57 protein-coding genes, 1 tRNA gene and 1 pseudogene (1 of these 59 cut by a window edge) are annotated in these 56212 nt (G+C 60.0%); 25 read left to right on the forward strand and 34 right to left on the reverse strand.

Features of this window, described 5'->3' with window-relative positions:
• Window positions 1-354: 354 nt before the first annotated feature.
• Window positions 355-828 carry an Hsp20 family protein gene (locus O2N64_RS11715; RefSeq protein WP_271077771.1) on the reverse strand — a complete coding sequence of 158 codons (474 nt, stop codon included), beginning with the start codon at window positions 826-828 and terminating at the stop codon, window positions 355-357.
• Between the two features lie 127 nt (window positions 829-955).
• On the opposite strand from O2N64_RS11715, the gene grxC reads away from it, so the two are divergent.
• The 4 genes and pseudogenes from grxC (at window position 956) to O2N64_RS11735 (ending at window position 2654) form a co-directional block, all read left to right on the forward strand.
• The gene (gene grxC, locus O2N64_RS11720; protein ID WP_271077772.1) at window positions 956-1219 is read left to right on the forward strand and encodes a glutaredoxin 3; all 264 of its coding nucleotides are present in this window, start codon (window positions 956-958) and stop codon (window positions 1217-1219) included.
• Window positions 1219-2049: a carbon-nitrogen hydrolase family protein gene (locus O2N64_RS11725; RefSeq protein WP_271077773.1), complete on the forward strand. Its 831-nt coding sequence runs from the start codon at window positions 1219-1221 to the stop codon at window positions 2047-2049. Before grxC ends, O2N64_RS11725 begins: the two co-directional genes overlap by 1 nt.
• Window positions 2046-2540 (forward strand): annotated as a pseudogene (locus O2N64_RS11730) (DUF1178 family protein). Before O2N64_RS11725 ends, O2N64_RS11730 begins: the two are co-directional and overlap by 4 nt.
• A 37-nt stretch (window positions 2541-2577) precedes the next feature.
• Window positions 2578-2654, forward strand: a tRNA-Arg gene (locus O2N64_RS11735).
• A 169-nt stretch (window positions 2655-2823) separates the two neighbouring features.
• On the opposite strand, the gene hppD is transcribed toward O2N64_RS11735, so the two are convergent.
• Window positions 2824-3945: a 4-hydroxyphenylpyruvate dioxygenase gene (gene hppD, locus O2N64_RS11740; RefSeq protein ID WP_271077774.1), complete on the reverse strand. Its 1122-nt coding sequence runs from the start codon at window positions 3943-3945 to the stop codon at window positions 2824-2826.
• A gap of 115 nt (window positions 3946-4060) precedes the next feature.
• Between hppD and O2N64_RS11745 the strand changes: the two genes are divergently transcribed.
• The 3 genes from O2N64_RS11745 to O2N64_RS11755 all read left to right on the forward strand — a co-directional run bounded on the left by O2N64_RS11745 (window position 4061) and on the right by O2N64_RS11755 (window position 7027).
• Window positions 4061-4381: a septum formation initiator family protein gene (locus O2N64_RS11745; protein WP_271077775.1), complete on the forward strand. Its 321-nt coding sequence runs from the start codon at window positions 4061-4063 to the stop codon at window positions 4379-4381.
• A 159-nt stretch (window positions 4382-4540) separates the two neighbouring features.
• Window positions 4541-5635 carry a pyruvate dehydrogenase (acetyl-transferring) E1 component subunit alpha gene (gene pdhA / locus O2N64_RS11750; protein ID WP_234035154.1) on the forward strand — a complete coding sequence of 365 codons (1095 nt, stop codon included), beginning with the start codon at window positions 4541-4543 and terminating at the stop codon, window positions 5633-5635.
• A gap of 3 nt (window positions 5636-5638) precedes the next feature.
• Window positions 5639-7027, forward strand: a complete 1389-nt coding sequence (locus O2N64_RS11755; RefSeq protein ID WP_271077776.1) for a pyruvate dehydrogenase complex E1 component subunit beta — start codon at window positions 5639-5641, stop codon at window positions 7025-7027.
• 47 nt (window positions 7028-7074) lie between these two features.
• Here O2N64_RS11755 and O2N64_RS11760 read toward each other — a convergent pair whose 3' ends face one another.
• The 6 genes from O2N64_RS11760 to O2N64_RS11785 form a co-directional block, all read right to left on the reverse strand.
• Window positions 7075-7749 carry a TadE/TadG family type IV pilus assembly protein gene (locus O2N64_RS11760; RefSeq protein ID WP_271077777.1) on the reverse strand — a complete coding sequence of 225 codons (675 nt, stop codon included), beginning with the start codon at window positions 7747-7749 and terminating at the stop codon, window positions 7075-7077.
• Between the two features lie 20 nt (window positions 7750-7769).
• The gene (locus tag O2N64_RS11765) at window positions 7770-8360 is read right to left on the reverse strand and encodes a TadE/TadG family type IV pilus assembly protein (protein WP_271077778.1); all 591 of its coding nucleotides are present in this window, start codon (window positions 8358-8360) and stop codon (window positions 7770-7772) included.
• Window positions 8360-10339 (reverse strand): TadE/TadG family type IV pilus assembly protein, encoded by a 1980-nt coding sequence (locus O2N64_RS11770; RefSeq protein WP_271077779.1) that lies wholly within the window; start codon window positions 10337-10339, stop codon window positions 8360-8362. The genes O2N64_RS11765 and O2N64_RS11770 overlap by 1 nt, the downstream gene beginning before the upstream one ends.
• A 121-nt stretch (window positions 10340-10460) precedes the next feature.
• Window positions 10461-10922: a TadE/TadG family type IV pilus assembly protein gene (locus O2N64_RS11775; RefSeq protein ID WP_271077780.1), complete on the reverse strand. Its 462-nt coding sequence runs from the start codon at window positions 10920-10922 to the stop codon at window positions 10461-10463.
• Entirely contained in the window at window positions 10919-11377 is a 459-nt protein-coding gene (locus O2N64_RS11780) for a TadE/TadG family type IV pilus assembly protein (protein ID WP_271077781.1), read from the reverse strand. The genes O2N64_RS11775 and O2N64_RS11780 overlap by 4 nt, the downstream gene beginning before the upstream one ends.
• The gene (locus O2N64_RS11785; protein ID WP_271077782.1) at window positions 11374-12960 is read right to left on the reverse strand and encodes a TadE/TadG family type IV pilus assembly protein; all 1587 of its coding nucleotides are present in this window, start codon (window positions 12958-12960) and stop codon (window positions 11374-11376) included. Before O2N64_RS11785 ends, O2N64_RS11780 begins: the two co-directional genes overlap by 4 nt.
• 304 nt (window positions 12961-13264) lie before the next feature.
• On the opposite strand from O2N64_RS11785, the gene O2N64_RS11790 reads away from it, so the two are divergent.
• Window positions 13265-13924, forward strand: coding sequence for a hypothetical protein (locus tag O2N64_RS11790; protein WP_271077783.1), 660 nt, complete (start codon window positions 13265-13267; stop codon window positions 13922-13924).
• Between the two features lie 31 nt (window positions 13925-13955).
• Window positions 13956-14426 carry an EF-hand domain-containing protein gene (locus O2N64_RS11795; RefSeq protein WP_271077784.1) on the forward strand — a complete coding sequence of 157 codons (471 nt, stop codon included), beginning with the start codon at window positions 13956-13958 and terminating at the stop codon, window positions 14424-14426.
• On the opposite strand, the gene trmFO is transcribed toward O2N64_RS11795, so the two are convergent.
• Complete coding sequence (gene trmFO / locus O2N64_RS11800) at window positions 14423-15793, reverse strand: methylenetetrahydrofolate--tRNA-(uracil(54)-C(5))-methyltransferase (FADH(2)-oxidizing) TrmFO (protein ID WP_271077785.1); 1371 nt, start codon at window positions 15791-15793, stop codon at window positions 14423-14425. The genes O2N64_RS11795 and trmFO overlap by 4 nt on opposite strands.
• A 62-nt stretch (window positions 15794-15855) precedes the next feature.
• On the opposite strand from trmFO, the gene O2N64_RS11805 reads away from it, so the two are divergent.
• Both O2N64_RS11805 and O2N64_RS11810 read left to right on the forward strand, forming a co-directional pair.
• A complete protein-coding gene (locus O2N64_RS11805; RefSeq protein WP_271077786.1) occupies window positions 15856-16542 on the forward strand; it encodes a lysoplasmalogenase family protein in 687 nt (228 codons plus the stop codon).
• A 4-nt stretch (window positions 16543-16546) separates the two neighbouring features.
• The gene (locus O2N64_RS11810; RefSeq protein ID WP_271077787.1) at window positions 16547-16744 is read left to right on the forward strand and encodes a hypothetical protein; all 198 of its coding nucleotides are present in this window, start codon (window positions 16547-16549) and stop codon (window positions 16742-16744) included.
• A 22-nt stretch (window positions 16745-16766) separates the two neighbouring features.
• Here the strand turns inward: O2N64_RS11810 and gyrA are convergent, their stop codons facing one another.
• Window positions 16767-19604 (reverse strand): DNA gyrase subunit A, encoded by a 2838-nt coding sequence (gene gyrA / locus O2N64_RS11815; protein WP_271077788.1) that lies wholly within the window; start codon window positions 19602-19604, stop codon window positions 16767-16769.
• A 298-nt stretch (window positions 19605-19902) separates the two neighbouring features.
• On the opposite strand from gyrA, the gene O2N64_RS11820 reads away from it, so the two are divergent.
• Window positions 19903-21180, forward strand: coding sequence for a hypothetical protein (locus O2N64_RS11820; protein ID WP_271077789.1), 1278 nt, complete (start codon window positions 19903-19905; stop codon window positions 21178-21180).
• 109 nt (window positions 21181-21289) lie between these two features.
• Window positions 21290-22174 (forward strand): DUF2167 domain-containing protein, encoded by an 885-nt coding sequence (locus O2N64_RS11825; protein ID WP_271077790.1) that lies wholly within the window; start codon window positions 21290-21292, stop codon window positions 22172-22174.
• Here O2N64_RS11825 and ychF read toward each other — a convergent pair.
• On the reverse strand, window positions 22171-23271 hold the full coding sequence (gene ychF, locus O2N64_RS11830) for a redox-regulated ATPase YchF (protein ID WP_271077791.1): 1101 nt from the start codon (window positions 23269-23271) through the stop codon (window positions 22171-22173). The two genes, O2N64_RS11825 and ychF, sit on opposite strands and share 4 nt — an antisense overlap.
• Window positions 23272-23401: 130 nt before the next feature.
• Between ychF and O2N64_RS11835 the strand changes: the two genes are divergently transcribed.
• Window positions 23402-24919 carry a tetratricopeptide repeat protein gene (locus O2N64_RS11835; RefSeq protein WP_271077792.1) on the forward strand — a complete coding sequence of 506 codons (1518 nt, stop codon included), beginning with the start codon at window positions 23402-23404 and terminating at the stop codon, window positions 24917-24919.
• Between the two features lie 80 nt (window positions 24920-24999).
• Here O2N64_RS11835 and O2N64_RS11840 read toward each other — a convergent pair whose 3' ends face one another.
• Entirely contained in the window at window positions 25000-25731 is a 732-nt protein-coding gene (locus O2N64_RS11840) for a cistern family PEP-CTERM protein (protein WP_271077793.1), read from the reverse strand.
• Between the two features lie 224 nt (window positions 25732-25955).
• Here O2N64_RS11840 and O2N64_RS11845 point away from each other — a divergent pair, with 224 nt between their 5' ends.
• Window positions 25956-27005, forward strand: coding sequence for a tetratricopeptide repeat protein (locus O2N64_RS11845; RefSeq protein WP_271077794.1), 1050 nt, complete (start codon window positions 25956-25958; stop codon window positions 27003-27005).
• A gap of 2 nt (window positions 27006-27007) precedes the next feature.
• On the opposite strand, the gene pth is transcribed toward O2N64_RS11845, so the two are convergent.
• The 12 genes from pth to O2N64_RS11905 form a co-directional block, all read right to left on the reverse strand.
• A complete protein-coding gene (pth, locus tag O2N64_RS11850; protein WP_271077795.1) occupies window positions 27008-27577 on the reverse strand; it encodes an aminoacyl-tRNA hydrolase in 570 nt (189 codons plus the stop codon).
• Window positions 27578-27666: 89 nt separating this feature from the next.
• Entirely contained in the window at window positions 27667-28362 is a 696-nt protein-coding gene (locus tag O2N64_RS11855; protein WP_271077796.1) for a 50S ribosomal protein L25/general stress protein Ctc, read from the reverse strand.
• Between the two features lie 105 nt (window positions 28363-28467).
• Entirely contained in the window at window positions 28468-29223 is a 756-nt protein-coding gene (locus O2N64_RS11860; protein ID WP_271077797.1) for a TraB/GumN family protein, read from the reverse strand.
• Window positions 29224-29333: 110 nt separating this feature from the next.
• On the reverse strand, window positions 29334-30266 hold the full coding sequence (locus O2N64_RS11865) for a TraB/GumN family protein (RefSeq protein ID WP_271077798.1): 933 nt from the start codon (window positions 30264-30266) through the stop codon (window positions 29334-29336).
• 50 nt (window positions 30267-30316) lie between these two features.
• Window positions 30317-30514: a helix-turn-helix transcriptional regulator gene (locus tag O2N64_RS11870; protein ID WP_271077799.1), complete on the reverse strand. Its 198-nt coding sequence runs from the start codon at window positions 30512-30514 to the stop codon at window positions 30317-30319.
• Window positions 30514-30939 carry a hypothetical protein gene (locus O2N64_RS11875; protein ID WP_271077800.1) on the reverse strand — a complete coding sequence of 142 codons (426 nt, stop codon included), beginning with the start codon at window positions 30937-30939 and terminating at the stop codon, window positions 30514-30516. The genes O2N64_RS11870 and O2N64_RS11875 overlap by 1 nt, the downstream gene beginning before the upstream one ends.
• Window positions 30940-30987: 48 nt before the next feature.
• Entirely contained in the window at window positions 30988-31473 is a 486-nt protein-coding gene (locus O2N64_RS11880) for a hypothetical protein (protein WP_271077801.1), read from the reverse strand.
• On the reverse strand, window positions 31470-31919 hold the full coding sequence (locus O2N64_RS11885) for a hypothetical protein (RefSeq protein ID WP_271077802.1): 450 nt from the start codon (window positions 31917-31919) through the stop codon (window positions 31470-31472). The genes O2N64_RS11880 and O2N64_RS11885 overlap by 4 nt, the downstream gene beginning before the upstream one ends.
• Window positions 31919-32359 (reverse strand): hypothetical protein, encoded by a 441-nt coding sequence (locus O2N64_RS11890; protein WP_271077803.1) that lies wholly within the window; start codon window positions 32357-32359, stop codon window positions 31919-31921. Before O2N64_RS11890 ends, O2N64_RS11885 begins: the two co-directional genes overlap by 1 nt.
• Window positions 32359-32688 (reverse strand): hypothetical protein, encoded by a 330-nt coding sequence (locus O2N64_RS11895; RefSeq protein ID WP_271077804.1) that lies wholly within the window; start codon window positions 32686-32688, stop codon window positions 32359-32361. The genes O2N64_RS11890 and O2N64_RS11895 overlap by 1 nt, the downstream gene beginning before the upstream one ends.
• Before the next feature lie 209 nt (window positions 32689-32897).
• Window positions 32898-33227: a UrcA family protein gene (locus tag O2N64_RS11900; RefSeq protein ID WP_271077805.1), complete on the reverse strand. Its 330-nt coding sequence runs from the start codon at window positions 33225-33227 to the stop codon at window positions 32898-32900.
• 362 nt (window positions 33228-33589) lie between these two features.
• Window positions 33590-34570 (reverse strand): TraB/GumN family protein, encoded by a 981-nt coding sequence (locus O2N64_RS11905; RefSeq protein WP_271077806.1) that lies wholly within the window; start codon window positions 34568-34570, stop codon window positions 33590-33592.
• A 106-nt stretch (window positions 34571-34676) separates the two neighbouring features.
• Here O2N64_RS11905 and O2N64_RS11910 point away from each other — a divergent pair, with 106 nt between their 5' ends.
• From O2N64_RS11910 to ppdK, 3 genes are all read left to right on the forward strand, one after another.
• Entirely contained in the window at window positions 34677-35588 is a 912-nt protein-coding gene (locus tag O2N64_RS11910) for a glycine--tRNA ligase subunit alpha (protein ID WP_271077807.1), read from the forward strand.
• Entirely contained in the window at window positions 35585-37972 is a 2388-nt protein-coding gene (gene glyS, locus O2N64_RS11915) for a glycine--tRNA ligase subunit beta (RefSeq protein ID WP_271077808.1), read from the forward strand. The genes O2N64_RS11910 and glyS overlap by 4 nt, the downstream gene beginning before the upstream one ends.
• Before the next feature lie 124 nt (window positions 37973-38096).
• Window positions 38097-40766: a pyruvate, phosphate dikinase gene (ppdK, locus tag O2N64_RS11920; protein WP_271077809.1), complete on the forward strand. Its 2670-nt coding sequence runs from the start codon at window positions 38097-38099 to the stop codon at window positions 40764-40766.
• Here ppdK and O2N64_RS11925 read toward each other — a convergent pair.
• A complete protein-coding gene (locus O2N64_RS11925) occupies window positions 40749-41516 on the reverse strand; it encodes a methyltransferase domain-containing protein (protein WP_271077810.1) in 768 nt (255 codons plus the stop codon). The two genes, ppdK and O2N64_RS11925, sit on opposite strands and share 18 nt — an antisense overlap.
• 41 nt (window positions 41517-41557) lie before the next feature.
• Here O2N64_RS11925 and O2N64_RS11930 point away from each other — a divergent pair, with 41 nt between their 5' ends.
• Both O2N64_RS11930 and hisI read left to right on the forward strand, forming a co-directional pair.
• Window positions 41558-42301: a ComF family protein gene (locus tag O2N64_RS11930; RefSeq protein WP_271077811.1), complete on the forward strand. Its 744-nt coding sequence runs from the start codon at window positions 41558-41560 to the stop codon at window positions 42299-42301.
• A gap of 312 nt (window positions 42302-42613) precedes the next feature.
• Complete coding sequence (gene hisI / locus O2N64_RS11935; RefSeq protein WP_271077812.1) at window positions 42614-43006, forward strand: phosphoribosyl-AMP cyclohydrolase; 393 nt, start codon at window positions 42614-42616, stop codon at window positions 43004-43006.
• Here hisI and O2N64_RS11940 read toward each other — a convergent pair.
• From O2N64_RS11940 to tyrS, 5 genes are all read right to left on the reverse strand, one after another.
• Window positions 43003-43764, reverse strand: coding sequence for an aspartyl/asparaginyl beta-hydroxylase domain-containing protein (locus tag O2N64_RS11940; protein WP_271077813.1), 762 nt, complete (start codon window positions 43762-43764; stop codon window positions 43003-43005). The genes hisI and O2N64_RS11940 overlap by 4 nt on opposite strands.
• Before the next feature lie 148 nt (window positions 43765-43912).
• Window positions 43913-44833, reverse strand: coding sequence for a cysteine synthase A (gene cysK, locus O2N64_RS11945; protein ID WP_271077814.1), 921 nt, complete (start codon window positions 44831-44833; stop codon window positions 43913-43915).
• Between the two features lie 3 nt (window positions 44834-44836).
• Complete coding sequence (locus O2N64_RS11950; RefSeq protein ID WP_442866733.1) at window positions 44837-46156, reverse strand: MFS transporter; 1320 nt, start codon at window positions 46154-46156, stop codon at window positions 44837-44839.
• 63 nt (window positions 46157-46219) lie between these two features.
• Window positions 46220-46558 carry a PilZ domain-containing protein gene (locus O2N64_RS11955; protein ID WP_271077815.1) on the reverse strand — a complete coding sequence of 113 codons (339 nt, stop codon included), beginning with the start codon at window positions 46556-46558 and terminating at the stop codon, window positions 46220-46222.
• A gap of 70 nt (window positions 46559-46628) precedes the next feature.
• A complete protein-coding gene (tyrS, locus tag O2N64_RS11960) occupies window positions 46629-47861 on the reverse strand; it encodes a tyrosine--tRNA ligase (RefSeq protein ID WP_271077816.1) in 1233 nt (410 codons plus the stop codon).
• Window positions 47862-47923: 62 nt separating this feature from the next.
• Between tyrS and O2N64_RS11965 the strand changes: the two genes are divergently transcribed.
• Both O2N64_RS11965 and O2N64_RS11970 read left to right on the forward strand, forming a co-directional pair.
• Window positions 47924-48469, forward strand: coding sequence for a DOMON-like domain-containing protein (locus O2N64_RS11965; RefSeq protein WP_271077817.1), 546 nt, complete (start codon window positions 47924-47926; stop codon window positions 48467-48469).
• Complete coding sequence (locus O2N64_RS11970; RefSeq protein WP_271077818.1) at window positions 48466-49668, forward strand: exo-beta-N-acetylmuramidase NamZ family protein; 1203 nt, start codon at window positions 48466-48468, stop codon at window positions 49666-49668. The genes O2N64_RS11965 and O2N64_RS11970 overlap by 4 nt, the downstream gene beginning before the upstream one ends.
• Here O2N64_RS11970 and O2N64_RS11975 read toward each other — a convergent pair.
• Window positions 49662-50015 carry a hypothetical protein gene (locus tag O2N64_RS11975; RefSeq protein WP_271077819.1) on the reverse strand — a complete coding sequence of 118 codons (354 nt, stop codon included), beginning with the start codon at window positions 50013-50015 and terminating at the stop codon, window positions 49662-49664. The two genes, O2N64_RS11970 and O2N64_RS11975, sit on opposite strands and share 7 nt — an antisense overlap.
• Window positions 50016-50126: 111 nt before the next feature.
• Here O2N64_RS11975 and O2N64_RS11980 point away from each other — a divergent pair, with 111 nt between their 5' ends.
• Window positions 50127-51035 carry a class I SAM-dependent methyltransferase gene (locus tag O2N64_RS11980; protein WP_271077820.1) on the forward strand — a complete coding sequence of 303 codons (909 nt, stop codon included), beginning with the start codon at window positions 50127-50129 and terminating at the stop codon, window positions 51033-51035.
• An 85-nt stretch (window positions 51036-51120) separates the two neighbouring features.
• Here the strand turns inward: O2N64_RS11980 and O2N64_RS11985 are convergent, their stop codons facing one another.
• The 3 genes from O2N64_RS11985 to O2N64_RS11995 form a co-directional block, all read right to left on the reverse strand.
• Window positions 51121-51981, reverse strand: coding sequence for a DUF817 domain-containing protein (locus O2N64_RS11985; RefSeq protein ID WP_271077821.1), 861 nt, complete (start codon window positions 51979-51981; stop codon window positions 51121-51123).
• Window positions 51978-53966 carry a DNA topoisomerase IV subunit B gene (parE, locus tag O2N64_RS11990; RefSeq protein WP_271077822.1) on the reverse strand — a complete coding sequence of 663 codons (1989 nt, stop codon included), beginning with the start codon at window positions 53964-53966 and terminating at the stop codon, window positions 51978-51980. The genes O2N64_RS11985 and parE overlap by 4 nt, the downstream gene beginning before the upstream one ends.
• A 74-nt stretch (window positions 53967-54040) precedes the next feature.
• Window positions 54041-55210, reverse strand: a complete 1170-nt coding sequence (locus O2N64_RS11995) for a penicillin-binding protein activator (RefSeq protein WP_271077823.1) — start codon at window positions 55208-55210, stop codon at window positions 54041-54043.
• Between the two features lie 39 nt (window positions 55211-55249).
• On the opposite strand from O2N64_RS11995, the gene rsmI reads away from it, so the two are divergent.
• Window positions 55250-56092, forward strand: a complete 843-nt coding sequence (gene rsmI, locus O2N64_RS12000; protein ID WP_271077824.1) for a 16S rRNA (cytidine(1402)-2'-O)-methyltransferase — start codon at window positions 55250-55252, stop codon at window positions 56090-56092.
• A protein-coding gene (locus tag O2N64_RS12005) for a YraN family protein (protein ID WP_271077825.1) crosses the window boundary here: on the forward strand, window positions 56089-56212 show its beginning. Its footprint extends 227 nt past the window's final position; the window shows 124 of its 351 coding nt (coding positions 1-124); it begins with the start codon at window positions 56089-56091; its stop codon lies off the right edge, out of view. The genes rsmI and O2N64_RS12005 overlap by 4 nt, the downstream gene beginning before the upstream one ends.

Genomic DNA, 56212 nt, shown 5'->3' on the forward strand with positions numbered 1-56212 from the left:
GGTTAATGGCGACAAAAGGTTTTAGTAGAAAACGCTTGCATAAACCCAGCATGAATGCGTAACCGGAGGTTCCGGGGCTGGGGGTTTACCCGGGGCATTGATCGTTCGGACATTGGCGTTGTTTCCGCCGATGTGATGTCATGACACATGACCCACCCAGCCTCCGAAAAAGGGATTTTACCGCATCCGTCTGCCTGAATTGGCACGAAGATGTGGCGGTCTTGCTGATGAAACTGGCTGTCTTTTGCGACCCGGACAGTCAATTTTTGAAGCTTGTCGGCGTGCAAACGTCGAGGGGGCGGGCTTTAGCGGGCCCGCCCCCAATTATTTCATTACCAGGAATTTTGTGAGGGATCAGGCAGCGTCTGCTGCGTCATCACCCTTCTTGTCGCCATCGACGACTTCCAGCTTGTTGCCGCCGATTGCGATCTTCTTGGGCTTCATCGCTTCAGGCACTTCGCGGACCAGATCCACGACGAGCAGGCCGTCCTTCAGATCGGCATTCTCGACGCGAACATAATCGGCGAGCTCGAAGCGGCGTTCGAAGCCGCGGTTGGCGATGCCGACATGCAGCATCTCGCCATCGCTGCCTTCATCGCGCTTGCGTCCCTGCACGGTCAGCAGGTTCTGCTGGGCGGTGATATCGAGGTCTGCGGAGGTAAAGCCGGCCACCGCAATCGTGATGCGGTAGGCGTCTTCATTGCGACGCTCGATGTTGAAAGGGGGGTAATTATCGCCGGTATTCCGGGCATTGTTTTCGAGCAGGTCGAAAAGCCGGTCGAAACCGACAGTGGAACGGCGATAGGGTGTGAGATCAAAACGGTTCATTTGCAACAAATCCTCTTTTGAGCAATTTGACATTAAATGCGGACCCGTCAGCGGCGTCCGCGCATTATAAATATGGTGGCCGAAGACAGTTTCAAGAACTTCGGACCGATATGAAAGTGAGCACAGCGTGAGCGAAGCAAAGGTCGAGATTTATACAAAGGCATGGTGCGGGTTCTGCACGCGGGCAAAGCGACTGCTGGATGAGAAGGGTGTCGATTACACCGAGTATGACATCACCATGGGCGGCGAAAAGCGCACCGAGATGATGCAGCGCAAGCCCGATGCGATGACTGTGCCGCAAATCTTCATCGACGATAAAGCAATCGGCGGGTCGGACGATCTCGCCGCGCTGGAGCGTGAAGGCAGGCTGGACGAGATGCTGGGCCTCTGATGCCAAAGATAGCGCTTTTGCAGATGCAGTCCGGCGTCGAGCCGGATGCCAACACGACCACGATCATCGACGCCGCGCGTCAGGCAGCAGGGCAGGGCGCAGCCATGCTGTTTACGCCTGAAATGGCCGCACTGCTCGACCAGAAAAGATCGCGCGCGTCCGATCATATCGTCAGAGAAGATGAAAGCCAGGTGGTGCGCCGGGTGAGCGAAGCCGCAGCGGAGAACTCCATCTGGATTGCGCTGGGGTTGCCCGTTGCTCGTGAGGAAGACGGCCGCTGGGCGAACCGGACCCTCCTGTTCGATAAAAATGGCCAGATCGCCGCACGCTACGACAAGATCCACATGTTCGACATGGAGCTCGATGACGGCGAAAGCTGGCATGAAAGCAAGGCCTATTGCCCCGGCGAAAAAGCTGTGTCGGTGACGCACACGCCCGTCGGCCATCTGGGGCTCACAATATGCTACGACTTACGTTTTCCTGCGCTGTTTGAAGAACTTGGGCGCCGGAAGTGCGATGTCATCGCAACACCTGCGGCCTTCACCAGGCCCACCGGCAAGGCCCATTGGCACATCCTCCAGCGCGCCCGCGCGATCGAGGCGTCTGCTTTTGTGATCGCCGCAGCCCAGGTCGGAAAGCACGAGGATGGGCGCGAGACCTATGGTCACTCGCTTGTGATCGATCCGTGGGGCGAAGTCATGCTCGATATGAGCGGTGAGGAACCCGGGCTTGGCTTCTGCGACATCGATCTTTCGCGCGTGCAAGACGTCCGCCGCCAGCTCCCAAGCCTTGCCAACAAGCGCGATATCCCTAAATCCACCCCGCAATGATCGTCTTCGACCTTTCCTGTGAGCATGGCCACCGTTTTGAGGGCTGGTTCAGCTCGTCCGACGAATATTCCGCGCAGCTGGATGACGGACTGTTGGTCTGCCCGCTATGCGGATCGGAAAAGGTCTCGAAGGCACCGATGGCCCCTGCGGTAGGCAAAAAGGGCAACCAGCAAGCGACAACCGCGCCAAAGGCTGACCCGGCGCCTGCCATGCAGGATGAGACACCGCGTCCGGTGTCCAACGCACCGATGCCTCCCGAAGTGTCTGCCGCTTTGGAGAAACTGGCCGAGGCGCAGAACAAGGCGCTGCAAAACAGCAAATGAGTGGGCAAGAATTTCGCCGAGCAATCGCGCGCCATGCATTACGGTGAGCGGGACCACGCCCCGATCCATGGCGAGGCGAGCCCGGAAGAGGCCAAGGAATTGCTGGATGAAGGCGTGCCTGTGGCGCCGCTACCATTCCCCGTCGCCCCGCCGGACGATCTCAACTGATTGCCAGATGCCGCGTCTTTGCTATGGGAGCGCACAGGCGCCCGTAGCTCAGTCGGATAGAGCACCAGATTCCTAATCTGGGGGCCACAGGTTCGAATCCTGTCGGGCGCACCAAAGGGCGGCATCCCGCAAGGGGTGTCGCCCTTTCAGATTGAACCTAGTTCGGAGTCGAAGCGAAGCGGAGACGACGAGGCGCGTAGCGCCGAGACAATCCTGTCGGGCGCACCAAAAAGGGCGGACCAAACGGCCCGCCCTTTTTTCTAATCAGCGATGTGGTTGAGTTTTACTCAGCTGGCTCGGCCTCGACCGTCTTGGCGTCTTCAACGCTCAAGACACCGCGCTTCACCTGGTCACGCTCGATGCTTTCGAACAGCGCCTTGAAGTTGCCTTCGCCGAAACCGTCATCGCCCTTGCGCTGGATGAATTCGAAGAACACAGGGCCAACCTGCGCCTCGGCAAAAATCTGCAGCAGCAGGCGAGGGGAGCCGCCTTCGGTCGTGCCGTCGAGCAGGATGCCGCGCATTTTCAGCTCATCGACCGGCTCACCGTGACCGGGCAGACGCTCATCGAGCATTTCGTAATAGGTTTCGGGCGGTGCCGTCATGAACGGCACGCCGAGATTCTTCAGCCGATCCCATGCAGCGACAAGATCGTCGCAGATCAAGGCGATGTGCTGGATGCCTTCGCCATTGAAGTCCCGCAGGAACTCTTCGATCTGGCCTTTCCCGCCTTCACCCTCTTCGTTGAGCGGGATCCGGATCTTGCCGTCTGGCGCAGTCAGCGCCTTCGAGGTGAGACCGGTGTATTCACCCTTGATGTCGAAGAAGCGGATTTCGCGGAAGTTGAAGAGCGTCTCGTAATAGTCCGCCCAGTACTTCATGCGGCCGGTGTAGACGTTGTGGGTCAAGTGATCGATCACGTTGAAGCCCGCGCCTTCGGGCCATTTTTCGACGCCGTCGCGGTATTCGAAATCGATGTCGTAAATCGAAAGGCCTTCACCGTCTTCATCGGCGTAACGGTCGATCAGGTAGACGATCGCGCCGCCGATGCCGCGGATGGCAGGGATGTAGAGTTCCATCGGTCCGGTGACCACGTCAACCGGCTCTGCGCCGCGTTCGATCAGCTCGTCATAGGCCTTGGCCGCATCCTTGACGCGGAAGCCCATACCACAGGCCGAAGGCCCATGCTCACGAGCGAAGTACCAAGCGGCGCTGCGCGGCTCGTAATTGATAATAAGATTGATCTGCCCCTGCCGCCAAAGCTGGACGTCTTTCGACCGATGGTCCGCCACATGGGTAAAGCCCATGGTTTCGAACACAGGTTCGATGACGCCCTTTTCGGGGGCGCAGAATTCGACAAATTCAAAGCCATCAAGGCCGATCGGGTTTTCAAAGAGGTCAGTCATAGTTTCACTTGTAACCTTTTTGTTCGATTCTCGCAAGCAGCTATCCGGCCCATGGGCGGTGCATACGTCCGCAAACCGCTTGAAACGCGAGGGCAGGTGTGATTCAAGCGAGACCATGAACGGATTGGTGAATCGTAAAGCGGTTGTGCGCGAAAAGGTGATCAATGCCGTTGCCCTGCTGGTACTTGTGTTGATCGGTCTCCTCGCTTTGGTCGGTCCGGCCGGCTTTCTCGCCTGGGGTGAGCAAAGTGCGCAGCTCGAAGCGCATCAGGAACGTATCGCTGCGCTGGAGGAAGAGCGCGAGGTCCTGCGCAACCGTGTTGACCTGCTCGATCCCGACAATGTCGACGAAGACTATGCGTCCGAGCTCGTCCGCCGCGATCTTGGTGTTGCGCATAAGGATGATGTCGTCGTCGAACTCGGTGACGACAACTAGGTGCCGCGCGCAATCGGTTCTCGCGCAAAACCAATCTAACCGCTTTGGCGAAATTCGTATGCGCGACATTGCCAGCGGAACACTTTGCCCCCTATAGGCCTTGTTATAAATTGAACGCTTATGGCTCGCGCAAGACGAGCATCCAAAAGGGGAAATGCCTTGGCAAAAGCCTCCACCTCCGGGAAGAAGAAGGCCCCGGCGAAGAAGACCAACACGCCCGCAGCGGTTGACGACAATTTCTCGCTCAGCACGCTTCAGGACGAGCTTGAGAAGAGCAAGCGCTTCAAGGCTGACAAGGATCAACTCCTGCATTTCTATGAGCAGATGCTGCTCATCCGCCGTTTCGAAGAAAAGGCCGGCCAGCTTTACGGCCTCGGCCTGATCGGCGGTTTCTGCCACCTGTATATCGGCCAGGAAGCTGTCGCGATCGGCCTGCAGTCGGCGCTCGACAATGACACGGACAGCGTGATCACCGGCTATCGCGATCACGGTCACATGCTCGCCTACGGCATCGATCCGAAAGTGATCATGGCCGAGCTGACGGGCCGCGCTGCCGGTATCTCGAAAGGCAAGGGCGGCTCGATGCACATGTTCAGCACCGAGCACAAATTCTACGGCGGCCACGGCATCGTCGGCGCGCAGGTCGCGCTCGGCGGCGGGCTCGCGCTGGCGCATCAGTACAATGAAGATGGCGGCCTGTGCCTTGCCTATTTCGGCGACGGCGCGGCCAACCAGGGCCAGGTCTATGAGACGATGAACATGGCGGCGCTGTGGAAGCTGCCGATCGTGTTCGTGGTCGAGAACAACCAGTATGCAATGGGCACGGCCGTACGCCGCAGCTCGGCTGAAACCGAATTCTATCGCCGCGGTGCAGCTTTCCGCATCCCAGGCATGCATGTCAACGGCATGGATGTTCTCGAAGTACGCCAGGCCGCAGAAATCGCGTTCAAGCATGTGCGTGAAGGCAATGGCCCTGTGCTGATGGAATGCGAGACTTATCGCTATCGCGGCCACTCCATGTCGGACCCGGCTAAATATCGTACGCGTGAAGAGGTGCAGGATCAGCGCGAGAAGAACGATCCGATCGAGCGCGCAAAGGTCGATCTGATGAAGCTGAAAGTCTCCGAAGACGATCTGAAAGCGACCGACAAGTCGATCCGCTCGATCGTTTCCGAAGCTGCAGACTTTGCCGAAAGCTCACCCGAGCCGGAGCCAAGCGAACTCTACACTGATGTTCTGGTGGAGGAGTATTGAGCCATGGCTATTGAACTCAAAATGCCCGCGCTTTCGCCCACCATGGAAGAAGGGACGCTTGCCAAGTGGCTGGTCAAGGAGGGTGACACCGTCTCCGCCGGAGACGTGCTTGCCGAAATCGAGACCGACAAGGCGACGATGGAATTCGAATCCATCGATGAAGGCACCGTCGGCAAGATCCTCGTCGAAGAGGGTACCGAAGAGGTAAAAGTCGGCACCGTCATCGCCATTCTCGCAGGGGAAGGCGAAGACGCATCCGATATCGAAGCGCCGTCGGGCGACGCCGAAGTGAAAGACGTCGAAGGCGAGGGCAAGGACGTTGGCCGTGATCCGTCAGAAGCGGAGATCACCAAAAAGCCGGATGCCAAGCCACGCGCCGAAGATCCGGACATTCCCGAAGGCACCAACATGGTCAAATTGACCGTGCGCGAAGCCTTGCGTGACGGCATGGCAGAGGAAATGCGTCTGGATGACCGCGTGTTCGTGATGGGCGAGGAAGTTGCCGAGTACCAGGGTGCCTACAAGGTCACCCAGGGCCTGCTCGACGAATTCGGCCCCAAGCGCGTCATCGATACGCCGATCACCGAATACGGCTTTGCCGGCATCGGTGCGGGCGCGGCCATGGGCGGCCTGCGCCCAATCGTCGAGTTCATGACTTTCAACTTCGCCATGCAGGCGATCGACCACATCATCAACTCGGCGGCGAAGACGAATTACATGTCCGGCGGCCAGATGCGCTGCCCGGTCGTGTTCCGCGGCCCCAACGGCGCGGCAAGCCGCGTAGGCGCGCAGCACAGCCAGAACTACGGCCCTTGGTACGCCAGCGTGCCCGGCCTGATCGTGATCGCGCCCTATGACGCCCAGGATGCTAAGGGGCTGATGAAGGCTGCCATTCGCAGCGAAGACCCCGTCGTCTTCCTCGAAAACGAGCTGGTCTATGGCCAGACTTTTGAAGTTGCGCAGCTGGACGATCACGTCCTGCCCATCGGCAAGGCGCGTATCATGCGTGAAGGCTCCGACGTGACGATCGTATCCTATTCGATCGCAGTTGGCGTTGCGCTGGACGCGGCGGATGAGCTGGCAGAGCAGGGCATCGATGCCGAAGTCATTGACCTTCGCACACTGCGTCCGCTCGACAAGGAAGCCGTCCTGACGTCACTCGCCAAGACCAATCGCGTTGTCATCGCGGAAGAGGGCTGGCCGACCTGCTCGATCGCGTCGGAAATCGTCGCGATCTGCATGGAAGAGGGTTTCGACCATCTCGATGCGCCGGTCACCCGCGTTTGCAATGAAGACGTGCCACTGCCCTATGCCGCCAACCTCGAAAAGCTGGCGCTGATCGACAAGGCGCGCGTGGTCGAGGCAGTGAAGAAGGTCTGCTACGTCGACTGACCAGCAGTAATGATCGAAGGGGAGGGTGCCACAGCGCCCTCTCCCGCTCATCCGGTCACAGCATAGCCCGATTGGGTATAGTTGTCGCAATCCGCTACCGGATCCGGGGCGCTTGGATCGCGCTGGAAGATGCCGCTCAGATCCCGGTCGTCGCGGACATTGAAGCTGGCGATGGCGTGAATTTCATGGCTGCCGAAGCTGAAAGGCTCACCCACGATGGGTTGGTAGTCGTATGACACTTCGACGAACATTACCGCATCGTCTTTGAAAGCGATGACCTCTTCACCGGCTGGTCCCATGCCGGCGATTGTCGTCGAGAGGCCATCGCCTTCATCGCCATATGAACTGTCGTGGATTTTCGTGCCCATGCAGCGTTGCCAATGGATATACTGCTGGTCGTCCGTGCCATCGACGACTTCCAGGCTACTGAGAATCACCCGGCCGTGCGAAAATATGTCCACGCCCGCGGTGCTCTGCACGTGCGCACCATAAAACAGGTCATTGATGTCATCTTCGTAGATTTTGCGGTCTTCGAGCACGCTCGTATCGCCGATGCGCGAGGCGTTGTCCGCGATCTGGACAGCCAGCTGCGAAACCTGCATCTGGACCAGCGCCCGATTAGCGGTCTCCAGGCCCATCAGGCCTGCGCCCAGCAGAAAGGGCAGCGTGAGCGCAAATTCGGTCATTGCGACGCCAGACTGATTGCGCGCCAGAGTGCGCATTTTCGATGCCATCGCAATCATCACGCACAATTCCCTACACCGACTTCATGCTCGGTGGTGTTGAAAGGCTGGTTGCGCAGCACGGTTCGCGCAGTAACGGTAACGGTCTGTTCCCAGCCCAGCAGTTCAGGCATCGGGAAGGCGCGATCATAGGTCGCATCGACCTGATACATCACCGCATCGCGCGCGCCATTGGTGTTCTTCAACGTGCGGATCTGATCCCAAACCCCATTGCCATTGAGGTCTTCGAATGGCTCATTGTCGGCGCAAATCCCATCGCCATTGGTATCGGTCCACGCCTCTGGTCGGTTCATATCCGAATAGCTGCGATAGCCCTCGCGCGTGAATGTCACGATGGCCGACGGAACGATGTTCTGCACGGCGCCACGCACCTTCGTGTCGAGCGCGGCCGGATTATTGGCATAGGCCTCGATCGTGGAATCGCGTGCGGCCTTTTGCACCGCGCCCTCGATCATGGTCTCGGCGTAGTAATTGTAGGAGAATTCGAACAGCGCCATGATTGTCAGCACAAATGCTGGCGCGATCATCGCGAATTCGACGATGGTTGCACCGCTTTCGTCACTGCCAAGTTTGTGCCTCAACCCCGTCATCAGCGCGACACCCGCAGTTCGCTCATCGACCGGGCGATATCCATGAAGGCTTCGTTCAGCTCTTCGGCATTGGCGGCTTCGAATGTCCGGCCGGGGCCTCCGCATTCTTCCATGATCGGATTGAGCGTCGTGCCAAAGGCGACAACCCACACGGTGATATTCCGGTTTTTCACCTGCTCGCAGGCAACCGAGAAGCGGTTTTCGACCGTCTGCGCCAGCGTCATGCTGCTGGACGGGTTCCAGCGCCGTTGATCGAGGCCATCGACACCATAGGCGCCATAGGCAAGATCATAGGGCTCGGTCTGACCATCTGTCAGCCAGATCATGTGACGACCACGGGTGCGCCCATCGATATCGGCGTTCTGCGATGCGAACAGGCCGGTCGGCGAAATCAGGCGGCCACCCCAGATCATGCCAAGATCGTGATATGTCGCTCCGTACGGCACCAGAGTGTCGAGATATGTATCCAGCTCACCGCTCGACATTTCCTGCAAGCCTTGCGCAGCGGGCGGACAGTCGGAGAACCACCAGGTGCCACTATCGGCATATTCCTCCTCCGTGCTGAAAGGAGGAGTCCAGAAACTGCCCGTTCCATTGTTGAGAATTTTGCGGACAAAAATCTCTTCCGGATAGCGCGGCCGCCATTGTGTTGAGCTGTCGCCAGCACTCGGTACAAGATCAATGTCGAGGTCCAGCGCGCGCGTGAAGTCGACATTGTCATAGTCGGTGATCTCATAAGTATCGCGTTCCTCGATGCAGCCGTCCTGCTCGGTTCGCCATGCGGATACGTCGAGCGAAACCTGTTGATAGCGCCAGCGATTGACGAGTTCCGGCACTGCGCGAACCTTTTCGTAGGTCTGCGTGTAATTGGTAGACTCGCGATATTCGATTGTGCAGGTCGATCCACTGCGCTTTGTGCGGTAGATTCGTCCGTTTTCAATCTCCTGCATCGGTTGCACGTAGAGGACGGCCGGTGGATCGGTGACAGTTTCTGTATAGGCTTCGCCCGCTTCGGTTACCTCTTTCGAGAATGTATTGCTGGGCTGCGAGCCCTGACAGCGGTAGTTACCGGATGATCCTGAGCCACCAGAAGACGATGTCCCTTCGTCCGTTTCCTCTTCTTCTTCCACTTCCTCACCGGCCGCCGCTTCAACCCAAGTTGCTTCGTAGGTGGATTCGGCTACCCATCCCGGGCGGGTGCCAGAAACATATTCGTAATTGCGATTGAAAAACTCGGCGTCGTCTTCCGAAAGTGCGTAGCCAGCGGCGACGCGGCCTTGGTATTTCCAACTATCGACCACCCAGTCGTCTTCCAGCAAGTGGCCGACATTCACATTGGTGGCGTAGGGCACGAAGCCGTAGCGAATTTGCGTATTGGGCGCTTTGTTGGAATCGATCTGCGTATAGAAATTGCGAACGACCTGTTTGACGGACTCAATGCGCGAAAGTGTGTCTCCCGCATTGGTGTGCCGCATCGAGCCGGTCGTATCGATGACCATCATGATATCGAGATCATTGAAATTGAGGATCGATGAGCAATCGACGCTCACTGCCACTTCATCGAAACCGAAAACGCTCATGAGGGTAGTCGGCACATCGACGCTGGCATTCGCGCTGATGGAATAATCTTCCTCAAGCGTCATCACGAAGCTACGATTTTCGGTGCCGTAAGCCCCGTCCTGGAAGTTGAGATTGAAGAAGCGCTGGCCGGTCTCCGCCACATCTGTCGGCATGGTGCCATCGACCGCGATCTGGGAACCCATCCGCTTTCGCGCAGCGAGCGTCGCGGCGTCACATGCCTGCTGCAAGCGGCTCTGCGCGAGATACCCGCGACCCATATCGATACCACCGCCGAGAAGCGCGATCAGCGGGAAGAGCGATGCGGCAAACATCGCCATCACATTACCCGAACGATCACGGGCGAGGCGCGACATCACACGCGAACGCGGGGTCTGGCCGGGGGAAGGGCGCAACTTCATGAGCATCCCTCTACGCACTGCGACTAAGCTATCCGTGAATAGCCATGGTTAATATTTTCATGATTTCCGGCAGGGGAAAGGGCGACGAAACAGAAAGCCTGTTTTCGGACGAGCCGTGTCGTTACGTACCGCTGCCTGCGCTGCTGTCGAGCAGGAAGATCGGACGCTCGAAATCGAGTCTCGGACCGTCGATATCGATGAACTCCAGCACGCTGGTGATCTGATAGGTGACCGTGATGGTCATTTCCGTTGCACCGTCGACGCGCTGGGTCTCAGCCTCTTCGACAGTCATTCCCAGGCGATCTGGATCCATTAGATAGGGCGAACCCTGCGCGTGGTTACGGCCCCAGGTGCGGATTTGCGATGCGGACACAGTATTGCCCGTTTGATACTGCACCATGGCGTAGCGAGACACGTCAGCGGACAGGTTCCGCATGGCGTTATAGCTCTGCAATCCCAATCCAACCTGCAGCACACCCAGCATCATCACGAGGAAAGCAGGGCCGAGCAGCGCGAATTCGATCGCGGCTGCACCCAAGGTGTCCTGACGGAGGCGGTTGAGGAAAGCACGCATGGCGGTCATCCGATCTGCACAGTGCGACTGACGTTGAAGTCGAAGCCGGAATTAACCCCGAACTTGGTCCAGACCGGGGTATAGGTGTCGCTGATGTCGACCCTGATGAACTTGTATTCCGGTTGCGAACCGCAGCTATCTGCAGTGGTTACGTAATCGTCGGCGGTGCCGCAGCGGTAGATTTGCGTGACCGTGACCTGCTCGTTCGTAAGGCCCGTCGATGTGACCAGAATATTGCGAACCGTGGTGCGTTTCTCTTCCGTGTCGGGGATGGTGGCGCGCACAACAGCAGCAGCTTCAGCTGCGGCGCTCTGCAATTCCGTCTGACGAGCGACCATGGAACTGACTTCGAAGCCGCCCAGTGCAAGCACCAGCAGGATAGGCGCGACGAAGGCCGTCTCGATAGCCATCGAGCCGTCATCATTGCGCCTGATCCGCGCGACACGGGCGAGGGCACGCATCATGCGACCAACCGCACTTTCGCAGCAGTGGTGACCACGGTCGTATCTTCCGATGAATCCGCTGGGCAGAATGTCGACATGTTGGTCGTACCGGTGATGGTGATGTTGCTCGCTGCAATCATCAGGCACTGGCTGGTAACGCCAATCGTACCGGCGAACTGCACATTCGTTGTCGGGAAATACAACGCTCCGTTGAGCACGGTGTTGGCGTTCCCGTTGAATTTGGTCTTGTTGCTGCCTGGTGAGCTGCGGTCTTCGAAGACGAGCATGCCAGCGAGGTCATTCGCATCATCGGCAGGCACGCCAACAGCCATCAGGTCCGATGCCTGCATCGCGGTCAGATTGACATCCGCGCCGCCGGTGATGTCGATATAAGCCCCATCGTACAGCACGAACATGACGGCAGAGCCGGTTACTTCGTACTGGCCGGGGATCTTCAGGCCACCGCCACGCAGATGATACACGCCGGGCGCAAAAGCGGTGTTACAGCTGATCTGCAGATCGCTGTAAGTGCCGGGTCGGACGGAGCCAGCCTGCGCACCTTCTTCCACCACGACGTTGTCGTGCGTGGTGTACACAGTGGTTGTCTTGCGTTCCCATTTGCGACTGGAACCTGAGCCCCCAAGGCTTGTCCATTGGACAGAACTGGACTCGGTCGTTCCGGCTTCTGTGCCATTAGGCACGCGAATCCCTTCATCGAAACTCGTTACGCGGGAATCTTCCTTGCCTTCGCCATTGGCCCACCCGGTTGCATTGCGCTCATTGCTGCCCTGGTAATAGTCATATTCCGTAACAGTGACGCGCGTGACATCGGCCGTAGTCGTGTCTGGCTCCGCGCTGCATGAATAGGTGCGCTCGACCAGCGTTTCATCGGGGGCGGGCGGCTCAAGCTCCTCGAACGGATCGTAGAGACCTTCCATGTTCTCCATGATGATATCGTCGGTGTTTTCCTTGAGCCAGTCATCAACACCGCCTGCGGCCAGAATCCAACCCGCAGCGACGGTAGGATTGCCGTTGACCGAGATTGCTTCATCCGCAGTCGATAGGGCGGCAAGGCCGCAGCTGGCAGTCAGCACCGAGTTACCGCCGATGGTGATGGCGCCGGTGTCTTCTTCATCGAGCGCCACCAGGCAGCTGGTGAAAGTGGCACCTTCTTCGAAACTTGCCTGGGCATAGGCATAAATCGTGGTCGATCCGCCGGTCAGGAAGCTGGTGAAGGGCAGCGTCTTGTTTGCGGTGGCCGAAACGGCGACCGAGTTGAGATTGCCGCCAGCGTAATCCGCGAGGCGAATAGAAGGCGCCTCGTTGAAATCATCGGTGACCGAGAGGTTCGCGTTGAATTCCTGCAGGGCGCGGGCGGAATAGGTGCTCGCAGTATCCTCGTCCGCCATGGCCCATGCGCCAGCGACAGCCGACTGATCGACTGCAAACTGCAATTCGCGCTTCCACATATACCACTGCGTCATATCGACGCCGAGGCCCGCACCGCCGATCAATACCGGCATTCCAAGCGCGACAAGCAAAGTGGCGTTCCCGGAGGAGCAACCAGCCATACGGGCAATATTCCGACGGATCTTGGTGATCATAGTGAGGCCTGCTTTTTGCAAATATTATTGTGGCTGTGGCGCGCTGTAGCGAATGCGTGGTTTCCAGGAAGTAACGCGATACGGTTAACAAGCCGGAAACTGCGGGCATCGGTGCTGTCCGCTTGGCTGCGCACGATCGCTGAGCGCGTCATGGTTTGGATGAATCCCATTTCCATGAATCGCTCTGATAGCCGGGGCGCATCAACGCTTCGGTAAGAAAACAGGTAAATTCCTTACTACCAACTGGCCCTCGACCTTTCGGTCCGGCTTGACGCGACCACTATCCCACGGCAGGCGCGCGGCCATGCAGGATGCGCTGATCGATACTCTCCCTTTGCCCCAGCGGCTGGCGCTCAGCTACGCGCCGCGCAAAATGCGGGGAGCAACGCTGGCGCTGCTCGCACTCGATGAGCGGCTCTCGGGCATTCTGCGGCAAAAGGGTGAGACGATCATCGCCCAGATGAAGCTCGCATGGTGGCGCGATCGCTTTGCCGAAGCGCCGAGCGAATGGCCTGAAGGTGAGCCATTGCTGGCCTTGCTGCGCGAATTCCCAGGCGATCTCGCGCGCCTTGGCAAGGTGGTGGACGGCTGGGAGTTGCTGCTTTCTGACACGCTGGATGCTGAAGCTATCGAAACGTTCGCGCATGGCCGCGCACAAGGCTGGCTGGCGCTGGCGCGCGCTCAGGATCCGGAAATCGACGAGATGGCCGTCCTGAACCCGGCAAGGCAATTCGTCTTCGCCGATCTCGCCTTGCATCTCGATCAGGGCGACGAGCGCGCGGCCGTCGAAGCTCTGCTGAAGATGGAGCGCCGCTCCCGGACAGGAAAAGCGCCTAAGTCTGTCCGATCCCTTATCGTCCTGCAGGCATTGGCATTGCGCGCAATCGACCACTCGCATGAAAGCCTTTTAACCGGTCCCGCTGCGATGGCGCTTGCCATGAGGGTTGGCATTACAGGACGTTAGCGTAGGATGCCGGGCCTAAGGAGAAAGGCCCATGAACCGCATCCTGCTTGGCGCTTTCGGTGCATTATTGCTCGCAACACTCGGCCTGTTCTGGATGCAGGGCAGGGCGCAGGTCGAAGAGGCCGCGCCACCGCCAGATCCCGATGCGGAGCAGGCGAGTGACGAGCCGGAGGGCCTGCCTACGGCCGATGTCGCCGATCTGGAAGGCCCAGCCCCTCCTGAGGCAAGTGAATTGACGCGCGAGCAGCGGCGGTTCTTTCGCTACGATCGCAACCGCGATCTGAAGATCACGCGAAATGAAATGCTTTCGACGCGAACCGATGCGTTCCGCCGGCTCGATACCGATGGCAACAATCTGCTGACGTTCGAAGAGTGGGCGATCACCACTTCCACCCGGTTCGAGGAGATGGACGGTGATGGCGACAATGAGCTGACACAGGCCGAATTCGCCACCAGCGCACCCGCGCCGCGCCGCTCGTCACGCCCGCGTTGCAATTGTTAAGCGGGCACGCTTTCCAGACCTGCCAGCCACTCTCCAAAATCGGCCTTGCCGCGCTCAGTATAGGCTTCCTTGCGTTGCTTTTTCGGTACTTTCTCGAGCGTGGGAAACAGGCCGAAATTCACATTCATCGGCTGATAGGAACTCGCCTCCGCGTCGCCGGTAATATGGCTTAGCAAGGCGCCCATGGCTGAGGTTGCCGGCGGGCCGGTCCAGCTTTCTCCGCGCAGCTCGCACGCCGCCATCAGTCCGGCGAGCAATCCCACAGCGGAACTTTCGACATAGCCCTCGCAGCCACTGATCTGCCCGGCGAAACGAATGTGCGGTGCGCTTTTCAGGCGGAGCTGCCGATCCAGCAGCATGGGTGAATTGATAAAAGTATTACGGTGCATTCCGCCAAGCCGCGCGAATTCGGCGTTCTCCAGCCCCGGAATGGTGCGAAACAGCTCGACCTGCGCGCCATATTTCATCTTGGTCTGGAAGCCGACCATGTTCCACAGCGTGCCGAGCTTGTTGTCCTGCCGCAGCTGGACGACGGCATAGGGCCAGCGGCCCTGCGGATGCTCTTCAGTACGATCATGCGGATTGTCGAGGCCGACGCCTTTCATCGGGCCATAGCGCAGCGTTTCCACCCCGCGTTCGGCCATCACCTCGATCGGCATGCAACCATCAAAATAGGGCGTATCGGCTTCCCAATCCTTGAACTCGCCCTTTTCAGCATCAAGCAGGCCCTGATGGAAAGCGAGATACTGCTCCTTCGTCATCGGGCAATTGATGTAATCGCCATCCTCGTTCGAGGCGTCGGTCCGCTTGTTCCAGCGTGACTGGATCCAGCACACATCCATATCGATGCTGTCGCGATAGACGATAGGGGCAATGGCATCGAAAAAGGCGAGGCGATCCTCGCCAGTAGCTTTGACGATGCTCTGCGCGAGTGAGGCTGCCGTGAGCGGCCCGGTGGCGACGATGGTCATGCCTTCGCCCGGCAATTCCTCCACCAGTTCGCGCACCACTTCGATATTCGGATGCTCGCTGAGAGCTTTCTCGACTTCGGCGCTGAAAACATCGCGATCGACTGCCATCGCGCTGCCGGCAGGCACGCGCGCTTTTTCGCCTGCAGCCATCACCAGGCTGTCGAGCCGCCGCATCTCATGATGCAGCAGGCCAACGGCATTCTTGGTATCATCGTCGCTGCGGAAGGAATTCGAGCACACGAGCTCTGCCAGACCATCGGTCTGGTGCGCATCGGTGTGCCCCTGACCACTGCCGCGCATCTCGGACAGGCGCACTTTCACGCCGCGCTGCGCCAATTGCCATGCGGCTTCGCTGCCAGCGAGACCGCCGCCGATAATGTGCACCTGATGAGTCATGTGGCGCAGATAAGTCCGAATGCCTTCTGGCGCAAACGCTGTCTTGGGATTAGGTCGCTTGGATGCCTCACCGCGCGCTTTCACAAAAACGGCCCTATCTCGTTCTCAGCGTCCTTGCGGCGCTCGCCTATTTCTACCTGCAGGCGACCAATTTGCCGGGGCTTTACCTCATCCCGATCAAGGGCAGCGCGGTTGCCTTTCTCGCGCTTTACGCCTGGATGCGGCACGGCAGCCGCGATGCACGAATGCTCACCGCCGCTCTGGTGTTCGCCAGCCTTGGCGATATGGCGATCGAGCTGGACCTGATCGCGGGCGCCGTGGGTTTTGTCGGCTTCCATATAATCGCGCTGCTGATGTTCCTGCGCCACAAGAGAGAGGCCCTTGAAGGCCGCGACAGCGTGATGTTTATCGCCCTGCTGCTGGGCACGCCTTTCGTCGCATATCTTCTGCCCTACGATCCCGACATGAAGCCCCTCGTCGCCCTCTATGCCCTTCCACTCGGCGCGATGGCGGCCGGTGCATGGGCGAGCGATTTCCCCCAGATGCGCGTGGCAGCGGGAGCGATCCTGTTCGTGATATCCGATTGGCTCATCTTCGCCGAAATGGGTCCGCTGTCCGGCAGTCCCATTCCGCAATATCTCGTCTGGCCGATCTATTATCTCGGCATCTTCCTGATCACCATCGGCGTCATCACGACACTCAGAAAGCGCGATCCGGAGTTGCGGGTGGTGAAGGGCGGGGCGGACTAGGGAATTGCTGTCGAAAACCGCCTTTCAGAATATCGCCGACCTTCTGGACGGCTCGCCGCTCAAAAACGGTGAGATCCGGCGCATTCCGGGCATGGGCGCGCACTTCGTCGCCCCCGAAGGGACCGTGCTACCGGACGGTCACGAGATTCTGATGCAATTTACCTTCGACGGGAAGGCACTCGTCTTCGTGCGCAAAATCTGAGCTTCGTTGCGCCCGGCGGACGTCAGTCCTCCGGCTCATCTCCGATATTATCATCCCGGTCCATCGTCGTGTCTGGTATCGTCACATCACCGCCACCGCGACGTTCGAGCATTTCCTCGACGACCGCTTCTTCAGCTTCATTTTCGGGGCTCTCGTCCTCGTCGATCAAAGCTGCGCCGACGATGGTTTCGCCCTTGGCCACATTGAAAATGCGGACACCGGAAGAACCGCGACCGTAGATGGAGAAGCCCTTGTGGTCTTCGAAACCGCCTTCGACCAGATGGCGGAAGTCGATCGGCAGGCGGATCAGCTTCGCACGGTCCGTCACCAGCATAAGTTGCGAGCCATGCTTGACGGTGAAGCTGGCGACCACTGGCCCGTTGCGATCCTCATCACTCGGCGTGCCGATATTCGTCAGGCCCTGACCGCCGCGCCCGATGGTGCGATATTCGTAGGCTGACGAAATCTTACCGTAGCCATTGGCGGTGAGCGTCAGGATGAACTCCTCGCGTTCCGCCATTTCTGCCTGAATATCGCCGTCGAGCGTCGGCTCATTGTCATTATTCTTCCACGCGGCGGCGCGGAGATAGGCCTCTCGCGTCTCCATATCGGCATCGAGCCGATCGAGGATAGCGAGCGAGACGACCTTTGCGCCGTCTTTCAAGGTCATACCGCGCACACCTATGCCGGTGCGGCTCTTGGTTTCGCGCGCATCGGTGGCGGAGAAGCGGATGGCCTTGCCAGAGTCGGAGGCGAGGAACACTTCCTGGTCTTCGCTGAGCAATTCCACACCGATCAGGCGGTCATTGCTGCCTTCGACGAAGCCCATCGCATATTTGCCATTGGACGGCACATTGGTGAAGGCATCCATCGAATTGCGGCGAACCATTCCCTGCTCGGTCGCGAAGATGATGTTGAGCGCTTCCCAATCAGCCTCATCCTCGGGCAGCGAGAGTACGTTGGTGATCCGCTCATCATCGCCCAGCGGCAGGAGATTGACCATCGGACGACCCTTGGTCTGCGGCCCGCCTTCGGGAAGCTTCCAGACCTTCAGGCGATAGACGCGGCCCGTATTCGTAAAGAACAACACAGGGTTATGCGTCGAAGTTACGAACATTTCGACGACGGCATCCTCGTCCTTCGTCGCCATGCCGCTGCGGCCCTTGCCACCGCGTGCCTGCGCGCGGAATGTCGCGAGCGGAGTACGTTTGATGTAGCCGCCATGGGTGACGGTCACGACCATTTCCTCGCGCTCGATCAGGTCTTCGTCTTCGATCCCATCCCAGGCAGGTGCGATTTCAGACATGCGGGGGGTGGCGAACTGATCGCGCACTTCCTGCAATTCCTCACGCATCACGCCGTAGAGCTTCGCCCGGTCGGCGAGCAGCGAGAGATAGTATTCAATCTGGTCGGCAAGTTCTTTTAATTCATCGCCAATTTCATCGCGGCCAAGCGCGGTCAGGCGATGGAGACGGAGATCGAGGATGGCTTTCACCTGCCGCTCCGACAGGCGATAGGTGCCACCGCTTTCATCACTGGACGGCTCGATCGCTTCGACCAGCGCGATATACTGCGCGATATCGCCGATCGGCCACTCCTTGGTGAGCAGCCTTTCGCGCGCGATCTGCGGATTGGAAGAGCCACGGATCATCGCCACGACTTCATCGAGGTTCGACACTGCGACCACCAGGCCGAGCAAGACGTGGGCACGATCACGCGCCTTGTTCAGCTCGAACTTGGTGCGGCGAGTGATGACCTGCTCGCGGAAATTGATGAAAGCCTGGATGAAATCGCGCAGCGCCAGCGTTTCTGGCCGACCACCGCGAATGGCGAGCATGTTCGCGGGGAAGCTGCTCTGCGCAGGCGTATGTCGCCACAGCTGGTTGAGCACCACGTCAGGCGTCGCATCGCGCTTCAGATCGATGACGACGCGGACACCGGCGCGCGAGCTCTCGTCACGGATATCGGAAATGCCTTCGATCCGCTTTTCCTTGGCGGCATCGGCGATCTTCTCGACCAGGCCAGCCTTGCCGACCTGATAGGGAATGGACGTAAGAACAATGCTTTCGCGGTCTCCCTTGCCGACTTCGATCTCATGCCGGCTGCGCATCAGAATGCTGCCGCGGCCCGTCGTATAGGCAGAGCGCGCGCCCGATTTGCCGAGGATCAGCGGCGCTGTCGGGAAATCGGGACCGGGAATAATTTCGTGGAGCTGCTCGGACGTGATGCCCGGATCGTCCATATAGGCGAAACAGCCGTCGATCACTTCGCCAAGGTTATGCGGCGGAATATTGGTCGCCATGCCGACTGCGATACCGCCTGCGCCATTCACCAGCAGGTTGGGGAAGCGCGCCGGAAGAACCGACGGCTCTTTCTCGCTGCCATCGTAATTGTCGACGAAATCGACAGTATCCTTGTCGAGATCGTTCAGCAGCGGCTCTGCTGCGCGCGCAAGCCGGCTCTCGGTATAACGCATCGCTGCGGGCGGATCCGGGTCCATGCTGCCGAAATTGCCTTGACCATCGATCAGCGGGACGCGCAAGGACCATGGCTGCACCATGCGGGCGAGGGCATCGTAAATCGCGCTGTCGCCGTGTGGGTGGTACGAACCCATCACTTCACCAACGATCTTGGCGGATTTTCGATAAGGCCTGCTGGCGGTGTAGCCGCCGACCTGCGCAGCATAAAGAATGCGGCGATGGACCGGCTTCAGCCCGTCCCGCACGTCTGGCAGAGCACGGCTGACGATCACGCTCATCGCGTAATCGAGATAGCTCGTCTTCATCTCATCGACGATGTCGATGCGTCCGTATTCTTCGGGTGCCGGGGTAGGGTTCAGATTGTCGGTCTCATCACTCACGGAGATGTCGATCCATCGTTATTTCAGTTGGCCCTGAAACTAGGGGAACGGGGGGCGGAACGCCAATTATCTCGCCTTCAGAAGCGGGGAGAAAGCGCGCTTTTCCACACTTAACGCGCCGGTTCGCGCGGATCGCCCGGATTTGCGGCATAACCTCATTTTACAATCGCGTTCAAACGGCATTCAGCGCGGTTTGTGTAGGACATATTTGCAATCTCGGGCGTTGTATGAATAAGCCGCCCGCTGAAAGACGCGGTGGCGAAAGGCCACCACAAGAAGTTTTCAGGAGAATACATCAATGTTTCGCGCTTTCCGCTCCACTCGTCGGAAATCCTCGCTCTATGCCCTCGCTCTGGCACTGTCAGGCGGCGCGGCCTTCGGCGTGACTGCTGTCGCTCCGGCTACTGCCGCTGCGCAGGAAATGCCCGATCCTTCTTCCGGCTTTGCTGCCGTATATAACGAAGCCATTCCGCTGGTACAGGCAGAGACTGCCAACTGGCAGGCTGCACAGGCAATTTTGCCGCGCATGACGGCCGCTATCGAAAACAATCGCGATCGCGACCTTGCCGGTCGTTACATGATCGCTGTCGGCAGCGAACTGTCCGACCGCCAGCTGCAGCGTCAGGGTATTGAATTGCGCCTCCAAGGCGGGCTCGTGGCGGCTGAGCAGCTTGGCGTGCTCAATTGGTATGCCGGTAACTTCGCTCTTGAAGCTGACGACTACGAAGCATCGCGCGCCTTCCTGAATGCCGCACTTGCTGCTGGCTATCGCGAAGAAGGCGTGGACATCGTCAACCTGATCGCTCGCACCTACATGGAGCAGGGCGATGATCTGGGTTCTTACAACTTCCTGACCGGCGCGATTGCAGAGGCTGATGCCGCTGGCAACGCTGTTCCGGAGGCATGGCTGCGCAATTCGCTGCAGTACGCCTACGAAGAAGCGATGATGCCGGAGACGCTCGATATCGTTGTCCGTCTTATCAATGATTATCCTGCTGATCGTTCCTGGAGCGATGGCCTGCGGATCATGGAGCAGACGCTGACACTGTCAGACGACGCGGCCGTTGATCTCTATCGCCTGATGGCCGAACGCGGTGCTCTGGTCGATCGTTCGACCATGGTGAGCTATATCGAGGAAATCGATCCGCGCCTCATGTCGAATGAAGTGCTCGAGATCCTGCAGCTTGGCATGGACTCAGGCGTGTTCACCTCCAGCGATCCCTATTACACGGAAGTTCAGGGCATCGCCTCTGGCCGCGCCTCGATCGATCGTAACGGTATCGGTGGTATCGTTTCGGAAGGCCGCAATGGCGACGCGCTCGATGCGATGAACGCTGGCGATGTGCTCTACTCGCTCGATGACTATGCTCAGGCAGAGCAAATGTATGCGCTTGGTCTGGAGCGCGGTTTTGACGCCAACACCGCCAACCTGCGGATCGGTATCAACCAGGCGATGCAGGGCAAGCACGAAGAGGCTTTGACCAGCTTTGCTGCCGTCACTGGCGAGCGTCAGCCGGTTGCTGCACTCTGGGCAGCGCATGTTGAAGCGATGCACGCCGATATGGGCGCGATGTAAGCCGCGCTGAAAGCGAAAATCTGAAAGGGGCGGGAGACGGTGGCGTTTCCCGCCCTTTTTCATGCGCGATGCACGTGATGGTAAGTCTTGTCTGGCAAAGGCCCGCAGCATGAGAACCTTCGCCGCCCTTCTTGCCGGACTGGCCGCGCTGTGCGCAGCTCCTCTTGCAGCGCAAGACGGGGAGGGGCGCACGCTCAGCCCGCAAAACGGCACTATTCCCATCCCCGCCGCCAACGCGACGCTATCGCTCGGCGACGAATATGATTTTTACGTCGCTGAGGACGCGCGAACTATCATCGTCGACTATTGGGAAAACCGCCCGGAACAAGCCGAGGTCGTCCTCGGCGTCATCCTGCCCGCCGGCCTTGACCCGCGCGAGGATGGTTGGGGCGGCATCGTCACCTATGCCGACACCGGTTGGATTTCGAATGAGGATGCCCGCAGCGCCGATTACGATGTCATTCTGGAAGAAATGCAGGCCAATGCGCGCGCCGAAAATCTGGAACGCAGCGGTCTCGGTTATCCGGAGCTTGAGATTGTGGGCTGGGCCCAGCAGCCAACCTACGATTCAGTCAGCCACGCGCTGATCTGGGCGCGCGAATTCGACTTTTCGGATAGCGACACCAATGCCCTGTCATACGATGTGCGCCTGCTGGGCCGCGAAGGCGTGCTGAGCATCAATTTCGTCGCCGACATGGACAAGCTGCCCGCAATCCGCCGCGCTGCGGATGATATCACGGCTGCAAGCCGCTTCGATCCGGGCGCGCGCTACGAAGACTACGAAGCCGGGCGCGACGATGTCGCTGGTTATGGCCTGGCGGGCCTTGTGGCGAGCGGGGCCGGCCTTGCTGTGGCCAAGCAGTTCGGCCTGTTCGCCATGCTGGTAAAACTGGCGAAACCGCTGCTTGTGGGCCTTGGCATCGCGCTGGCGCTGTTCTTCGTACCGATACGCCGCTGGCTGCGGCGTAGGCGCGAGGGGAGCGCAGCAGCTTAGACGTTGAACTTGAAGAGCATCACGTCGCCATCCTGCACGACGTATTCCTTGCCTTCCTGCCGCAGCTTGCCCGCATCCTTCGCACCATTCTCACCGCCAAGCGCGATGTAATCGTCATAACCGATAGTTTCGGCGCGAATGAAGCCGCGTTCGAAATCGGTGTGGATTTCGCCCGCCGCCTGCGGAGCCTTGGCACCATTGGGGAAAGTCCAGGCGCGCGATTCCTTGGGGCCAGCGGTGAAGAAGGTCTTGAGTCCGAGCAGCTGGTATCCTGCGCGGATGACACGGGCGAGCCCGCTTTCTTCAAGGCCGAGATCGGCCAGAAACTCACCGCGATCTTCGGGCTCCATCTGGACCAGTTCGGCCTCGATGGCCGCCGATACCACGACAGCTTGCGCGCCTTCGGCCGCCGCTTTCTCGAAGACCCGCGCGGACAGTTCATTGCCCTCCGCAGCGTCTTCTTCGGCAACATTGCAGACGTAGAGCACAGGCTTCGCCGTCAGCAGCTGAGACTGGCGGAAAACGCGCGCTTCCTCATCGTCATTCGGCTCAACAAGGCGGGCGGGCTTGCCATCGCGCAGCAACTCCAACGCCTGACCCAGCACGCTTGCGGTAATCTTGGCTTCCTTGTCGCCCGCGGTGGCGCGCTTGGAAGCGTTGTCCACGCGCTTTTCGAGGCTTTCGAGATCGGCGAGCATCAGCTCGGTTTCGACCACTTCGGCATCGGCGATGGGATCGACCTTGTTCGCGACATGCTGGATATCGTCATCCTCGAAACAACGCAGCACATGGACGATCGCGTCGACTTCGCGAATGTTGCCCAGGAACTGGTTGCCCAATCCTTCGCCCGCGCTCGCGCCTTTGACGAGGCCGGCAATGTCCACAAAGCTCAGCTGCGTCGGAATAACCTTCGCGCTCTTGGCAATCGCGGCGATTTTCTCGAGCCGCTCGTCGGGGACAGAGACCTGGCCCACATTGGGCTCGATCGTGCAGAACGGATAGTTGGCAGCCTCTGCCACCTGTGTTTCCGTCAACGCGTTAAACAGGGTCGATTTGCCGACATTGGGCAGGCCAACGATGCCGCAGCGAAATCCCATGGATATAAACCTTCAAAACATGTCCAGATACTGCCGCGCGCCTTAGCGGGGCAGGGCGGACAATGCCAGCGCTCGCAGCACGCAATTTCGATAAACCGGTTCTCAACCGGTTTGGCGTAGGGCCGGGGCCATGAAAATCATCAGCCGACCAGCAATTGCCTGCCTTGCCGCACTCTCCCTGGCCGCGTGCGGCTTGTCTCCGGAGGAGCGGCTCGACCGCGCCGAGGAAGCGTTTGCCGAAAACCGCTTTAACGAGGCCCGTCTGGATCTTGCCAGCGTGTTGCAAGAGGACGCGAATAATGTTGCGGCGCTCCAATTGCTCGCGCGTACACAGCTGCAAGCCGGCGATGGTGAAGGCGCCTACTCCTCCTTGCAACGCCTCGATGAGCTGAGCGCGCGTCCGGCCGATTACGACCAGATGCTGGCGGAGGCGCAATTGCTGCGGGGTAATTTCGAAGCGGCGATCGGGTCGGCGGAAGCTCTCGCTTCCGCTGAGGGCGCTCGTATCATTGCACTTTCACACATCGGTCTTGGCGAAGGGCGGGAGGCGCAATCCGCATTCGAGGCTGGACTGACGATGTCCGGTGATCGTTCGCGCCTGCTGGCCGATTATGCAATTTTCATGTTGCAGGCTGGCGATGCAGAGGCTGCACACCGCTTGGCGACACAGGCGCTGGAAGCGAATGAAAATGGGCTCGATCCGCTCCTAGCAAATGCCCGCATCGTCATGGCGAGAGGCGACATGAACCGGGCGCTGGGATTTTACACCACTGCCGCCGAGGAGTGGCCTGAAAACCGACTCGCGATTCTCGGCCGTATCGGCGTGTTGGGTGATCTAGGGCGGCTTGAAGAGGCCCGTCCGCTGATTGCCGATCTGGCCGATCGCCTGCCGGGTGATCCCGATGTCATCTATCTACAAGCGCGCCTGGCCGCCGAAGATGGCGATTGGGAAGACGTGCGCGCCATCCTGCAACCTGTTGAAGGGCGCGATCAGGCGCAGCAACAACTGCTATACGCGCGCGCGCTGCTCGAACTCGACTTGCCCGAGCAGGCCATGCCGCGCTTGACCTCGCTACTGCGTTCCGCGCCGGGCGATCCAGAGGCGCGCCGCCTTCTTGCCCGCGCCCAGTTGGAAACCAATGAACCCGCAGCTGCCTTCGCCACCATTCGACCTCTCGCAGCCAGCGCTCTCGGCACGTCGCAAGACCTGGCGATATTCGCCGCATCGGCGCGTGCGAGCGGTCGATCGGCTGGCATCGATGACGCTCTGGCCGCTGCCCCGCCAAGCGAGCGTTTGGGCTTGCTGCTCGCCCAGGGTGACAGTGCTTTGCAGCGAGAGAACTGGCGCGCGGCCATCGATGCCTATGAAGAACTGCGCCGCTGGACGGGTGACAGAAACGCGCTCGTCCTGAACAATCTCGCTTTCGCGCGGGGGCGGACGGGCGATACGGCTGAGGCGATCAGGCTCGGTGAAATGGCGCATGAACTCGCGCCCGAACATCCATCGATCATGGACACCTTGGGGTGGCTGCTTGTCGAAAGCGGCGAAGACAGGTCACGCGGGTTGCTCCTGCTCGAACGCGCGGCCCAGCTCGATCCCGACAATCCGACGATCAACCGTCATTTGTCCGAAGCGCGAGGCGGTTAGGCTGCGCTCAGACACCCTGAACGAAAAAAGGGCGCTGCATCGAAATGCGGCGCCCTTTTTGGTCTAATTGTCTTCGCTAATCAGGCGAATGCGGGCCGGGCGGGCTGAACGGGCTCAATATCCCGGCGACGGCGCATCAAGCCGAGCGAGAACAGCGCGATAGCCAGCAGTCCGAGCATGCCCGGCGCAGGCACCGGCGTGCCGCTGGTTGTCGTACCGCTTGTCGAGGTTTGACCACCGGTTGCCGAACCGATGCTTCCGGCACCGGTGATGCCCTGATAGCGCACGAAGAAGTCGTCGAGCGTAATTTGCGCGGCGTCCGGATCGAAGAACAGCGAGAGCGATCCGGTACCCGTCGAGCCTTCGGACACGCCGCCGCCATTCGAGCAGGATCCGCTGTTGGCGGCCTTGAAGCACACGTCTACGGCGCCGATCTGGTTCGGCAGGCTTGGATCGCTGCCGCGCCCATCGGTGACGAATGCAAACTGATATGCGCCATCAACATCCGCACCGACGATGTCGGGATCGACATTGAATGCGAAGCTGGAAATGTTCGACGTCAGGCCTGAGCCGGTGGTGTTCAGCATCTCGTACGAGAAATTATACGTGTCGCCAGTCACGCTATCGAGCGTCAGGATAAGTGTCGCCGTCAAACCATTGATAGTGCTGCTGCTATCGCCAGAGAAGCCGTCGAAATCGATGAAAAAGCTGTTGCCGACATCGCCCGAACTCAGGCTGATGGGCTCGGCATAGGCAGGAGCAGCCATCGCCAGAGCCGCTATTGCGGCAAGGCCCGTTGCAAGCTTTTTCATCGTCTCTCGTCCTCAAAAACTATAGTTCACACATCTGAAGCAAAAGCCGTGCCATCCGCTGAATTGCGCAATTCCTATGGTTAACACCCCTCGCTAGAAGGTTAATGTGTCAAGAATTTCGACGTTTCACGGTTTCTTTGCCGTTCTCCTCTAAGGGAATGCGCATGAAATCATTGCGCGCCTTAGCTGCCTTTTTGGTGCTGCCTCTTGCGGGCTGTTCGCTCTTGGCCAGCCAACCGCTGGAGGACGCGCGCGAGGCGTTGGCGCAACAGGACTATTTCGCTGCGCAAGAGCACGTGCTGGCCGCGCTCCAGGACGATGCGCGCGATATTGAGGCCCTCACCCTGCTGGCGCAAATCCAGCTGGCCATGGGGCAGGGCGGCGATGCGCTCTTGACGCTCGATCGTCTTGAAGAGGCTGGCGCGCAAGGCGATCATCTTACCCTGATCCGCGCGGAAGCGATGCTGCAAGGGGGGCAGGCCGAAGAGGCGTTCGCGCTGCTCGACGGGCTTGAGAGTGCCGAGAGCTGGCGACTGCGAGCGCTAGCCGCCGCGATGGTCGGCAATGATGAAGAGGCTGCCGCGCATTTCCTTGCCGGGCGTGAGTCGGAGGGGGACAAGCGCAAGCTGTTTACGGCCGCAGCGACCTTCCATCTCAATCGCGGAGATGCCGATGCGGCTCGCTTCGCCGTCGGGCAGGCGCAGCAATTGGCACCTGACGCGATCGAGACGTTGTTCGTGTCCGCTCGCCTTGCGGAGCTCGACGGACGGTCTGATTTCGCCTCGCGCGCCTATCTCGCGATTCTCGAACGCACGCCCAATGATCGCCCGGCATTGCTGGGCGCGATCCGAGAGCTCGACAAGCTCGGCCGTGTGGATGTTTTCGCGCCGCTAATCAACCGTGGCAGACAAGCCTATCCTGAGGATATCGAGTTCATTTATCTCGACGCCAGTCTGAAAGCGTTCGAAGGCAATTGGACAGCCGCGCGCGATCTGTTGCAGCAATACGAGACCGCCGTGCAGGAGCATGATGACGCGCGCGGCCTCTATGCCCAATCACTGCTGGCTTTGGGGCAATACGAACAGGCGCGCGCACTTATGGCGCCGCTCAACCGCCGTTTCCCTGACAATGCTGCCTATGCGCGGGTGTACGCGCGAATCCTGTTAGAACTGGGCGAGAATGCCCAGGCCGCGAATGTGATCAGTCCAATCCTGCGCGGTCCCGATGCATCCGACATTGATCGCGAACTCGCCGAGCGCGCAGGACGCGGCTGACGCTAGTCCTGCATCCGTAGCGCGACATCGCTCATGAAACGGGCGTTGTCGCCTTTCGCCAGCCAGTCTGCTTCCGCGCTCACAGCTGCCAGCATGTCGGTCAGCCCGTCCATTTCCGCTTTGGCGTAATTGCCGAGCACATAGCCATGTACGCGGTCCTTGTGCCCGGGATGGCCGATGCCAAGGCGAACGCGGCGAAAGTCTGCGCCGCAATGCTGGTCGATGGAGCGCAGGCCGTTGTGGCCCGCGTGCCCACCGCCGACTTTCACCTTCACTTTGAACGGCGCGAGATCGAGCTCATCATGGAAGACGGTGATCGCGTCCAGTTCCAGCTTGAAGAAGCGCATTGCCTCGCCGACGCTGCGGCCGCTTTCATTCATGAACGTGGCTGGTTTTAAGAGCATGATCCGCTCGCCGCCGATCCGGCCTTCCTGCATCCAGCCCTGGAATTTCTTCTGCACCGGGCCGAAATCGTGCATGTCCGCCATGACGTCGCACGCCATGAAGCCGACGTTGTGCCGGTGCATGGCGTATTTCGGTCCGGGATTTCCTAGGCCAACCCAAAGCTGCATGGCGTTCCTCTAGCCGCGGTACCTACAAATGCAAACGCCGGCCCCTTGCGAGGCCGGCGCTGCTTGTTTCTCGAAACGAAAGAGAGTGATTACTCGCTCTTCTCTTCCTGTTCCTCGGCGGCATCCGCATCCGGACCCTGTTCGGTCGCGGCGGTTTCGCCGGGCTCCATGTCTTCGCCGGTCTGGTCTTCGCCTTCGCCTTCACCTTCCGAACGCTTGAGAGCGGACGGTGCGACGACGGTTGCGATGGTGAAGTCACGGTCGATATTGTTCTCGGCACCAGCAGGCAGCGAAACTGCGCTGATGTGGATCGAATCGCCAACTTCGAGGCCGGTAACGTCGATTTCGATTTCGCCCGGGATCTTGTCTGCTTCGCAGGCCAGTTCCAGTTCGTGACGAACAACGTTGAGCACGCCGCCCTTCTTGAGGCCGGGGCTTTCTTCTTCGTTGGTGAAGACGACAGGGATGTTGACGACGATCTTCGCGTCCTTGGCAAGGCGCAGGAAGTCGACATGTTCCGGACGGTCGCTCACAGGGTGCAGCGCCACATCCTTCGGAATCGTGCGGTGGGTGCCACCGTCGACATCGATCATCACGAGGGAGTTCATGAAGTGGCCGGTGCCAAGCAGTTGGACCAGTGCCTTTTCTTCCACGTGGATCGTGGTGGGTTCTTCCTTGCCGCCGTAGATCACAGCGGGGACGCGGCCTTCGCGACGCAGTGCACGGGAGGCTCCCTTGCCAGCCCGTTCGCGCAGCTCGGCCGACAGTTTAAGAGCGTCGCTCATAATACGTGCCTTTCGATATGCATATGTAATACCCCTTCAACCACGCCTCCAGGGATGACCATGGCAGGGGAGGCGCGCGTTTAGCAGCAATAGGGGGAAATGCAACTACTGGATGCGGGTGACGGTGTAGCCCTCTGCCTCAAGCAGAGCAGGGAGGCCGTCTTCGCCAAGCATATGCGCCGCGCCGACAGCGACGAATGGTTTATCGCCCGCCTCGATTGCCTCCCGGATCGCCGGAAGCCATGCGAGATTACGGTTCGTGTGAAGCGCAGCGCGCAGTTCCGGATCGCTCGTGATGCCCTGCTCGGCAGATTGCGCGAATGTCACCATGTCTCCGGTCAGCCACGCGCGCAAAGCGTCATCGCGTGAATTGCCCTCCGCAGCTTCCGCGACCGCAAGCAGAAGGTCCTGCTGTTCTTCCTCGGGCAGCTCGTCGAAAATGGACAATTGGCTGCGTGTCGTCTCCAATCCGATGACCGTGTCCGAGCGATCGCGCAAAGTCCGGTCCACGCCATTGCCCGCATCTCCCTCGCGAACGGCGTTGGACAGCGTAATCGCTGCAACCCAGGTCTCGCTCTGGCGCAAATCCTCTTCGTCCATATCCGCACGGTCGAGCAGGGCCCTGACCTGTGCCCGCTCTTCTTCGGGAAAGCGCTGGGTCAGAGGCGTGAGCCCCTCGCGCATGCCAAGCAAGCGAAACCACTCGGCTCCGCCATGACGGCCGTAATCGGCGATTTCGAGGATCAGGACACCGCGTTCCGACAGCGCGGTGTCGAGCGGCGCGGTGTACCACGCCACGCCATCGGGCAGCGCATGAACCGTCCCGAACAGCCACCCGCGCTCGCCCTCGGGCGAGGTCACTTCCCATAGCGCAGGCGAGGGCTCAGGCCATTCCCGCTGCGGTTCGGAATCGCCAAGGACGCCGCAGCTTGTCAGCCACAGCGCCCCCAGCGTTACGAGAAAGAAGCGGATCAGTATTGGACGCGTTCCGCTGCAATCCCGCGCTGTTCCAGGAAATCCTGAACGCTGTATTCACCCGCAAGGTGGCCCGCACCGACCGCGATAAACACGGTGCCCGGCTGGTCCATGCGCTCGTCAATCCACTCCGCCCAGGCGTAATTGCGCTGGGTCAGCAGGTTGTAATAGAGGTGCGGATCTTCACCCATCGGTTCGTTGATCATGGTTGCCAAGCCGATAGGGTCACCCTCGATCCATTCGCCGACCATGTCCTCAAACATCTCATTCATCGCGTCCATATCTTCCATCCCGTCGGTCAGGAAAGCGAGCTGCGACTGGAGCGGCAGCGTATCGAAGAAAGTCATCTGCTGTTCGACAGTCTCGAAAGCAGCACGATCCTTGCCTTCGATAAGATGATCTAGCCGGCGCTCCACGCCATTGGACGGATCAAGGCCCGCCTGCTGAAAAGCGACCTGCATCAGCGTCATCGCAGCGAACCAAGGCTCGAAGCCATCCAATGCGGCAACCGGCAAGCCCAGTTCCTGCATCGTGGTTTCATATGCGGTGCGCTGTTCCTCGTTCATCAGGTCACGCAGGGTGCCGCCAGTGGTCAGCTGCGCCATCTGCGCCTGCATCTGTGCGATTTCGACGAGTTCAGGCGGAGGTGGTGTGCCCGATGCAGGATCGTAATCGGGAATGACGCTGGTATCGATTTCCGACACGAACTGGTCCGAACTTTCGAGCGCAGCAGTGATCGTCGGGTTCATGAATTCGGTGCCCTCCGGCAGGATGTGGACCGTTCCGAACAGGTAGATCGTGGTGTCCTCATCACTCACCGTCCACATGGCCGGAGTGGGGTTTTCGGCATCCTGCGCGCTGGCTGCCATGGGCAGAGCCGCGACGGCGAAAGCGAGCGCAGAGGCGGAAGTCAGTATTTTACGGAACATAATTCTCTCCTTTGGGGGAAGTGTGGTTGCAGATTGTTCGGAAGGCAACGCTAGCCCTCGGCATCATCGAAAATCTCCTCGATGGGCATTTCAAAAAGGCGGGCGATACGGAATGCGAGCGGGAGCGACGGATCGTGCTTGCCCGTCTCGATCGCGTTGACAGCCTGGCGCGAGACATCGAGATGCCCAGCCAGCTCCGCCTGGCTCCAGTCACGCATCGCGCGCAGGACTTTCAGCTTGTTCTGCATCAGGCTGTCCCTCGAACTCGGAAGATCGCGTAGCCAGTGGCCCAGCTTCCCATCAGCACTGCGACGATCCGGTCCTTGCTCAAGTCTCCCAGGCCCCAGCTTGCCATCGGCAAGATGTCGAAAGCGAGGTGAAAAAGGATAGTCACCATCACACCGACAAGCGCGCCGAAGGCGACCGCCTTGTAAGTGAATTCATCATTCATGCGCTGATCCGCCTTGGTGCCCAGAACGGCAACGCCGGTGAGGATCACTACGGCTGCAATGGTAGCCAGGCCAGCGAGCAGAGGGTTGGCAGCCGCAGCGATGCTGTCTGCGCCTTCTGCACTTGTTTCGAACAGCATCATGCTAGCGACCAGCGCGAGGGCGATGAACACCAGGTCGAGGCCAAGGAAGGGTCCGAATGAGCGTTTGGAATTACCCAGCATGGCGAACTCCTAGAATTGATGCGACCCGGAAGAGGATGTTGTGAGCGTTCATCGGCTGTCCCTCCAGCGAAGGAACTGAAACACGCTGACAAAGGCGAAGATGAACAGACCGAAGCCGAAGGTCACAACCCCTGCGATGGGCGGGCGCGCCAGCATCCATTCCCAGGATTCGGGGAGTTGCTCCGCTTGCAGGGCGGCGAACGTCAGCCAGGCCGCCGTGAAAAGGACGAATGGCGTAATGGTCACGAAATAGACCACCATCGAGGCAGTCCGGCGCCAGAGAAGCTCTGCATATTCGTCACGCATGAACCACGCCAGCACCAGGAATGCGCCCAGCACATAGGTCAGCAATCCGGTGGCCACGCGGATCAGGAAGCTTCCCAGCCTGCCCGTATCCTCAAGATTGATCAGCACCGTCTGGTCGAGAATGTTGAGGACAATCGCCACGACATAGCCGATCAGACAGATATCCATCAGGCGATAGTAAACGCGGTACCGCATCTTATCGGCATTGCTTGCTGAAGCTTCGATCATGACCGGCCTCGAAATTGGGTGAACAGGAATCCTGCGTGGAAGGCGAGGGCGCACAGTGCGGCGAGCAGCATCGCGCTGTCCATGAAGGGGAGGAGGGTTGCGGCGGAAATGTCCTCCACTTCACCCCCGGCAACCATGGCACCAAAATCACGCGACATGGCAAAAATGCTGACAAGCGCCCGAATGACGAGCCAGATGCCGACGACGACTGCGGTCCACCGTGCACCCTGAATGGCGCAGTCCTTGAAATAGTCGTCATAGCGATGCCAGACCGTGAAAGTGATCATGTAGGTTCCGGCAAGAAGCGCCAGAAAACCTTCAACTTTTACCGACACACCCAGGGCCATGAGAATAAGCATCATCACGCTGATAAAGGCGCCCAGCCAGACGAGGACAAAGTGGCCCTCGCGCTGCTTCTGGGTAGGTGAATAGGGTTCGTACGGCATTATTCCGCTCCGGCGAAAATAAGGTCGCGCAGATAGGCGAAAGCGTATCCGGCATGAAAGAAAAGGCTCAGGATCAGGGCGAGCAGCAGGCTATCCTTGGCGAGAATGTCGAAGCGAGGGATAAACCGCTCGACCAGCGAAGAATCCGCATCTGCCCATAGGACCAAGAGACCAACACCCAGAGCGGCGGCCATCCAGCGCAGTCCCTCAGATACCAAGGACTGATAATAGCCGTCCGTATTGCCTTTCATTCCAGCAACGATCAGCGATCCGCACATGCCTCCGATAAGAGGCCCAATGAATGCGCTGGTCATTCCAGCAAGGTGCATGGCGAGGGCGATGATGTTCACGACACCGGTCGCAAGGGTCAGCCAGTAGAGACGCTCACGGTGTTCGCGCATGGCGGCTTCAGGATCGTGAGTCATAGGGGTGTATGACATCACAGTGCTCCCGTAAGACGCTTGAAATGGAAGGTGAGGTAGAAGGCGTAGAGGGCTAGCGTGCTACTCGCTGCGTAAAGCCAGTCGAATGCTGGCTCGCCGGGCTCTCGGCCCTCGTGAGCAGCATTGTACCCCTCGATAACTCCCAAGGCGAAAGGGCCGAGGAGGGTCCATGCAGCGATTACTATGAAAGCAGCGTTCGCGCCCGATCGCCAAAGTTCTGCCGTATACTCGTCACTATTGCGGGTGAAAAACATGACAGCGAGCGATCCGATCAAAACCAATGCGATCAGCGCGTTAGCTCCACTCGGCGCGTCAACCTGCGTCAAAGCAGTCAAGGCGATCAAGGCGACAAAACCAAGCAAGCCCATCGCAAGATTGAGAGGGGCGCGGTTCTTTCGTGGCTTGGCTGGCGTGGTGGTCACTGGCTGGGTCCCGTATGCAAAAATTCGGTTTGAAAAAGCGTGCCGCTGGGATGGCGCCAAAGGTTCTGGGGGAAACCTTCTGGGGGGCGGCGCCATCCCTATGGCGGGTCGCATTATGCCTTCAGGCTGATTTCCAGAGCGGCATAGCGATCGGACTGTGCATCGGTGATGGCGAGTTCGACGCGCGGGGCGAAGGCTTCGCTCAGCGTGCTGCGGCAGGCAGCTTCGGCGCGGCGAGAGTCCATGTCACGGCCACCCGAGCGGCAGGCGCGGTTGATGGCGTTTTCGATGCGATTTTCCAGGCTTTCCTGACCGGCTGCGGTGGTGAGGTCCAGATCGCCGGTTTCGACGGAGATGGTGACGTTGTCCGAAGCATCCTGTGCAGCTGCAGGAGCAGCGATTGCGGTGGCTACGGCGGCGAGTGCGATGAGGGTCTTGCGCATGATATTGTGTCCTGTTGTCTAGTCAGTTTGTCTCGTCAACCTTCCTTCATGTCAGGTTGCCCTTACTTTATGTCGCGCCTTCTTTCCGATGTCAACATGACCTGACAAAAAGGAATGCAGGCACGACTTTCGGCGGATGATCTCGTTTTTTATCAATTGCTTAGATAATGTGGCGGATGTGGAATTTGCAGCTTCGGAAGAGCGAGATCGGCGAATCACTGCACGCCAGATGGGCTCCGAATCCCCTCAAAAAGCCATTTCGAGTCGAATCGAGTCGCGACTCGATTGGCGACTCGCGAGGCAGCCAAATGGTCGAAAGTTGAAGATGTAAGAGGGCGCGCGATGCGCCGCTCAAAGCAGCGTCAATTCACGCGCTCATAGGGAATGCCTCGTTCGTCGAGCTTCACGAGGACGGACACATTACCTTCGAAATGCCCTGCTCCCACGGCAAGGAGCGTGGTGCCCGGCTGTTCGAGCCGTTCTTCCAGCCAACGTGCCCATTCCGTGTTGCGCCGGTCGAGCAGCATCGCGTCGATCGATTGACCGATCAGGCCATCGCCAATGCCGATGCTGAATTCTTCTGCCACTTCGCCGCGAGCCCAGGCGTGCTCGGCCGCCCAGTATTCGTCGCCGAACCGCTCTTCCCAATCGTCGGAGTAGAAATAGCCCGTTTCCTTGCCGGACCAGTCTACCAGCATGCGCGAAAGATCGGCCATGACTTCCGCATTGTCGAGGCGAAGGAGGCTGTACATGACCTCTCCCGAATCTTCGATCGTCTCGATCGGACGGCGGCGGGACAGGAATTCGCGCTCTAGCGCCGGCTCCACGCCGAACTCGGAATAGGAAACGCCGCGCTGATCCACTTCACCGGTCGAGCCGAGTGTGAGCAACGCCAGCATCACCGGCATGGTATCGACTGCTTCAAACGGCAGAACGGTGCGATTGATCAGTTCGCGCCAGTGCGGGCGAGCTTCCGGCGTCAGCTGCGCCGATGTGGGCCTGCGGCGATCCATGCGGCCCATCATCTTCGTATCGAGATCGAGCGCGTCCAAATTCCGCGCATAATCGCTGTCTTCCAGGACCAGCACATCCGACTCTTCGATAACCTGGTTGATCAGAGGGCTGCGCCAGCGAAAGCCGCGGGGCAGGGCGTGGATCGTGCCGAGCATGTAAATCGTCGTGTCTTCATCGCGGATCGCCCAGATCGCCGGATCGGGGGCATAATCCTGATTGAAGCGATAGTCCTCCGCCTGGTCGCTCGCTCCGACTTGCGCCGCCGTTGGCTGAGCGACGAGGAAGGCGAGGGGAGCGAGGAAGGCGGTGCGAAGGATTTTGCCGATCATGGGCCCTATTTGAGAGGCCAAAAGCCCGCAGTGTCAAGCAGTTCCGATGGCCGCGCGCACGGGCGGCATTGACCCTGCGCGAGGGTTGAGCCATTGCGCCTGCGAAATGACCCAAAACACGGCTCGAAATCCGCAGAAATCCTTTCAGGATATGATCCTTGCGCTCCACGATTTCTGGAGCGCCAACGGCTGCCTCATCCTGCAGCCCTATGACATGCGCATGGGCGCGGGCACATTTCACACCGCGACCACGCTGCGCGCGCTGGGGCCGGAGCCGTGGAACGCCGCTTTCGTGCAGCCCTGCCGCCGCCCGACCGATGGCCGCTATGGCGAGAATCCCAACCGCCTGCAGCATTATTACCAGTATCAGGTGATCCTGAAGCCGAGCCCGCCGGACATTCAGGAGTTGTATCTCAAGAGCCTCGAAGTGATCGGCGTGGATCCGCTCAAGCACGATATACGCTTCGTGGAGGACGATTGGGAAAGCCCGACGCTCGGCGCATGGGGCCTCGGCTGGGAAGTCTGGTGCGACGGGATGGAAGTTACCCAGTTCACCTATTTCCAGCAGATGGGCGGTTTCGACTGCAAGCCGGTGGCGGGCGAGCTGACCTACGGGCTGGAACGCCTCGCGATGTATATCCAGGGCGTCGACAACGTCTACGATCTTGATTTCAACGGGCAGGGTGTCAGCTACGGCGAAGTCTTCCTCGAAAACGAAAAGCAGATGTCGAAGTGGAACTTCGAAGTCGCCGAAACCGATGCGCTGTTCGACCTGTTCAACAAGGCGGAGGCCGAGTGCCGCAACGCGCTCGACAATGATGTGCCCATCGCCGCTTACGAGCAGGCGGTGGAAGCCAGCCATTTGTTCAACCTGCTGCAGGCGCGCGGCGTGATCAGCGTGCAGGAGCGCGCCAGCTACATGGCCCGCGTCCGCGACCTCGCGCGCGGCAGCTGCGAGAAATATGCCGAGGTGATGACACCGCAGTGGCAAGAGAAATTCCCGGAGTGGTCGCTATGAGTGATTTCCTCCTCGAACTCCGCTCCGAAGAAATTCCCGCCCGCATGCAGGCAGGGGCCCGCAGCGAATTGGAAAAGCTGTTCCGCCGCGAGATGGATGCTGCTGGCGTCTCCGTGGGTGACCTTACCGTTTGGTCCACCCCGCGCCGCCTCGCTCTGATCGCGCGCGACCTGCCGGAAGCGACCGAAGCCGTCAGCGAAGAGGCCAAAGGCCCGCCCGTTGGCGCACCCGACCAGGCGGTGGACGGCTTCTGCCGCAAGAACGGCGTGACGCGCGACGATCTCGAAGTGCGCGACGTAAAGGGCCGCGAGACCTATTTTGCGGTGAAGAATGTCCCGGGCAAGAGCATGGGCGATCTACTCGCCGCCGCGATCCCCGCGATCATCCGCGATTTCTCCTGGCCCAAGTCGATGCGTTGGGGCGCTGCCTCGCTTTCGACCGAAAGCCTGCGCTGGGTGCGCCCGCTCTCCGGCATCGTGGCCCTGCTGGGTGACGACGTGGTCGAATGCGAAGTGCACGGTGTGACTTCGGGCGCAGTGACGCTGGGCCACCGCTTCCATCATTCTGGCGACATCACCATCGGCAATGCAGACGATTACGCCATGAAACTGCGCGCGGCGCATGTGATCGTCGATCACGAAGAGCGCGCGACGCTGATCCGCGACGGTGCGCAGCAAGTCGGTTCCGAAGCAGGCCTGACGCTGGTCGAGGATGAAGGTCTCGTCATCGAGAACGCCGGCCTTACCGAATGGCCGGTGCCGCTGCTCGGACGGTTCGAGGATGACTTCCTCGAAGTGCCGCCCGAAACAATCCAGCTCACCGCGCGCGTGAACCAGAAATACTTCGTGTGTGAAAGCAAGGACGGCAAACTCGCCAACGCCTTCATCTGCACCGCCAATATCGAAGCCGCCGACCCGGCAGTGGTGGTCGACGGCAACCGGAAAGTCCTCGCCGCCCGGCTGAGCGATGCGCGGTTCTTCTGGGATGTGGATCGGAAGAAGACGCTGGAGGAGCATGCCGAGGGTTTGAAGCGCATCACCTTCCATGAAAAGCTCGGCACGGTTGCCGATAAGGTGGAGCGCGTTGCAAAGCTCGCCCGCTGGCTGGTGGAAGAAGGGATTGTCACGCCAGACCTCCAATCCCGTCATTCCCGCGAAGGCGGGAATCCAGCTTCTGGTGAAGAAAGCGGGACCCCCGCCTTCGCGGGGGTGACGAAAGAGGAACTGGCCGATCTCGCCGAGCAAGCCGCGCGCCTCGCCAAGGCCGATCTCGTCACCGAAATGGTCGGTGAATTCCCCGAGCTGCAGGGCCTGATGGGCGGCTACTACGCCCGCGCCGAGGGGCTGCCGGACGAAGTCGCCGACGCGATCCGCGATCACTACAAGCCGGTGGGGCAGGGCGATGATGTACCGACCGCTCCGGTGACGGTGGCGGTATCGCTCGCTGATAAGCTGGATACGCTCATCGCATTTTTCAGCCATGACATGAGGCCAACAGGATCGAAAGATCCATTCGCGCTTCGACGTGCCGCAATGGGCGTTATTGCCCTTTTGCTGTCAAACAATCTGCGCGTGAAATTGGGCAATCCGCTTTTCAAGCTTGGTGGAGGTCTACTTTTGCGCACTCAGACATCCATCGCGAAGGAGGGATTGAAGGCATTCACCGCCTTGGCACCCTTCGTGGGAAGAAAAGCTGCTTCCGATGCGATGGTGCACGCTCTCAAATCCTCCGAGAAAACCCCTGAGGAAGAAGGTCAGGAGATCGTGAACATCGCAGGTGAATCCACCACCGCGTTGCTCGACTTCTTCGCCGACCGCCTAAAGGTCCAACAGCGCGAAGCTGGCGTTCGCCACGACCTGATCGATGCCGTGTTCGCGCTCGGCGGGGAGGACGATCTCGTTCGCCTGCTCGCCCGTGTGCATGCGCTCCAGGCCTTTGTCGAAACCGACAACGGCACCAATCTTCTCGCCGGATACAAGCGCGCCGCGAATATCCTCAAGAAAGAAGATTGGTCCAGCGAACCTGTCCACACCGGTGATGAAGACCCCCTCGAGAATGTCGACAATCCCGAATTGCGCGAAGTCTATGCCGAGCAGGTCAAGGCGAAGGGCGAAACACTTTCCTACACGCCCGAGCCTGCCGAAAAGGCGCTGATCGATGCGCTCAATGCGGCGGAACCGCAGGCCGAGATGGCCATTGCTAAGGAAGACTTTGCCGCGGCCATGTCTGCTCTCGCCTCCTTGCGCGCGCCGATCGATGCGTTTTTCGAGGAGGTGACGGTGAATGATGAGGACGAGGTCAAACGAAAGTCTCGCCTCGGACTGCTTGCGCGTTTTCGTGCTGCAGTGCACAATGTCGCCGACTTCTCGAAGATCGAGAGCTAGTTCGCAAAGTCCACGCATTTCCTATGGGTTCTCGCCATAAAATGCCGTGACAACAATAATTTGAAGCAGGTCGGGCGCGTGCTTACAAACCCGATCTGTGTTCCACCAAAGGGACAGGTCATCAATGCAAACGGTCTACACATTCGGCGGCAACGCACCTCACGAAGACGAGAGGCAGAAGGACAAGACCGTAACCGGCGGCAAGGGCGCGAACCTTGCCGAAATGGCGAGCATCGGCCTGCCGGTCCCTCCCGGTTTCACCATCACCACCGAGGAATCGGTGCGCTACCTCAATGAAGGCGAGGACTTCAGCGACAAGCTGCGCAGCGATGTTGCCGAGGCACTGACCCATGTCGAACAAACGGTCGGAAAGCGATTCGGCGATGCCGGCGATCCACTGCTCGTCTCGGTCCGATCGGGCGCGCGGGTTTCCATGCCGGGCATGATGGACACCGTCCTCAACCTGGGCCTCAACGATGAAACCGTGCAGGGCCTTGCCGCGACCAGCGGGGACAAGCGCTTCGCCTGGGACAGCTATCGCCGCTTCATCCAGATGTACTCGGACGTTGTGCTCGGCCTCGATCACGGCCTGTTCGAGGAAGCGCTGGAGATCGCCAAGGAAGACCGTGGCTATTTCAGCGATACGGAGCTGGAAGCAGAAGATTGGGAAGGCCTCGTGACCGAGTTCAAGGCCATTGTCGAGCGCGAGCAGGGCAAGCCGTTCCCGCAGGATGTGAACGAGCAATTGTGGGGCGCGATCGCCGCTGTCTTCGAAAGCTGGGATAGCGAGCGCGCGAAGGTCTACCGCCGCCTGAACTCCATTCCCGCCGAATGGGGCACTGCCGTCAATGTGCAGGCCATGGTGTTCGGCAATATGGGCAATAGCAGCGCGACCGGCGTCGCCTTCACCCGCGATCCCTCCACCGGCGAGCGCGCCTATTACGGCGAATGGCTGGTGAATGCGCAGGGCGAGGACGTCGTCGCCGGCATCCGCACACCGCAATACCTGACCAAGGCCGCGCGTGAGAACGCCGGTGCCGAAAAGCCGAGCATGGAAGAGGCCATGCCCGATGCCTTCGGCGAGCTCGCCCGCGTATTCGACCTGCTCGAGAGCCATTACAAGGACATGCAGGACATCGAGTTCACCGTGCAGCAGGGCAAGCTGTGGATGCTGCAGACCCGTTCGGGCAAGCGTACCGCCAAGGCTGCGTTGAAGATGGCGGTCGACATGGTGGGTGAGGGCCTGATTGACGAAGAAACCGCCATCCTGCGCGTCGACCCGATGGCACTCGACCAGCTGCTGCACCCGACACTCGATCCCGATGCGCGGCGCGATGTGCTGACGCGCGGGCTGCCTGCTTCCCCGGGCGCGGCCTCGGGCAAGATCGTGCTCGACGCGGATACGGCAGAGGAATGGGCGAAGCGCGAAGAGGCGGTGGTTCTGGTTCGCGTCGAAACCAGCCCCGAGGACATTCACGGCATGCATGCGGCGAAGGGCATCCTGACCGCGCGCGGCGGCATGACGTCGCACGCGGCCGTGGTCGCTCGCGGCATGGGTCGGCCTTGTGTGTCTGGCGCTTCGGGCGTTTCGATCAACCTGGCTGAGCGCACCCTGCGCATCGGCGACCGCGAGCTGGCCGAGGGCGATGTCATCACGCTGGACGGTGCGTCCGGCGAAGTCATGGCGGGCGAAGTCCCGACCATTGAGCCCGAGCTGGCCGGTGACTTCGGCGTGTTGATGGAATGGGCGGACAAGCACCGCCGCATGAACGTGCGCACGAATGCCGAAACACCTGCCGACTGCAAGACTGCGCGCGGGTTCGGCGCGGAAGGCATTGGCCTGTGCCGCACGGAGCACATGTTCTTCGATGCTGGCCGAATCAGCGCCGTGCGCGCCATGATCTTGGCTGATAACGAAGCCGGACGCCGTGCGGCATTGGAACGGCTGCTGCCCGAGCAGCGCGGCGACTTTGCCGAGATCTTCCGCACCATGGCAGGCCTGCCATGCACCATCCGCCTGCTTGATCCGCCGCTGCATGAGTTCATGCCGACGCGCGATGAAGAGTTCGAAGCGCTGTCCGACGATCTTGGCGTGGGCGTCGATCACCTAAAGCGCCGCGCGAGCGAGCTGCACGAATTCAACCCGATGCTCGGTCATCGCGGCTGCCGCCTCGGCATCACCTTCCCCGAGATCTACGAAATGCAGGCGCGCGCCATCTTTGAAGCCGCCTGTGAAGTGACGGGCGAGGGCGGGGAGCCCGTCGTGCCGGAAGTGATGATCCCGCTCGTTGCGACCAAGCGTGAGCTGGCGATCCTGCGCGCATTGGTAGACCGGGTGGCCGAAGAGGTGTTCGCCGAAAAGGGCACAACGCTCGACTACCTTGTCGGCACCATGATCGAACTGCCGCGGGCCGCGCTGATGGCGGGCGAGATTGCCGAGGAAGCGCGCTTCTTCAGCTTCGGCACCAACGACCTCACGCAGACCGCGCTGGGCGTGAGCCGCGATGACGCATCGCGGTTCCTCGGCGAGTATGTCGACAAGGGCATCTACAGCCGCGATCCCTTCGTCAGCCTTGATGTGGACGGCGTGGGGCAGCTGGTAGAGCTCGCGGTCGAGCGCGGCCTCTCAACGCGCGGCGACATCAAGCTCGGCATTTGCGGTGAGCATGGCGGCGATCCCGAAAGCATCGGTTTCTGCGAGGAAGTCGGGCTCGATTACGTCAGCGCCTCGCCCTACCGCGTGCCCATCGCTAGGCTGGCAGCGGCGCAGGCGGCGCTAAAACGCAGCCATTGATTTGCGCCCGGTGAGTGTGACGATCTCGAACGTCTCGCTCACCTTGCCATCATCGTCCGCCATGGCGGCAAAGGCCTCTGCTGCGCGCTCAGCACCGGCTCGGGTGAGCGGCGGCGGGGTCGAAGCGAGGACGCCTGTCATCGCCATACCGCGAAGGTCCTGCACCAGCGTGCGCATGGCGGAATAGCGGACAGTGAGCTGGTAGCTGTCGACCACCGGATCGGACCATCCGGCGCGCGAGAGCAGCTGCGGGCACGAACGCGGATCGATCAGCGGATGCATGCGCGCAGCGGGCTTATCCGGCTCAGCCGCCAGCATGGCGCGGCGCAGCTTCGGCAAGCTCATCCCGCCGATGAAGCAGGCAACCGCCATCCCGCCGGGCTTCAGCAGCTCACGCATCTGGATGAGCGCGCCGGGCAGATCGTTGACGGTGTCGAGGCTATTGACGCTGGCGACCAGATCGAAGGAGCCCGACATCTGGTCCACCGGCTGGTCGAAGTCCTGCAACCCGGTGCGCGCAAAGCTCATCGAACGCTCCCAGTTCGCCTGTTCGAGCAAATGGCTGCCAAAGCCTTCGAGCAGCACATCGGTGCCTTCGAAGCGTACGAAGGTGAGCCGTTCGTGAATGTCCTCCGCCATGTGTTCGAGCAGGAACAGTGCACTCTCGCCGCGCTCCAGCATGGTCTCTGCGCGCTTGGAGCGGGCGAGTTTACGGGGCTTACTGAAGATCTGTGGCGGCGCGGTCGACATGCCGCTTGCCTACAGAGGCGAGGCGATGCAGCATAGGGCCAATGTCGGTTTCCCGAACGATGTCAGAGGCCTTCGCCCCGCTGGTGGACCTGGTCTACCCGCCGCGCTGCCCTCTGTGCGGCGACGGTCTGGGCGAGCAGAGCGGCCTCTGCCTGTCTTGCTGGGAAACGCTCGCTCTTCCGAGAGAGCCAAGCTGCACGTCCTGCCAACGCCCCCTTGGCGACGACACGCATGAGGGCATGATTTGCGCCGCTTGCATGCAAAACCCACCAAAGCATGATGGCATCGCGGCGGGCACGATCTACAACGATACCTCGCGGAAGCTGGTGCTGAGCTTCAAGCATGGTCGCAAGATCGCTCTCGCGCCGATGCTCGCCGGCATGATTTGGGCACGGTTAGCGGGGCTCGAAGGTAGGTGGCTCGCAGTCCCGGTTCCGCTCCACCGGTTCCGATTGTGGAGCCGCGGCTTCAATCAGTCGGCTCTGCTTGCCCGCGAGATAGCGAAAGCCGAGAACATCGAATTGCTGGTCGACGGCTTGGTGCGCACGAAACCCACACCCAGTCTTGGCGGTCTTGGCAAGAGGGAGCGCGCACGATCTCTGCAGGGGGCGATCGCTCCGCATCCGAAGCGGAAGGACATGCTTAAAGGCGCGAATGTGCTGCTAGTCGATGATGTGCTCACCAGCGGTGCAACGACAAATGCCTGTGTGTCGGTGCTGAAACGAGCAGGGGCAAAGCGCGTGAAAATCGCCTGCTTCTCGCGCGTACTGGATGAAGCGCTGTGACCGGTAAGGCTGCCAAAAAGCAAAACGCCCGGGAGGTTAATCCCGGGCGTTCGCGTGACGATATCGCTGGAACCTCGCACCACCCCCCAGTGAGTGCGGCAGCTCCAAACCCTCATGATTCGACCCGCTTGCGCGGTTCCGAAACCTCCCATCCCTTGACCGGAATGAAAGCCGGCTCGTCCGGCCGGATGACGCGTTCATTTCACTGAAAGGTTCAAAAGCAAACCACGAACTCACAGCGCGATAGATTTCGGCACACAATTGTGATTATCGTGCAACAAACCGGTATATTGATTGCAACCGGTTTTGCAGATGCGAAAGGCCACTATCATTTCCAGCCATAATCATGAGCGCGAGCACGGCACGCAGTTGATGCCAAAGTTCGATCAGGCGGGCCTGATGAGTGCAGTCGTGCAGGATTCCCGCAGCGGCGAGGTGCTGATGGTCGCCTTCATGGATGAAGAAGCGCTCACAGCCACGCGAGAAAGTGGAGAGGCGCATTTCCATTCGCGCAGCCGGGGCAAGCTTTGGAAAAAGGGCGAGACATCAGGGAACGTCCTCCGGGTCGAGCAGATGCTGATCGACTGCGATCAAGATGCGGTTGTGCTGAAAGTGATCCCGGCAGGCCCGACCTGCCACACCGGCGCGCGCAGTTGTTTCTACCGCGAGCTCGAAGGCGACACGCTGAAACCGGTGACCGATTAGGCTTTGGAACTCGCTTCGGAGTCGCGCAGCGCATTCTCCCAATGGCCCAGCTCTTTCTTCGCATCGCTGACAAACGGACTGCGGCGGATATACCATTCAAAGGCTTTCGCCAGCCAGCTCCCCGGTGCGCGTAGAGGTCTGCCGACCTGGCAGAGCAGGATGATGCGCGGTTCATCGGTGCGGTTCCACACCTCATGCTCATAAGTGTCGTCGAAGATTGTCCATTCGCCTTCACGCCAATGCACGTTCTCCCGATCGACCTGCATGACGCAATTCGCGCGATCCTGCGGGACGATAAGACCGAGATGGGCGGTGAAGAAGCTTTTCGAAACGCCGTGATGCCGCACGATATGCGCACCCGGCGCAAGGATTGAGAAGAACGCGGAATTCAGTTTCGGAATGCGCCGCACAAGCTGCGTTGTGCGCGGCGCCCTTGCCATGTTTTCAGGGACCTCATGACCATAACCGATGAGGAAGAAGCTGCGCCAGGCGTCGTCTGTGGCAATGCGGCGATGATCCGGTGAAATGCGCCTCAGCGGCGGGACGGCGTCGCGATGCTCATAAATCCGGAGTGCTTCATCGCGGATATCTTCCCAGTGCTCCGCTACCTCTCGCGTCCAGTCGAATTGCTCGGCATTGAGCACAGGATCATTGGGAATGAGCGAAAATTTCGCCGCAAAGTCATTTAGTTTGAAGCGATATTTTTTGAGCCACTGATAGACGAGCGGCCTGTCGGGCAAGGCGTTTCCGGATGCCATGCGAAATCCCCCCTCGGATTCTCACCACGCGACCCACACTGTGATTGTTGCAGAATTCCGCGAGAGAGCAAGGGCACGGCAGAGGCTCAACAGAAAGGGGGGGCAGCCATGCCACACCCCCTTCTTGTTAATCGTCTGACATCTGATCTTATTCAGAAGGCAGGAAGTCCGGTACCGAGAGATAGCGTTCGCCGGTATCGTAATTGAAGCCCAGCACGCGGGTGCCTGCTTCGAGTTCCGGCAGCTTCTTCGCAATAGCGGCCAGGGTTGCGCCAGAGCTGATGCCGACAAGCATGCCTTCTTCAGCTGCGCAGCGGCGTGCCATTTCCTTGGCCTGCTCTGCATCGACAGCAATCGCACCGTCGATCGACTGGGTGTGCAGATTGCCCGGAATAAAGCCCGCGCCAATGCCCTGAATGGGATGCGGGCCAGGCTGGCCGCCGGAAATTACCGGAGACAGCTCAGGCTCCACGCCATAGGCGCGGCAGTTTGGCCAGACTTTCTTCATCTCCTCTGCGCACCCGGTGAGATGTCCGCCGGTGCCGACGCCAGTAATCATCACGTCGATCGGTGTGTCCTTGAAGTCGTTGATGATTTCCTGCGCGGTCGTGCGGGCATGGATTGCCGGATTGGAGTCGTTCTCGAATTGCTGCGGCATCCACGCATTTTCGGTCTGCTCGACCAGTTCCTGCGCCCGTTCAATCGCGCCCTTCATGCCTTTTTCCTTGGGCGTCAGGTCGAATTCGGCGCCATAGGCCAGCATCAGGCGGCGACGTTCCAGGCTCATGCTTTCGGGCATGACGAGGATCAGCTTGTAGCCTTTGACAGCGGCAACCATCGCCAGACCGATCCCGGTATTACCGCTGGTCGGCTCGATAATCGTTCCGCCGGGTTTCAGTGCGCCCGAATTCTCGGCATCCTCGACCATGGCCAGCGCAATACGATCCTTGATCGATCCGCCGGGATTGGCCCGCTCGCTCTTGATCCAGACCTCATGGTCAGGAAACAGGCGCGAAAGGCGGATGTGTGGCGTGTTGCCGATGGAATGCAGAATACTGTCGAACTTCATGGGTCAGGTCCCTTCTGTGCCGGGATTGGTATCTGTTTTCTCGTGACCACGAGATTGGGTGTTTTCGTGTTCTTGCAACTCTTCAGGCGGCTCGAAGGTCCGAGTTGTGCGCAAAACGGGGAAGAGCACGGCCCAAAGGCCAACGGTGACGACCGCTCCGACGCCGCCAAGCGCCACCGCTGCGACTGGTCCAATCAGAAACGCAAGGCTGCCTGAGAAGAAGTCACCGAATTCATTGCTAGCGCTGATGGTGAGCTGGGAAACGGCGGAGACACGCCCGCGCTTTTCATCTGGCGTGTGGAGCTGGATCAGCGACTGGCGAATGTAGACGCTGAACATGTCCGCCGCGCCGACGACGAACAGCAGGCCTAGGCTGAGCACCATTGAGCGAGAGAAGGCAAAGCCGACGGTCGCCAGACCGAACACAGCGACCGAAATCAGCATAAGCGGGCCGACATTGCGATTGAGCGGTCGAAAACTGAACAGCAGAGCCGTCGCCGCAGCACCGACGGCAGGGGCCATTGCCAACTGACTGAGGCCCGTCGCGCCGACCTGTAGAATGTCGCGCGCAAACACCGGGAAAAGCGCTGTCGCTCCAGCAAGGAACACGGCGAACAGATCCAGCGTGATCGTGCTCAGCACCATCTTGTTGTCGCGCACATAGGCAAGCCCGTCTCGGATCTGCTTGATGGGCGCTTCCTTGGGCTGGGCTTTGCGTGGTGGAAGGTCCTTGATCGTGGTGATGCCGATCAGCGCAACGACGTAGAGGGCTGCGGCCACCGCATAGGGCAGGGCGGGGGCTACCACGTAGAGATATCCGCCCATCGCCGGGCCAACGATGCTTCCCGTTTGCCATGCAATGGACGAAAGGGCGATCGCCTGCGGCAGGAGCTTCGGCGGAACAAGGTTGGGTGCAAGCGCAGAATAAGCAGGGCCCGCAAAGGCGCGCACGATGCCGAGGACAATCGCAACGCCGAACAGCAGCGGGAGCGACATCGCGTCCTGCCAAGTCGCGGCGGCAAGTACACTGGCACAGGCAATCTGGCCTAGGAGCGTCAACCGCGCGAGATTGCGCCTGTCGAACAGGTCTGCGGCAAGCCCGGTAAATGGCGTCAGGATGAAAAGGGGAAGGAATTGCAGGAGGCCGACCAGCGCCAGCTGTCCCGATGCCTCGCCCACGCTCATCCCGCCATCGCGCGCGAGATTATATGTCTGCCACCCGATAATCAGCAGCATCGCATATTGCGCCAGCATCTTCGCGAAACGCGAAATCACATATGCGCGGAAATTGACGATGTGGAATGGGTGGGTCGGTTCGCTCACGCACAGCGCAATGGCAGCGCGCGCGGCGCTTGCCAAGCTAGCTTCGATTTAGAGGAGTAAAGCCTATCCGCGTCGACGCAGGGCCGGATTCGGCTGCATTTCCTGAATCATCGCCTGGAAATCATCGAGGCGGATGATCCGCTCGAACTGGAAGCCCGCACGGTCATCGGTGATCCAGATGCAATAGGCCTCGATGCGGCCAACAGCAGGAAGGCGGATGATCAGGCGATCACCGCGCGCGATGTTCACGATCTCGTCGATCATGAAGCCATGAGCGGAGATATTCGAAACGTGCAGCTTCACGTCGCCGTGGAGCAGATGTTCGGCGATAACCGAATAGTCTACCGGATGCCGCGATGCGCGCCGCATATCGGTGACTGACAATTGTGCACCACCAGCCATAAGCTGCAGCCCTTCCTGTTTGTTACGTCAGAAGAACCGTCTGCCAGCAAATGGTGGATTTTTTGTAAAATCACCCCTTACGAAGTGCAGCGTGCTTTTTTTTGCCCAAGCTGAGGCGCGCTTCGTCACCATCGGCTATCGAGATCAGGAAACCGGGATCGGAGACAGTCTCTCCGTCAATCTTTACAGCACCTTCGGCGATCTTGCGCTTGGCTTCGCCGTTCGATGCAGTGAAGCCAAGCGCGGTTAATACTGCCCCCACGCGCATCCCCTCGGCAGGAATATCGAGTGTGGGGAGGTCTTCGCCCATGCCGCCGCCAGCAAAGGTCTGCTCCGCCGTGGCGCGCGCCGATTGTGCCGCCTCTTCACCGCGAACGAGCTTTGTAACTTCATCGGCAAGGATGGCTTTTGCGGTGTTGATCTCATTGCCTTCGAGCGCTTCCAGTCGCGCGATTTCGTCGAGTGGCAAATCGGTAAACAGCTTAAGGAAGCGACCGACATCGCGGTCGTCCGTGTTTCGCCAGTACTGCCAGAAATCGTAGGCGGGCAGCTGATCCTCGTTAAGCCAGATTGCGCCAGAGACCGACTTGCCCATCTTCTGTCCGTCAGCACGGGTGATCAGCGGCGCCGTCACACCGAACACTTCCTTGCCATCCATGCGGCGCGTCAGTTCGATACCGTTGACGATATTGCCCCACTGGTCGCTTCCGCCCAGCTGCAACTGGCAGCCGTAATCGCGCGAAAGCTTCATGAAGTCATACGCCTGCATGATCATGTAGTTGAATTCGAGGAAGGTCAGCGGCTGTTCGCGATCGAGCCGCAGCTTTACCGAATCGAAGGTGAGCATGCGATTGATGGTGAAATGCGATCCGACATCGCGCAGCAACTCGATATAGCCCAGCTCGCTCAGCCAATCGTCATTGTTGATGAGAAGCGCGCCGGTCTCGCTGTCATCGAAGCGCAGCATCTTTTCAAAACTGCTCTTGATCGAGGCGATGTTGGCAGACAGCACTTCCTCCGTCAGCATCTGACGCGTTTCGTCCTTGCCGCTTGGATCGCCGACCTTGGCCGTGCCACCGCCCATGATCACGATCGGGCGATGCCCGGCCTGCTGGACCCGGCGCAGCAGCATGATCGAGGCAAGGTTACCGATGTGCAGGGAAGGGGCTGTGGGGTCGAAACCCACGTATCCCGTCACGGTTTGTCGCGCGGCGAGTGCATCTAATCCCGCAGCGTCAGTCACCTGGTGGACATGACCGCGCTCGTTGAGCAATTGCAGCAAATCGGAATTGTAAGTCGTCATATCGGGGGATGTGGCGCTTTATATATTGTTGGACCGGGGGCGCGTAGCACGGGGAACTCTGCTTGCAAACGCATGAACTGGCTTATCATGCCTCACACCCACCACTTGCCATTCGCCGCGTCGAGGCGCGGGTGCTTTCACTGACAGACGCGTGGATGCGCGTGCGCTGGCGTATCGACGGGCCGGACAAGCTGGTCATTCCGTCCTTTGCCGGGAAGGGCCGGGCGGACAACCTGTGGCAGACGACCTGTTTTGAGCTTTTCATGATGCCGAAGGACGGAACGCCGGGTTATTCGGAGTTCAATCTGTCGCCATCCGAGCGCTGGGCCGCCTATGACTTCGCCGATTACCGCGAGGGCATGAGCCAGCGCGAGTTCGCGCGTGAGCCCGATTGCACCATGCGCACCGGCCAGTCGATGGCGATCTTCGATGCCTCGCTTCCCCGCTCGCAAATGCCGGAGGCGCCCTGCGCGATAGGCCTTGCGGCAGTGCTCGAGGAAGAAGGCGGCGTGAAAAGCTATTGGGCGCTCAATCATCCCAAGGCTGAGCCCGATTTTCACGATCCCGCTTGCTTTGCGGCCTGTCTTGCGCGAACCCGCGCTGCATGAAATTCGGAATTGACCGGCTCCTCGCCGAGCCAGAACTGCAAGAACCGCTAAAGGGCAAGCGCGTCGCGCTTGTCGCGCACCCGGCATCGGTCACGGCTGACCTAACGCACAGCCTCGATGCGCTGATAGCCACGGGGATCAATGTGACGAGCGCTTTCGGACCGCAGCACGGGCTGAAAGGCGACAAGCAGGATAATATGGTCGAGACGGCGGATGAGACCGATCCGACTTACGGTATTCCCGTGTTCAGCCTCTACGGCGAGGTCCGTCGACCGACCGGGCAGATGATGTCGAGCGCCGATGTTTTCCTGTTCGATCTACAGGACCTGGGATGTCGCATCTACACCTTCGTTACCACGCTGCTTTATTTGCTCGAAGAGGCGGCAAAGAATGGCAAAAGTGTGTGGGTGCTCGACCGACCCAATCCCGCGGGCCGCCCGGTGGAAGGCACGCTTCTTTTGCCTGGCCAGGAAAGCTTTGTTGGGGCCGCGCCAATGCCGATGCGCCACGGCCTCACACTGGGCGAGATGGGCCTCTGGTTCATCCGCCACTTCGGCCTCGATGTGGATTACAAGGTCGTCACCATGCATCACTGGCTGCCCGAAGGGCCGGGGCATGGTTGGCCGGATAGCCGGATCTGGATCAATCCCAGTCCCAATGCCGCCAATGTGAATATGGCACGCGCCTATGCCGGCACGGTGATGCTCGAAGGCGCTACGCTCAGCGAAGGGCGGGGCACCACCCGGCCGCTGGAAGTGCTGTTTGGCGCGCCGGATGTCGATGCAAAAGCCGTGCATGCTGAAATGCAGAGGATGGCGCCCGGCTGGCTCGACGGTTGCGCTTTGCGCGAATGCTTCTTCGAGCCGACCTTCCACAAACACCAAGGCGAATTGTGCAACGCTTTGATGATCCACGCCGAGGGTTCGCATTACGATCACGACGCGTTCCGGCCCTGGCGCCTGCAAGCGCTCGCTTTCAAGGCGATCCGGTCGCTATACCCGGACTTCCCGATCTGGCGCGGCACGGATTTCAAATACGAATATACCGACAACGTCCTCGCCATCGATGTGATCAATGGCGGACCGGCGTTGCGCGAATGGGTCGATGACAGCGCGGCTAGCCCCGCCGATCTCGACGAACTGGCATCGCGCGATGAAGCGCAATGGCGCGAGGAAATCGCCGACTTGCTGCTTTATTGAGCGCGGTGCAGAAGCGAGGCTGACTCATCGACCTCCGGCAGCGGGCGGATATCCCCACCATTCGTCAGCAAGACACCACAGCCATCGATGTTATGATCGAGTGCGAGAAAAAGGATCGGCCGCTCTGGACTTGCCGGCTCGCGCTGCAGCAGCGGCAAATCCCTCTCTTCACGGGCAAGACGGATCGTGTCGCGACAATTCTGGTTGTCGGAGGAGACATGTGAAGGGTCGGTAAACACGATGGCGTTATCGGTCTCTGTATCCGACGACATTTCGGGAATATCCTGATTTGCAATCAAGAACGGCGCACCGGTAATGATCGCCGCAATCGCAATTTGTGCTTTCATAACGTCTCTCCTTGCCCCTCCGTCATATCAAAAAGGCAGGGAAAACGAAAGCTTGCGGCGCCGCGCGTCGGTTAACCCGTTATTGCCCAATACCTGCTAATCGCATTCTTCATGGAACAGGAGCCCATCCACACGACGGCAGGAAATGCCGATGTCGCCTGCAATATGTGCGGATCGGCAGCGTGCGAAAATCTGTTCACCAAGAAGGACTATCGCCTTGTCTGCTGCACAAACTGCGGGCTCGCCTATATCGCCAATCCGCCCGATGCGGAGGGTATCACCGCGATCTACACCGCCAAGTCCAACTATCACGATCAGTTGCTGGATTCCGGCTCAGACGAATATCGACGCCAACGCCGAACCGCGCGCCAGCACATGCAGATGCTTCGCCAATTCCGAACGGATCCGGACGGCTTGTCGGTGCTCGATATCGGCTGTTCCTCCGGTATTTTCCTCGACGAGGCGCGCTCTGCGGGGATGGTCTCCACCGGGGCCGAAATCTCGCCCGAAACAGCTGAATTTGCCCGCAAGCATTTCGGCCTGTCCATCCATCAGGGCGATTGGCGCGGTGCGGAGTTTGCTGACGCGAGCTTTGACGTGATTACGCTGTTCGACGTTATCGAGCACCTGCCCGATCCGCTGGGTGAGCTGGAAGCACTGCACCGACTGTTGAAAGCCGGTGGCCTACTGCTGCTTTCTACACCGGATATCGACGGGCTATTTCCGCGCGCGTCCTATCCTCTCGCCAAGACGCTCGATTACTGGCCGCATCCCGAGCCGCCACATCACCTGTTCCAGTTCTCGCAGAAAACGCTCGCCGCGATGGTAGAGAAGGCTGGCTTCACGATCGAGGGCGCGCGGCACACATCAATCGATCTCAGCTACAATTTCGGCACGCCGAAAAGCTGGAAGCAAAGCCCCAAGATGCTGGCCTATGCTGCGCTTTTCGCCCCTGTCGCTGTCCTGGGTCAAGCGATCGGCAAGGGCGACTGGCTCTATCTCGGTGCGACCAAGCCTTAGCCTTACGCAGCGCGGGCCACGGCCCGAGTTGCGAGCAGATCGAATTGCTGCACATCGCGATTAGCCGCCGCGAAGTTCGCTAGACTTACGTGTCCGGCTTCTGTGGCTTCGCGACTACGGCAACCAGAACGAAAGAAATATACATCAGCAGATACCACGAGCCGAGTTTGGCCAGCGACACCATCTGCCAGCCATCCTCCTGATCAGGGTAGGCCCAGGCATTGGCAAAAGTCGCGATATTCTCCGCAAACCAGATGAATAGCGCGACCAGCAGCCATCCCACCAGCAGCGGCATCCAGCGCAGCTCTTTCCACGGGGTGAAATAGACACGCGTCCGCCAGAACAAAACAATGATCGCCCCGAAAAGAAAATAGCGCATGTCCGGCAGGTAATGGTGGGCGAAGAAGTTCACGTAGATCGCGATGGCCGTAAGCCAGATCAGCCATCTGCTGGGATAATGCGTGTAGCGAAGATCGAAAATTCGCCAGACCCGCGCAATGTAGCTGCCAACGGCTGCATACATGAAGCCGGAGAACAGCGGCACACCGCCGATCCGCAGAAATGCCTCTTCGGGATAGACCCAAGATCCCACAGCAGTCTTGAAGATTTCCATGACCGTACCGACCACGTGAAAGGCCAGGATGACCTTGGCCTCGTCCCAGGTCTCAAGCCGAAACACGAGCATGGCAACCTGAATGCCGAGCGCCGCTAGGGTCAGAAAATCATACCGATGCAGCGCGGCGTCGTCCGGGTAAAAGAGATGCGTCGCCATTAGCAGCGCGAGCATCAGACCGCCGAACAGACATGCCCATGCCTGTTTGAACCCGAACAGCAGGAACTCGTAAAGCCAACTCGCGGGACTGGAAGAGGGTTCAAACGACTCAAGCCGCGCGCGAACGGCGGCGAAGCGGGTTTGTCCTGTTTGTCGGGCCCCTTCAGACCTCACGCGTCGATCATCTCGCGATCCACTTCGCCAGCGCGGTTCTGGATGAAGTTGAAGCGGTGTTCGGGATTGCGCCCCATCAGCTGGTCGACCAGTTCTTTCACCGCAAAGCGCTGCTCGTGCTGTTCGGGCAGGGTGATGCGGATCAGGCTGCGCGTGGCCGGGTCCATCGTCGTTTCGCGCAGCTGGCCGGGGTTCATTTCGCCAAGGCCCTTGAATCGGCTGACTTCTACCTTCTTGCCCTTGAATTCGTTGGCCTCGATCTCTGCGCGGTGCTCGTCATCGCGGGCGTATAGGCTCTCCTTGCCGGCGGTGAGGCGGTAGAGCGGGGGCTGGGCGAGGTAGAGGTGCCCGCGGCGCACCAGCTCCGGCATTTCCTGGAAGAAAAACGTCATCAGTAGGGTGGCGATATGTGCGCCGTCGACATCGGCATCGGTCATGATGACGATGCGGTCGTAACGCAGGTTCTCCGGATCGCAATCCTTGCGCATTCCGCATCCCAAAGCGAGCGCCAGATCGGCGATTTCGCTATTGGCGCGGATCTTGTCCGCACTGGCGCTCGCGACATTGAGAATCTTGCCGCGGATCGGCAGGATCGCCTGCGTCTTGCGGTTGCGCGCCTGTTTGGCAGAGCCGCCTGCGGAGTCGCCCTCCACGATAAACAGCTCGGTCTCGCCTTCGCCATCGCCCGAACAATCGGTGAGCTTGCCGGGCAGGCGCAGCTTCTTCGCATTGGTCGCGGTCTTGCGCTTGATCTCGCGTTCTTGCTTGCGCTTGAGCCGCTCCTCCATGCGCTCCATCACCGAACCGAGCAGCGCCTTGCCGCGCTCCATATTGTCGGTGAGATATTGATCGAAGTGATCGCGCACCGCGTTCTCGACAAGGCGCGCGGCTTCGGGAGATGTCAGGCGATCCTTCGTCTGGCTCTGGAATTGCGGATCGCGGATGAACACGCTGAGCATGATCTCTGCGCCAGTCATCACATCATCGGCCGTCAGGCTGCTCGCTTTCTTGACGCCGGTCAGCTCGCCAAAAGCGCGCAGGCCCTTCGTGAGAGCGGCGCGCAGCCCCGCTTCATGCGTGCCGCCATCGGGAGTAGGCACGGTGTTGCAATACCAGCTGGTCGATCCATCGGACCATAGCGGCCATGCGATCGCCCATTCGACACGGCCCTGTGAAGTCCCGTCGCTTTCGGGGAAGTCCTGGCTGCCGCTGAAAAACTCGGCGGTTACGCATTCGCGATTGCCCACCTGTTCCTTCAGGTGATCGGCAAGGCCGCCGGGGAACTGGAAGGTCGCTTCCGCCGGAACTTCCTCGCTCACCAGAGAGGGTGCGCACTTCCAGCGTATTTCTACTCCAGCGAACAAGTAGGCCTTCGAACGAGCCAATTTGAACAGACGCGCAGGCTTGAAGGCGCGATCCCCGAAAATCTCTGTGTCGGGAATGAAGGTAACGCTGGTGCCGCGGCGATTGGGCGTATCGCCGACCTTGGCGATTTTGCCTTGCGGCTGGCCCTTGGAAAACTCCTGCGCGTAGACTTCCTTGTTCCGCGCCACTTCCACGCGCGTGAGACTGGAGAGCGCGTTCACCACGCTCACACCCACGCCGTGCAGACCGCCCGAGGTCGCATAGGCCTTGCCGGAAAATTTGCCGCCGGAATGCAGCGTCGTCAGGATCACTTCGAGCGTCGACTTGCCGGGAAACTTCGGGTGCTCGTCAATCGGAATGCCGCGACCGTTATCTGTGATGGTCAGGCGGTTGCCTTCTTCCAGATACATCTCGATGCGATTAGCGTGGCCCGCGACCGCTTCATCCATCGCGTTGTCGAGAACTTCTGCAGCGAGGTGATGGAGCGCGCGATCATCCGTCCCGCCGATATACATGCCGGGGCGGCGGCGGACGGGCTCAAGCCCCTCCAACACCTCAATCGAGGATGAATCGTAATCGCCGCCAGAAGGGGCCGGTCCGTCAAAAAGATCGTCGCTCATACTGCCAGCTATAGGCGCACGGATTCCTCCGCTTCAAGCGGGCATGATCGACTTATCCGGCGCTAGTGCTGTTTTCAGAAGCCTGAAGGGGCGGCATCGACGACGGTGAAGACACCATTGCCCACCTGGCGGACCTCGAACGCGCGCTCACCCACGCCATTGCTCATAAAGCGGATCGGGCCATCGAGACCGAGGAAGCCTTCGCTATCGGTCAGCAGCCCATCGGGCAGGTCACGCCCCGGCCGCCAGTCGCGCGTCAGGCGCAAGGTGAGCAGCACGGCATCGTAACCCAGAGACGCGATGCGGAAAGGCTCGCTACCGAAGCGGCTTTCGTAGCTCTCAGCGAAGCGGTCGTAGCGGTCGTTCGACACGGCAGAGAACCATGCACCGCGCATTTCGGGAACGCGCGTCAGGCCATTCTCATTGCTCCACAGCTCGGTGCCGACAAGCGACGGAAGATCATCGCCCGCATCTTTCAGACGCGGCGCCGCCATGGCGGACATGCGCGCACTGTCAGCAATCAACACGGTGTCGAAACCGCCAGCCGTGGTCAGTCGATCGGCCGCGCTGAGGATGGAGGTATTGGAACGATCATAACGCTCGATTGCAACGACATTGCCACCACGTTCGGTCACGATCCGCTCAAGCTCTGCCAGAGTGCGATTGCCGTAATCCCCGCGCGGCGCGAGTGCAGCAAAATTGCGAGCGCCCTGGTCGAAAGCGAAATTGATCGTCCGCTCGATTGATTGCTCGGGCACATGGCCCATCACGAACACGTCATTGCGCGCAACGGTGGTGTCGTTGGAAAAGGTGATGAGCGGCACATCGGCTGCCCGGGCCGGCTGGAGCACATTGCCGACATTGTCACGCACCAGCGGGCCGAGGATCAGCCGGTTGCCATCAGCAATTGCGCGCCGCGCCGCTTCGCCAGCGTCACTGCCCGTATCGTAAGTGGTGATGCGCAGATTTTCTGCGCCGGTATCGAGCAGGGCCATGGTGGTGGCATTGGCGATAGACTGACCAACAGCGGCATTATTCCCGCTCAGCGGCACGAGGAGGGCAACACGGTGCCGTTCCAGATCCTGCGGCAGCACATCGGCACTGGGCGCAGCGGCGGGTGCAGAGTCCGCGACAGGGGGCGCGCTATCGATGACGCCGCGATCGCCGTCCGGGATAACCGTACAGGCCGAAAGCGCCATTGCGCCCATTCCTATCGTAAGCAGACGCTTGAATTTACCGAACATGCTTGCTGTCTCCATTGAACCTGGTCCAAGGATGCACGCGTGACCGAAGCCACCGACCCTCTTTCACCCGGCCTCTATATCGTTGCCACCCCGATTGGCAATCTCGGCGATATCACTGTGCGAGCAAGCGAGACGCTGGCGAGATGTGACGGGATCGCCTGTGAAGACACGCGGGTGACGCAAAAACTGATCCGCCATCTGGGCATCTCCAAGCCGCTATGGCGCTATGACGATCACTCCGCGCCGAATGATCGCGCAAGGCTGGTCGCGTCCATGCGCGACAGAGCGGTGGCGCTGGTGAGCGATGCAGGCATGCCGCTGGTTTCCGATCCGGGCTATCGGCTTGTGAACGATGCGAAAGAGGCTGGGGTGCCGATTACGGTGCTGCCCGGCGCTAATGCTCCATTGGCGGCATTGGCGCTCTCTGGACTACCCAATGATCGTTTCATGTTTGCAGGTTTCCTGCCGCCAAAAGAGAAGGCACGGCGCGAAGTGCTCGAAGAGCTTGGAGTCGTCCGCACGACGCTGATCTTTTTCGAAACAGCACCTCGACTTGTCAAAAGTCTGTCCGCGACTGCAGACATTTTTCCAGACCGCGAAGTCGCCGTCGCGCGCGAATTGACCAAGTTATACGAGGAATGCCGCACCGGCAGCGCTGCCGAATTGGCGCAGCATTATACGGATCATCCGCCCAAGGGCGAAATCGTCCTTCTGATTGGTCCTCCCATTGAGCAGAGCATGGATGCGGGGGATGTCGACACCATGCTGCGCGATTTACTCCGGACCGAGAAGGCCTCGAAAGCCGTGGCGCAAGTCGCCAAGGCCACAGGGCAGGATCGCAAGGAGCTTTACGCCCGCGCGATGGAGTTGAAAGGCCAGTGAAGCGCCAGCTGGCAGAAAAGCGCGGCCGCCAAGGCGAGGGCAGGGCAGCCGCATGGTTGCAGCTCAAAGGCTGGCGCATTCTGGGCAAACGCGTGCGCACTCCTGCGGGCGAGATCGACC

The organism is Aurantiacibacter sp. MUD61 (assembly GCF_027912455.1).
In the GTDB taxonomy this organism is placed as follows: Bacteria; Pseudomonadota; Alphaproteobacteria; order Sphingomonadales; family Sphingomonadaceae; genus Alteraurantiacibacter.

Bases quoted from the DNA above. Each gene is read 5' to 3' on its own strand.
- O2N64_RS11715 (WP_271077771.1), bottom strand. From the start codon at position 828: ATGAACCGTTTTGATCTCACACCCTATCGCCGTTCCACTGTCGGTTTC.
- O2N64_RS11725 (WP_271077773.1), top strand. From the start codon at position 1,219: ATGCCAAAGATAGCGCTTTTGCAGATGCAGTCCGGCGTCGAGCCGGAT.
- hppD (WP_271077774.1), bottom strand. From the start codon at position 3,945: ATGACTGACCTCTTTGAAAACCCGATCGGCCTTGATGGCTTTGAATTT.
- O2N64_RS11745 (WP_271077775.1), top strand. From the start codon at position 4,061: ATGAACGGATTGGTGAATCGTAAAGCGGTTGTGCGCGAAAAGGTGATC.
- O2N64_RS11755 (WP_271077776.1), top strand. From the start codon at position 5,639: ATGGCTATTGAACTCAAAATGCCCGCGCTTTCGCCCACCATGGAAGAA.
- O2N64_RS11760 (WP_271077777.1), bottom strand. From the start codon at position 7,749: ATGCGCACTCTGGCGCGCAATCAGTCTGGCGTCGCAATGACCGAATTT.
- O2N64_RS11765 (WP_271077778.1), bottom strand. From the start codon at position 8,360: ATGACGGGGTTGAGGCACAAACTTGGCAGTGACGAAAGCGGTGCAACC.
- O2N64_RS11770 (WP_271077779.1), bottom strand. From the start codon at position 10,339: ATGAAGTTGCGCCCTTCCCCCGGCCAGACCCCGCGTTCGCGTGTGATG.
- O2N64_RS11775 (WP_271077780.1), bottom strand. From the start codon at position 10,922: ATGACCGCCATGCGTGCTTTCCTCAACCGCCTCCGTCAGGACACCTTG.
- O2N64_RS11780 (WP_271077781.1), bottom strand. From the start codon at position 11,377: ATGATGCGTGCCCTCGCCCGTGTCGCGCGGATCAGGCGCAATGATGAC.
- O2N64_RS11785 (WP_271077782.1), bottom strand. From the start codon at position 12,960: ATGATCACCAAGATCCGTCGGAATATTGCCCGTATGGCTGGTTGCTCC.
- O2N64_RS11790 (WP_271077783.1), top strand. From the start codon at position 13,265: ATGCAGGATGCGCTGATCGATACTCTCCCTTTGCCCCAGCGGCTGGCG.
- O2N64_RS11795 (WP_271077784.1), top strand. From the start codon at position 13,956: ATGAACCGCATCCTGCTTGGCGCTTTCGGTGCATTATTGCTCGCAACA.
- trmFO (WP_271077785.1), bottom strand. From the start codon at position 15,793: ATGACTCATCAGGTGCACATTATCGGCGGCGGTCTCGCTGGCAGCGAA.
- O2N64_RS11805 (WP_271077786.1), top strand. From the start codon at position 15,856: ATGCCTCACCGCGCGCTTTCACAAAAACGGCCCTATCTCGTTCTCAGC.
- O2N64_RS11820 (WP_271077789.1), top strand. From the start codon at position 19,903: ATGTTTCGCGCTTTCCGCTCCACTCGTCGGAAATCCTCGCTCTATGCC.
- O2N64_RS11825 (WP_271077790.1), top strand. From the start codon at position 21,290: ATGAGAACCTTCGCCGCCCTTCTTGCCGGACTGGCCGCGCTGTGCGCA.
- ychF (WP_271077791.1), bottom strand. From the start codon at position 23,271: ATGGGATTTCGCTGCGGCATCGTTGGCCTGCCCAATGTCGGCAAATCG.
- O2N64_RS11835 (WP_271077792.1), top strand. From the start codon at position 23,402: ATGAAAATCATCAGCCGACCAGCAATTGCCTGCCTTGCCGCACTCTCC.
- O2N64_RS11840 (WP_271077793.1), bottom strand. From the start codon at position 25,731: ATGAAAAAGCTTGCAACGGGCCTTGCCGCAATAGCGGCTCTGGCGATG.
- pth (WP_271077795.1), bottom strand. From the start codon at position 27,577: ATGCAGCTTTGGGTTGGCCTAGGAAATCCCGGACCGAAATACGCCATG.
- O2N64_RS11855 (WP_271077796.1), bottom strand. From the start codon at position 28,362: ATGAGCGACGCTCTTAAACTGTCGGCCGAGCTGCGCGAACGGGCTGGC.
- O2N64_RS11865 (WP_271077798.1), bottom strand. From the start codon at position 30,266: ATGTTCCGTAAAATACTGACTTCCGCCTCTGCGCTCGCTTTCGCCGTC.
- O2N64_RS11870 (WP_271077799.1), bottom strand. From the start codon at position 30,514: ATGCAGAACAAGCTGAAAGTCCTGCGCGCGATGCGTGACTGGAGCCAG.
- O2N64_RS11875 (WP_271077800.1), bottom strand. From the start codon at position 30,939: ATGCTGGGTAATTCCAAACGCTCATTCGGACCCTTCCTTGGCCTCGAC.
- O2N64_RS11880 (WP_271077801.1), bottom strand. From the start codon at position 31,473: ATGATCGAAGCTTCAGCAAGCAATGCCGATAAGATGCGGTACCGCGTT.
- O2N64_RS11885 (WP_271077802.1), bottom strand. From the start codon at position 31,919: ATGCCGTACGAACCCTATTCACCTACCCAGAAGCAGCGCGAGGGCCAC.
- O2N64_RS11890 (WP_271077803.1), bottom strand. From the start codon at position 32,359: ATGTCATACACCCCTATGACTCACGATCCTGAAGCCGCCATGCGCGAA.
- O2N64_RS11900 (WP_271077805.1), bottom strand. From the start codon at position 33,227: ATGCGCAAGACCCTCATCGCACTCGCCGCCGTAGCCACCGCAATCGCT.
- O2N64_RS11905 (WP_271077806.1), bottom strand. From the start codon at position 34,570: ATGATCGGCAAAATCCTTCGCACCGCCTTCCTCGCTCCCCTCGCCTTC.
- O2N64_RS11910 (WP_271077807.1), top strand. From the start codon at position 34,677: ATGACCCAAAACACGGCTCGAAATCCGCAGAAATCCTTTCAGGATATG.
- glyS (WP_271077808.1), top strand. From the start codon at position 35,585: ATGAGTGATTTCCTCCTCGAACTCCGCTCCGAAGAAATTCCCGCCCGC.
- ppdK (WP_271077809.1), top strand. From the start codon at position 38,097: ATGCAAACGGTCTACACATTCGGCGGCAACGCACCTCACGAAGACGAG.
- O2N64_RS11925 (WP_271077810.1), bottom strand. From the start codon at position 41,516: ATGTCGACCGCGCCGCCACAGATCTTCAGTAAGCCCCGTAAACTCGCC.
- O2N64_RS11930 (WP_271077811.1), top strand. From the start codon at position 41,558: ATGTCGGTTTCCCGAACGATGTCAGAGGCCTTCGCCCCGCTGGTGGAC.
- hisI (WP_271077812.1), top strand. From the start codon at position 42,614: ATGCGAAAGGCCACTATCATTTCCAGCCATAATCATGAGCGCGAGCAC.
- O2N64_RS11940 (WP_271077813.1), bottom strand. From the start codon at position 43,764: ATGGCATCCGGAAACGCCTTGCCCGACAGGCCGCTCGTCTATCAGTGG.
- cysK (WP_271077814.1), bottom strand. From the start codon at position 44,833: ATGAAGTTCGACAGTATTCTGCATTCCATCGGCAACACGCCACACATC.
- O2N64_RS11955 (WP_271077815.1), bottom strand. From the start codon at position 46,558: ATGGCTGGTGGTGCACAATTGTCAGTCACCGATATGCGGCGCGCATCG.
- tyrS (WP_271077816.1), bottom strand. From the start codon at position 47,861: ATGACGACTTACAATTCCGATTTGCTGCAATTGCTCAACGAGCGCGGT.
- O2N64_RS11970 (WP_271077818.1), top strand. From the start codon at position 48,466: ATGAAATTCGGAATTGACCGGCTCCTCGCCGAGCCAGAACTGCAAGAA.
- O2N64_RS11975 (WP_271077819.1), bottom strand. From the start codon at position 50,015: ATGAAAGCACAAATTGCGATTGCGGCGATCATTACCGGTGCGCCGTTC.
- O2N64_RS11980 (WP_271077820.1), top strand. From the start codon at position 50,127: ATGGAACAGGAGCCCATCCACACGACGGCAGGAAATGCCGATGTCGCC.
- parE (WP_271077822.1), bottom strand. From the start codon at position 53,966: ATGAGCGACGATCTTTTTGACGGACCGGCCCCTTCTGGCGGCGATTAC.
- O2N64_RS11995 (WP_271077823.1), bottom strand. From the start codon at position 55,210: ATGTTCGGTAAATTCAAGCGTCTGCTTACGATAGGAATGGGCGCAATG.